This is a genomic window from Micromonospora sp. CNZ296, assembly GCF_007827635.1.
Map to the genome: position 1 here is coordinate 1 of NZ_VISW01000014.1, position 57,116 is coordinate 57,116.

Annotated in this window: 51 protein-coding genes (1 of these 51 running past the window's edge); 26 read left to right on the plus strand and 25 right to left on the minus strand. The window is 73.7% G+C overall.

The genetic code is table 11. The features are described 5' to 3' along the window. Positions 1–48 precede the first annotated feature (48 nt). Positions 49–738: a hypothetical protein gene (locus tag FB455_RS22320; protein WP_145754921.1), complete on the plus strand. Its 690-nt coding sequence runs from the start codon at positions 49–51 to the stop codon at positions 736–738. Here the strand turns inward: FB455_RS22320 and FB455_RS22325 are convergent. Then, positions 707–2,662: a BTAD domain-containing putative transcriptional regulator gene (locus FB455_RS22325; protein ID WP_145754922.1), complete on the minus strand. Its 1,956-nt coding sequence runs from the start codon at positions 2,660–2,662 to the stop codon at positions 707–709. The genes FB455_RS22320 and FB455_RS22325 overlap by 32 nt on opposite strands. Before the next feature lie 98 nt (positions 2,663–2,760). On the opposite strand from FB455_RS22325, the gene FB455_RS22330 reads away from it, so the two are divergent. Further along, positions 2,761–3,639: an alpha/beta hydrolase gene (locus FB455_RS22330; RefSeq protein WP_145754923.1), complete on the plus strand. Its 879-nt coding sequence runs from the start codon at positions 2,761–2,763 to the stop codon at positions 3,637–3,639. A 50-nt stretch (positions 3,640–3,689) separates the two neighbouring features. On the opposite strand, the gene FB455_RS22335 is transcribed toward FB455_RS22330, so the two are convergent. Both FB455_RS22335 and FB455_RS22340 read right to left on the minus strand, forming a co-directional pair. Next, on the minus strand, positions 3,690–4,661 hold the full coding sequence (locus FB455_RS22335) for an ABC transporter permease subunit (protein WP_145754924.1): 972 nt from the start codon (positions 4,659–4,661) through the stop codon (positions 3,690–3,692). Then, positions 4,658–5,488, minus strand: coding sequence for an ABC transporter ATP-binding protein (locus tag FB455_RS22340; RefSeq protein ID WP_145754925.1), 831 nt, complete (start codon positions 5,486–5,488; stop codon positions 4,658–4,660). Before FB455_RS22340 ends, FB455_RS22335 begins: the two co-directional genes overlap by 4 nt. A 476-nt stretch (positions 5,489–5,964) precedes the next feature. Here FB455_RS22340 and FB455_RS22345 point away from each other — a divergent pair, with 476 nt between their 5' ends. The 4 genes from FB455_RS22345 to FB455_RS22360 all read left to right on the plus strand — a co-directional run bounded on the left by FB455_RS22345 (position 5,965) and on the right by FB455_RS22360 (position 9,223). Continuing rightward, the gene (locus FB455_RS22345) at positions 5,965–6,735 is read left to right on the plus strand and encodes a sensor histidine kinase (RefSeq protein WP_486481564.1); all 771 of its coding nucleotides are present in this window, start codon (positions 5,965–5,967) and stop codon (positions 6,733–6,735) included. Continuing rightward, entirely contained in the window at positions 6,735–7,382 is a 648-nt protein-coding gene (locus FB455_RS22350) for a response regulator (RefSeq protein ID WP_013286228.1), read from the plus strand. Before FB455_RS22345 ends, FB455_RS22350 begins: the two co-directional genes overlap by 1 nt. Positions 7,383–7,448: 66 nt before the next feature. Continuing rightward, positions 7,449–8,417, plus strand: a complete 969-nt coding sequence (locus tag FB455_RS22355) for an ATP-binding cassette domain-containing protein (RefSeq protein WP_114920354.1) — start codon at positions 7,449–7,451, stop codon at positions 8,415–8,417. Then, positions 8,414–9,223, plus strand: a complete 810-nt coding sequence (locus tag FB455_RS22360; protein WP_145754926.1) for an ABC transporter permease — start codon at positions 8,414–8,416, stop codon at positions 9,221–9,223. Before FB455_RS22355 ends, FB455_RS22360 begins: the two co-directional genes overlap by 4 nt. Before the next feature lie 41 nt (positions 9,224–9,264). Here the strand turns inward: FB455_RS22360 and helR are convergent, their stop codons facing one another. Next, complete coding sequence (gene helR, locus FB455_RS22365) at positions 9,265–11,436, minus strand: RNA polymerase recycling motor ATPase HelR (RefSeq protein WP_084588825.1); 2,172 nt, start codon at positions 11,434–11,436, stop codon at positions 9,265–9,267. Between the two features lie 224 nt (positions 11,437–11,660). On the opposite strand from helR, the gene FB455_RS22370 reads away from it, so the two are divergent. From FB455_RS22370 to FB455_RS22380, 3 genes are all read left to right on the plus strand, one after another. Next, entirely contained in the window at positions 11,661–12,452 is a 792-nt protein-coding gene (locus tag FB455_RS22370; RefSeq protein WP_013286232.1) for a TetR/AcrR family transcriptional regulator, read from the plus strand. A gap of 68 nt (positions 12,453–12,520) precedes the next feature. Further along, complete coding sequence (locus FB455_RS22375; protein WP_013286233.1) at positions 12,521–13,054, plus strand: flavin reductase family protein; 534 nt, start codon at positions 12,521–12,523, stop codon at positions 13,052–13,054. Between the two features lie 21 nt (positions 13,055–13,075). Then, positions 13,076–13,249: an NIPSNAP family protein gene (locus FB455_RS22380; RefSeq protein WP_222434143.1), complete on the plus strand. Its 174-nt coding sequence runs from the start codon at positions 13,076–13,078 to the stop codon at positions 13,247–13,249. Between the two features lie 17 nt (positions 13,250–13,266). Here the strand turns inward: FB455_RS22380 and FB455_RS22385 are convergent, their stop codons facing one another. Further along, positions 13,267–14,271 (minus strand): helix-turn-helix transcriptional regulator, encoded by a 1,005-nt coding sequence (locus FB455_RS22385; RefSeq protein ID WP_030272377.1) that lies wholly within the window; start codon positions 14,269–14,271, stop codon positions 13,267–13,269. 85 nt (positions 14,272–14,356) lie between these two features. Here FB455_RS22385 and FB455_RS22390 point away from each other — a divergent pair, with 85 nt between their 5' ends. Together FB455_RS22390 and FB455_RS22395 are read left to right on the plus strand one after the other, a co-directional pair. Beyond that, positions 14,357–14,935, plus strand: coding sequence for a DinB family protein (locus FB455_RS22390; RefSeq protein WP_036311075.1), 579 nt, complete (start codon positions 14,357–14,359; stop codon positions 14,933–14,935). A 20-nt stretch (positions 14,936–14,955) separates the two neighbouring features. Next, positions 14,956–16,047 (plus strand): winged helix DNA-binding domain-containing protein, encoded by a 1,092-nt coding sequence (locus FB455_RS22395; protein ID WP_030272374.1) that lies wholly within the window; start codon positions 14,956–14,958, stop codon positions 16,045–16,047. A 36-nt stretch (positions 16,048–16,083) separates the two neighbouring features. Here FB455_RS22395 and FB455_RS22400 read toward each other — a convergent pair whose 3' ends face one another. After that, on the minus strand, positions 16,084–17,292 hold the full coding sequence (locus FB455_RS22400; RefSeq protein ID WP_030272372.1) for a MalY/PatB family protein: 1,209 nt from the start codon (positions 17,290–17,292) through the stop codon (positions 16,084–16,086). A gap of 34 nt (positions 17,293–17,326) precedes the next feature. On the opposite strand from FB455_RS22400, the gene FB455_RS22405 reads away from it, so the two are divergent. Then, positions 17,327–17,896 (plus strand): GNAT family N-acetyltransferase, encoded by a 570-nt coding sequence (locus FB455_RS22405; protein ID WP_145754927.1) that lies wholly within the window; start codon positions 17,327–17,329, stop codon positions 17,894–17,896. Here FB455_RS22405 and FB455_RS22410 read toward each other — a convergent pair. From FB455_RS22410 to FB455_RS22420, 3 genes are read right to left on the minus strand one after another with little or no spacing between them, the layout of a single operon-like run. Beyond that, positions 17,883–18,851 carry an outer membrane protein assembly factor BamB family protein gene (locus tag FB455_RS22410; protein WP_186466429.1) on the minus strand — a complete coding sequence of 323 codons (969 nt, stop codon included), beginning with the start codon at positions 18,849–18,851 and terminating at the stop codon, positions 17,883–17,885. The genes FB455_RS22405 and FB455_RS22410 overlap by 14 nt on opposite strands. Positions 18,852–18,871: 20 nt before the next feature. Beyond that, a complete protein-coding gene (locus FB455_RS22415) occupies positions 18,872–19,693 on the minus strand; it encodes an MOSC N-terminal beta barrel domain-containing protein (RefSeq protein WP_145754929.1) in 822 nt (273 codons plus the stop codon). Between the two features lie 10 nt (positions 19,694–19,703). Beyond that, positions 19,704–21,332, minus strand: a complete 1,629-nt coding sequence (locus tag FB455_RS22420) for an acyl-CoA dehydrogenase family protein (protein WP_145754930.1) — start codon at positions 21,330–21,332, stop codon at positions 19,704–19,706. 178 nt (positions 21,333–21,510) lie between these two features. Here FB455_RS22420 and FB455_RS22425 point away from each other — a divergent pair, with 178 nt between their 5' ends. From FB455_RS22425 to FB455_RS22455, 7 genes are read left to right on the plus strand one after another with little or no spacing between them, the layout of a single operon-like run. After that, positions 21,511–23,049, plus strand: a complete 1,539-nt coding sequence (locus FB455_RS22425; protein ID WP_123110104.1) for an ABC transporter substrate-binding protein — start codon at positions 21,511–21,513, stop codon at positions 23,047–23,049. Beyond that, positions 23,049–23,993, plus strand: coding sequence for an ABC transporter permease (locus FB455_RS22430; protein ID WP_013476859.1), 945 nt, complete (start codon positions 23,049–23,051; stop codon positions 23,991–23,993). Before FB455_RS22425 ends, FB455_RS22430 begins: the two co-directional genes overlap by 1 nt. Further along, positions 23,990–24,871, plus strand: coding sequence for an ABC transporter permease (locus tag FB455_RS22435; protein ID WP_145754931.1), 882 nt, complete (start codon positions 23,990–23,992; stop codon positions 24,869–24,871). The genes FB455_RS22430 and FB455_RS22435 overlap by 4 nt, the downstream gene beginning before the upstream one ends. A gap of 44 nt (positions 24,872–24,915) precedes the next feature. Then, the gene (locus FB455_RS22440; protein ID WP_041784646.1) at positions 24,916–25,893 is read left to right on the plus strand and encodes an ABC transporter ATP-binding protein; all 978 of its coding nucleotides are present in this window, start codon (positions 24,916–24,918) and stop codon (positions 25,891–25,893) included. Beyond that, positions 25,890–26,924: an ABC transporter ATP-binding protein gene (locus FB455_RS22445; protein WP_145754932.1), complete on the plus strand. Its 1,035-nt coding sequence runs from the start codon at positions 25,890–25,892 to the stop codon at positions 26,922–26,924. Before FB455_RS22440 ends, FB455_RS22445 begins: the two co-directional genes overlap by 4 nt. A gap of 11 nt (positions 26,925–26,935) precedes the next feature. Then, positions 26,936–28,723 (plus strand): gamma-glutamyltransferase family protein, encoded by a 1,788-nt coding sequence (locus tag FB455_RS22450; protein ID WP_145754933.1) that lies wholly within the window; start codon positions 26,936–26,938, stop codon positions 28,721–28,723. A 48-nt stretch (positions 28,724–28,771) separates the two neighbouring features. Then, positions 28,772–29,368 (plus strand): DUF6368 family protein, encoded by a 597-nt coding sequence (locus FB455_RS22455; protein WP_013286247.1) that lies wholly within the window; start codon positions 28,772–28,774, stop codon positions 29,366–29,368. 46 nt (positions 29,369–29,414) lie between these two features. Here FB455_RS22455 and sthA read toward each other — a convergent pair whose 3' ends face one another. Further along, complete coding sequence (gene sthA / locus FB455_RS22460) at positions 29,415–30,818, minus strand: Si-specific NAD(P)(+) transhydrogenase (protein ID WP_013286248.1); 1,404 nt, start codon at positions 30,816–30,818, stop codon at positions 29,415–29,417. A gap of 82 nt (positions 30,819–30,900) precedes the next feature. Between sthA and FB455_RS22465 the strand changes: the two genes are divergently transcribed. Next, the gene (locus FB455_RS22465; RefSeq protein ID WP_145754934.1) at positions 30,901–32,379 is read left to right on the plus strand and encodes a M1 family metallopeptidase; all 1,479 of its coding nucleotides are present in this window, start codon (positions 30,901–30,903) and stop codon (positions 32,377–32,379) included. A gap of 45 nt (positions 32,380–32,424) precedes the next feature. On the opposite strand, the gene FB455_RS22470 is transcribed toward FB455_RS22465, so the two are convergent. Continuing rightward, on the minus strand, positions 32,425–33,804 hold the full coding sequence (locus FB455_RS22470; RefSeq protein WP_145754935.1) for a carbohydrate-binding protein: 1,380 nt from the start codon (positions 33,802–33,804) through the stop codon (positions 32,425–32,427). Between the two features lie 142 nt (positions 33,805–33,946). Between FB455_RS22470 and FB455_RS22475 the strand changes: the two genes are divergently transcribed. Next, positions 33,947–35,191, plus strand: coding sequence for an ROK family transcriptional regulator (locus FB455_RS22475; protein ID WP_013476852.1), 1,245 nt, complete (start codon positions 33,947–33,949; stop codon positions 35,189–35,191). Positions 35,192–35,217: 26 nt separating this feature from the next. Here the strand turns inward: FB455_RS22475 and FB455_RS22480 are convergent, their stop codons facing one another. The 14 genes from FB455_RS22480 to FB455_RS22545 all read right to left on the minus strand — a co-directional run bounded on the left by FB455_RS22480 (position 35,218) and on the right by FB455_RS22545 (position 52,833). Beyond that, a complete protein-coding gene (locus FB455_RS22480) occupies positions 35,218–36,630 on the minus strand; it encodes a GH1 family beta-glucosidase (RefSeq protein ID WP_030272351.1) in 1,413 nt (470 codons plus the stop codon). A gap of 36 nt (positions 36,631–36,666) precedes the next feature. Then, complete coding sequence (locus FB455_RS22485; protein WP_145754936.1) at positions 36,667–37,674, minus strand: ABC transporter ATP-binding protein; 1,008 nt, start codon at positions 37,672–37,674, stop codon at positions 36,667–36,669. Further along, positions 37,671–38,753 (minus strand): ABC transporter permease, encoded by a 1,083-nt coding sequence (locus FB455_RS22490; protein ID WP_030272348.1) that lies wholly within the window; start codon positions 38,751–38,753, stop codon positions 37,671–37,673. The genes FB455_RS22485 and FB455_RS22490 overlap by 4 nt, the downstream gene beginning before the upstream one ends. Positions 38,754–38,756: 3 nt before the next feature. Then, entirely contained in the window at positions 38,757–39,734 is a 978-nt protein-coding gene (locus FB455_RS22495; protein ID WP_013286255.1) for an ABC transporter permease, read from the minus strand. Then, on the minus strand, positions 39,731–40,855 hold the full coding sequence (locus FB455_RS22500; RefSeq protein WP_030272347.1) for an ABC transporter ATP-binding protein: 1,125 nt from the start codon (positions 40,853–40,855) through the stop codon (positions 39,731–39,733). The genes FB455_RS22495 and FB455_RS22500 overlap by 4 nt, the downstream gene beginning before the upstream one ends. Before the next feature lie 87 nt (positions 40,856–40,942). Beyond that, positions 40,943–42,619 (minus strand): ABC transporter substrate-binding protein, encoded by a 1,677-nt coding sequence (locus FB455_RS22505; RefSeq protein ID WP_030272345.1) that lies wholly within the window; start codon positions 42,617–42,619, stop codon positions 40,943–40,945. Positions 42,620–42,734: 115 nt separating this feature from the next. Next, positions 42,735–43,793 (minus strand): LacI family DNA-binding transcriptional regulator, encoded by a 1,059-nt coding sequence (locus tag FB455_RS22510; protein ID WP_030272344.1) that lies wholly within the window; start codon positions 43,791–43,793, stop codon positions 42,735–42,737. A gap of 227 nt (positions 43,794–44,020) precedes the next feature. Continuing rightward, positions 44,021–44,743 (minus strand): FkbM family methyltransferase, encoded by a 723-nt coding sequence (locus FB455_RS22515; RefSeq protein ID WP_052166191.1) that lies wholly within the window; start codon positions 44,741–44,743, stop codon positions 44,021–44,023. A 539-nt stretch (positions 44,744–45,282) separates the two neighbouring features. Next, the gene (locus tag FB455_RS22520) at positions 45,283–45,663 is read right to left on the minus strand and encodes a YccF domain-containing protein (RefSeq protein ID WP_030272340.1); all 381 of its coding nucleotides are present in this window, start codon (positions 45,661–45,663) and stop codon (positions 45,283–45,285) included. 41 nt (positions 45,664–45,704) lie between these two features. Then, positions 45,705–48,521 (minus strand): DUF5682 family protein, encoded by a 2,817-nt coding sequence (locus tag FB455_RS22525; RefSeq protein ID WP_030272338.1) that lies wholly within the window; start codon positions 48,519–48,521, stop codon positions 45,705–45,707. Then, complete coding sequence (locus tag FB455_RS22530; RefSeq protein ID WP_013286262.1) at positions 48,518–49,630, minus strand: ATP-binding protein; 1,113 nt, start codon at positions 49,628–49,630, stop codon at positions 48,518–48,520. Before FB455_RS22530 ends, FB455_RS22525 begins: the two co-directional genes overlap by 4 nt. A gap of 13 nt (positions 49,631–49,643) precedes the next feature. Next, entirely contained in the window at positions 49,644–50,969 is a 1,326-nt protein-coding gene (locus FB455_RS22535; RefSeq protein ID WP_030272336.1) for a vWA domain-containing protein, read from the minus strand. Continuing rightward, positions 50,966–52,363, minus strand: coding sequence for a hypothetical protein (locus tag FB455_RS22540; RefSeq protein WP_036311052.1), 1,398 nt, complete (start codon positions 52,361–52,363; stop codon positions 50,966–50,968). The genes FB455_RS22535 and FB455_RS22540 overlap by 4 nt, the downstream gene beginning before the upstream one ends. Next, on the minus strand, positions 52,363–52,833 hold the full coding sequence (locus FB455_RS22545) for a hypothetical protein (RefSeq protein ID WP_198039669.1): 471 nt from the start codon (positions 52,831–52,833) through the stop codon (positions 52,363–52,365). The genes FB455_RS22540 and FB455_RS22545 overlap by 1 nt, the downstream gene beginning before the upstream one ends. Before the next feature lie 267 nt (positions 52,834–53,100). Here FB455_RS22545 and FB455_RS22550 point away from each other — a divergent pair, with 267 nt between their 5' ends. The 5 genes in view from FB455_RS22550 to FB455_RS22570 are tightly spaced (at most 59 nt apart) and all read left to right on the plus strand, a layout consistent with a single transcriptional unit that may run on beyond the window. Further along, positions 53,101–54,219: an FUSC family protein gene (locus FB455_RS22550; protein ID WP_236619295.1), complete on the plus strand. Its 1,119-nt coding sequence runs from the start codon at positions 53,101–53,103 to the stop codon at positions 54,217–54,219. A 9-nt stretch (positions 54,220–54,228) separates the two neighbouring features. Beyond that, entirely contained in the window at positions 54,229–55,338 is a 1,110-nt protein-coding gene (locus FB455_RS22555) for a M24 family metallopeptidase (protein ID WP_030272330.1), read from the plus strand. Next, entirely contained in the window at positions 55,335–56,477 is a 1,143-nt protein-coding gene (locus FB455_RS22560) for an acyl-CoA dehydrogenase family protein (RefSeq protein WP_145754937.1), read from the plus strand. The genes FB455_RS22555 and FB455_RS22560 overlap by 4 nt, the downstream gene beginning before the upstream one ends. Before the next feature lie 9 nt (positions 56,478–56,486). Then, the gene (locus FB455_RS22565) at positions 56,487–56,702 is read left to right on the plus strand and encodes a DUF433 domain-containing protein (protein WP_013286269.1); all 216 of its coding nucleotides are present in this window, start codon (positions 56,487–56,489) and stop codon (positions 56,700–56,702) included. A gap of 59 nt (positions 56,703–56,761) precedes the next feature. Then, on the plus strand, positions 56,762–57,116 hold the 5' portion of the coding sequence (locus tag FB455_RS22570) for an Lrp/AsnC family transcriptional regulator (RefSeq protein ID WP_013286270.1). The gene runs 149 nt beyond the window's last position; 355 of the gene's 504 nt are visible here — the first part of the coding sequence; its start codon is at positions 56,762–56,764; its stop codon lies beyond the right edge, outside the window.

The following is a 57,116-nucleotide window of genomic DNA, read 5'->3' on the forward strand; positions in this document are numbered from 1 at the left end:
CGGACAAGCCGACGAATCCCCTAGAAGACACCCAAGGTCAGTCAGAGGGTGAGTCAGACCGGCCGGGTGACCCGCTCCCACATCATCACTGTCAGAGGAGACGACGGCCGTGACCATCACCGCTACGCCTATACGCGACAGCAACGTGTCCGCGCCACCCGGCAGATTCGTCTGGTGGGCATCCGTTCCCACTGGAGTGGACAGAACCGGGTGATCGAGGGGGTGACGTCGCTGTTCCCCGAACATCGACTGCTCGACGGTGCTGTGGCGGAGGAAGACGGGCGCGTTTACCGGTGGTTGTATCTCCTCGGCCCGCTCGCCCGCGGACGTCGCGTCAACGTCGGGATCAGGCAAGTGTTCGAAGACGTGTACGCCCCCATGAAGCCCTACTACCGCGAGAGCTGCGAGGAGCGGCGGGTAGGGAAGCTGTCGGTGCGTGTGCAGTTCGATCGCGCGGATGCACCCGCCGAGGCGTGGCAGGTCGTGTGGCGGAGAACCCGGTCGGGGTCGAGTCGCCAGGAGATCGCTCGTACCCGCTGCGAGCCGAGCGGTGCCTGCCCGGCGGGGAAAGTCGTCTACGAGATGACCTTTCGGCGCCCGGACCGCGAGTGCGCCTATGGGATCTGGTGGCGGTGGCCCGGGGACCCGCCACGCCGGCGCCGGACCTCGACATCCCTCGACGCGACGACTCCGCTCGAACGCGATGTCACCCCGGATTCCGCAACAGGCCGTTGGTGATCCGGCCCAGGTGCCCGGCGACCGGCCCGGCGGTGAGCAGGCCGCTACCGGCCCCGGCCAGCTCAGCCGCTGCTGGGGCGAGCGCGCTTCGTGCCCGGAGCATCGCGTCCCGGTCGCCCAGCGCTACGGCGGCCCGCGCGGTCAGGCACCACAGCGCCTCCATGAGCAGGTCACGCGGTGGCGCCGGGATGCGCCGCAATGCCTTGGCGGCCTCCTCGCGCCGGCCGTCGGCGAGCAGGAGCAGCGGGCGGGCCCAGGGCGCGTACGGGCCCCAGTCCGTGTCCGCCGGGAAGACGGCCGGCAGGTCGTGCCACACCCGCAGGCAGAGCAGTGCGAGCGGCGCCAGCCCGCGTTCCACGCCGGGCATGCCGCAGCCGGCCAGTCCGGTCGCCCACGACCGGTACGCCGCCTCCGCGTCCGGGTACGCGGCTCCGGTGGCGGCTGTCCGCATGGCCCGGTAGCCGCCGGTGAACACGCCGACGAGCGGGCTCTCGTGCCGGGCGGCGAGCCGGTCCGCCGCCTCGGCGTGCGCGTCGGCAGTGGTGAAGTCGGCGAGCGCGCTCCGCGCCTGCACCCGGATCAGATGTCCGAGGATCTCCACTGTGGCCAGGCCGTGCCGCGCCGCGAGCGCGACCAGTTCGGCGCCGATCCCGTCCCGCTCGGCGGCCAGCCCCGCGCGGTGGAACGTCTGCATGTACACGCCGTTGAGGGCCTGGGCCAGCAGCGCCGGGTCGGCCACCCGCCGGGCGATCGCCTCCGCCTCCCGCGCGGCCTCGGCGGGGCGCGGCGACGCCGTACCGCGGGACTCGATGGCGACGGTGGCCAGCAGCCGGGCGCGGGTCGCCTCCGGCGCGTCCGGGCCCAGCCCGGCGAGGGCCCGCTCCGCCGCCGCGACGACCCGGGCCGCCTGCGCCGGGTCGTCCGAGCGGGTCCAGATCGCGGGTACGTCGTACCCGCCGATGACCCGCGCGGTGAACTCCGGGTCGCCCAGCTGCTCGGCCGCGGTGATGGCCGCCTCACGCTGGTCCCGGGCGGCCTCCAGTCCGCCCGGCCCGGTCACCGCGAGGCTGCGCAGCAGCCCGACCGTCGACTCCAGCCGGGCCCGCGCGCCGGGCACCACACTGCGCTCGTACGCCGCCGCGGTCTCCGCCCAGACCCGCGCCGGGCCGGTCGGTTCGGGTTCGGCCTGGCGCAGCAGGTCGGTCTCCAGCCGCCGCAGCCGCGGTCCCGGGTCCAGGCCGAGTTGGTCGCGCAGCAGTTCCCGGGCGCGGCGCAGCACGGCGAGCGCGTCGGCCTGCCGCCCGGCCCGGTAGAGCGCCGACGCCAGCAGCGCCCACCCGTCCTCCCGCCACGGGTGCGCGGCGACGTGGGCGTCGAGATCGGGTACGGCGTCGGCGGCCCGGTCCAGCGCCAGCAGCGCCTCGGCCCGCCGCTCGACGGCTGTCAGCCGGATCTGGTCCAGCCGGGACCGCTCGGCGTGCGCCCACGGCTGGTCGAAGTCGGCGTACGCGGGCCCGCGCCACCAGCCCAGCGCCTCGTCGAGCCGGTCGAGCGCGGCCCGGGGCAGCGCGTCAGCCGATGCGGTGACCGTGTCCTCGAACCGCCAGGCGTCGACGGCGTCCGGGTCGGCGCGCAGCGCGTACCCCGGTCCGTCGGTGACCAGCAGCCGGGCCGGCTCGCGTGGCGGACGGTGCGGTTCCAGGCGGCGGCGCAGCGCCGCGACGAACGTGCGGACCGCGCCCACCCCGCCGGGCGGCGGGTCGTCCCACAGGTCGTCGACGATCTGCCCGACCGGCACGGTCCGGCCCCGGGCGGCGACCAGCCGCGCCAGCACGGCCCGGTGCCGGGGCCCCTTCAGGTCGACCGGCGCACCCGCGTCGTCCCAGGCCGTGACCGGACCCAGCACACCGAAACCGACAGGCACCGACCCCTCCTCGACCCGGGTCACCGTATCGCGCTCATCGGTTGCTCATCCGGCGCCGCCACGCTGGACCGGTACGACGAGACGAAAGAGGGATCGAGATGAGCACCACCATCGCGGGATTCGACTACCAGCGCGTTCCGGTCGCCGGGGACGTGGCGCTGAACGTGGCGGTGGGCGGCACCGGCAGCCCGGTCGTGCTGCTGCACGGCTTCCCGCAGACGCACCTGATGTGGCGGCACGTCGCCGCCGACCTCGCAGCCGAGCACACGGTGATCTGCCCGGACCTGCGCGGCTACGGCGCCAGCGACAAGCCGGCCGCGCACACCGAGGACACGTACAGCAAGCGGACCATGGCCGCCGACGTGGTGGCGCTGGCCCGCGCGCTCGGACACGAACGGTTCGCGCTCGCCGGGCACGACCGGGGCGCCCTGGTCGCGGTCCGGGCCGGCCTGGACCACCCGGACGCGGTCACCCACCTGGCGTCGCTGGACGTGCTGCCCACCCTCGACATGTGGGACGTGCTGCACGGCGCCTCAGCGGCGGTGGCGTTCCACCTCTACCTGATGGCGCAGCCGCCCGGCCTGCCCGAGACGATGATCGCGGGCAGCGCCGACGCGTTCTTCGGGCACTTCCTCGACGCCTGGGCCGGTGACCCGGCGGCCATGCCCGCCGACGTGCGCGCCGAGTACCTGCGCGCCTCCCGGGAGGCGGTCGACTCGATCGTCGCCGACTACCGGGCGTCGGCCGGGATCGACGTGGCGCACGACCGGGCGGACCGGGACGCCGGGCGGCGGCTGACCATGCCGGTCACCGTCATCCAGCAGGACTGGGGCGCCGCGCTCGGCTACGACGCGGCGGCGGTGTGGCGGGCCTGGGCCCCGGACCTGGAGCACCGCACCACCACGGCCGGGCACTTCATGGCCGAGGAGGCACCGGGCGAGATCACCGAGGCGCTGCGCGCGCTGCTCAAGCGGTAGGTACGGCGGTCCGGGCGCGCGCGGCGCCCGGACCGTCCGCCCCCGTCCGCTCAGCCGGCCCGTCTCCGGACGTGCCACAGGCCGAGCGCCGCCACCAGACCCGCCGCGCCGAGGTGGAGCGCCAGCTCGATCCACTGGAACGCCCAGAACCGGCGGTTCGGCTGGTACGCCAGGTCCACGTGCAGGTCGAGCGCGCCGAGACAGACCGCCGTGTCGCCGAACGTGCCGGTGGCGCCGGTACGCGGCGGATCGCGGAAACAGGTGCCGAACGCCTCGTCGGAGAGCTGCCGCCCGTCGGCGGTCCGCAGCGGGCTGATGTCGGTGACCCAGGCGCCCGGCACGTCCAACCCGCCGACCACAGGGGAGCCGGTGATGCTGCCCAGGTTGCGGGCCCGGTTGACGGTGTCGGCGGTCATCGGCACGGTGATGCGCTCCGGCGGCAGGTAGTGCGGGCGCAGCAGGTTCGGCACCGCGAGCTGCACCACGACCACGGCCAGGAACACCACTGCCATCGCCGGCAGGGTGCGGCGCAGCAGCAGCCCGGCGACCACGCCGAGGACGAGGCCGAACACCGCGTACCCGACCGGTGCGACGCCGCGCGCGCCGAACAGCACGGTGCTGAACCGGTCGCCGGCGACCCGGTCGACGGGCGAGGCCGCCCAGGTCAGCAGCGCACCGAGCACACCGGCGACGAGCGCGGCGGCAGCCGAGAGCACCGCCAGCTTGACCGCCAGCCAGCGGCGGCGGGGCACGCTCTGGTTCCACACCAGCCGGTGCGTGCCCTGCTCCAGTTCCCGGGCGACGAGCGGCGCGCCCCAGAGGGCCCCGATCAGCGCGGGCACCAGCGCGAAGCCGCCGGCGAGGAACAGCATCGTCTGCGCGTACCGGTCGGGCAGCCGGGCCGGATCCGGTACGGCGCGGATGTCCGCGCCGAGGCGCAGCAGGTAGGCGCCGGCCAGCACCAGCAGGGCGGCGCCGACGAGCGCCGGGAGGCGGAACTGCCGCACCGTCATCCGGATCATCGGGTCACCGCCGGGCGGGTGGCGGCCCGGGACAGGTACGCCAGGACCAGTTCCTCCAGCGTGACCGGCGCGCCGTCGCGTACCGCCGGACCCCGGACCACGACGCGGCCGGGCTCGGCCCAGATCACCTCGGCCCCGGCGGGCGCGGCTGTCCGGTGGTGCGTGGCGAGCAGGTCCGGGACCGGACCGGCCACCTGCACCCGGGCGGCGCAGAGCACGACCAGGTGGTCGCAGACCTGCGCCACATCGCCGAGCAGGTGCGAGGAGAGCACCGCGCCCGCGCCGAGTTCCCGCACGAAACCGGCCAGCCCGTGCATGAACTCGCGGCGCGCAAGCGGGTCCAGCGCGGCGGCCGGCTCGTCGAGGATCAGCAGCTCGGGACGTTTCGCAGCGGCCAGCGCGAGGGCCAGTTGCGCGCGCTGGCCGCCGGAGAGCCGGCCCGCCTTCTGCGCCGGGTCCAGGCCGACCTCGTCGACGCGCCGCCGGGCCAGCGTCGAGTCCCAGGACGGGTTCAGCCAGGCGCCCATCCGCAGGTGCTCGGCGACGGTGAGGGAGGCGTAGACCGGCGTGTCCTGGGCGACGAAACCGACCCGGGCCAGGTGCGCGGCGTCGGCAGCCGGTGGCGAGCCGAGCACCGTCAACGTGCCCGAGGTCGGCGCGATCAGCCCGCAGGCCAGTTGCAGCAGCGTGGACTTTCCGGCGCCGTTGGGGCCGACCAGGCCGACCACGTGCCCGCGCGGAACGCTCAGGTCGCAGTCGGCAAGCGCGGTGCGGCGGCCGTACCGTTTGGTCAGCCGCTCGGCGTGCAGGGCGAGTGGTGGATGCATGCGGCTCATCCTGGGCACGTCCGGACCGGCGGGCATCGGTCCGGAGCAGGGTCCGGCGCGCGGCGGACCCTACTTTCGGCCGGTTCGGCCCGGCCCGCGATCTCCTAGCGTGCTGGGCATGGCTACCGAACGGCTCACCCGGGTGGCGGCGACGGCGGGCCTCGCCGTGGTGCTGCTCGCCGCGATCGGCGTCCAGGCGGTGGCGGTCGCCGCGAGCTGGGGTCTGCGGTACTGGCTCCCCGGCGGCGCGGCCGCCGTCGTGGTCGGCGTGCTGGCTCTGGTACGCCATCGGCAGCGCGTCGTCACGGCCACTGCCGGACTCGCCGTCGCCGGGTCGGCAGTCGCCGCGGCCCGGCTGTTCGACCTGCCCACCGAGCCGGGACCGGCGCTGGTCGCTGGCGTCGGCCGTCCTGGTCGGATCGGCGGTACGCGCGCTGCCGCCGCTGCCCGCCGGCCTGATCGCCGCAGGTGGTCTCGTGGTGGCGGCCGGGGCGTGGGCGGCGGCCCGGCCGGGGGCGGGCGGGTCCGGGGTGGTGGCGCTCAACGGGCTGTGCTGGCTCGGCGGGGTCGTCGCGGGGCTCACGCTGCGGCTGCTCGACGAGCGGGCCCGGGCCGCGGCCGAGCGGGTACGCCGCGACGAGCGGCTGGAGCTGGCCCGGGAGCTGCACGACGTGGTGGCGCACCACGTCACCGGCATGGTGGTGCAGGCGCAGGCCGCCCACCTGGTCGGGCGGCGGGATCCGGCGCGCGCCACCGAGTCGCTGGCCGGCATCGAGGCGGCCGGCGGCGAGGCGCTGCGGGCCATGCGCCGCCTGGTCGGGGTGCTGCGCGACACCGCCGACGCGCCGCCGGCCTCGGCCGGTACCGAGCAGATCGAGGAACTGGTCGAGCGGTTCCGCCGGCAGGGCCCGCCGGTGCGGCTGCGGCTGCCGGGGGAGACGGCCTGGCCGCCGGAGGTCACCAGCACCGTGCACCGGATCGTCCGGGAGGCGCTGACGAACGTGGCCCGCCACGCCCCGCACGCCGGCCAGGTCACCGTGGACGTGTCGCAGGAGCCGGACGCGGTGGTGGTCGAGGTGACCGACGACGCGTCCGGCGTTTCCGGCGTTTCCGCCGAGCAGCGGGGCGGATACGGCCTGATCGGCCTGCGCGAGCGGGTCGAGGCCCTCGGCGGCACGCTGCGCGCCGGTCCCCGCTCCGGCGCCGGGTGGTCGGTGCGGGCGGTAGTGCCGAACGGGAGGGCGTGATGACGATCCGGGTGCTGCTCGCCGACGACCAGGCGATGGTCCGCGGCGGGCTGCGGCTGATCCTGGAGGACCAGCCCGACATCACAGTGGTCGCCGAGGCGGCCGACGGCGTCGACGCGGTAGCCCAGGCCCGCCGGCTGCGCCCGGACGTCTGCCTGGTGGACATCCGGATGCCGCGGCTCGACGGACTCCAGGTGACGCGGGCGCTCGCCGGGCCCGAGGTGGCCGACCCGCTGCGGGTCGTCGTGGTCACCACGTTCGACCTGGACGAGTACGTCTACGGCGCGCTGCGCGGGGGAGCGGCCGGGTTCCTGCTCAAGGACGCCGGACCGGCGCTGCTGGTGGAGGCGGTCCGGGCGGCGTACCAGGGTGACGCGCTCGTGTCCCCGTCGGTGACGGTCCGGCTGCTGCGGCACCTGACCCCGCCCGCGCCGCCCCGCGACGAGCGCCGTCCGGCGCTGTCCGAGCGGGAGATCGAGGTGGTACGGGAGATCGCCCGGGGCCGGACGAACCTGGAGATCGGCGCGGAGCTGTTCATCTCGCTGAGCACCGTGAAGAGCCACGTGTCGGCGGTGCAGACGAAGCTCGGCCTGCGGAACCGTACCGAGATCGCGGTCTGGGCCTGGGAGCACCGCGTGGTCGACTGAAACGTTGGCGGACGCGCTACCGTACGTTGTACGTTAGCGGCCGTCGTCAACGGAGGGGGCACAGTCGTGGAACATGCGATCCTGGCGGAGGGCCTGCGCAAGCGATACGGGGACACCGCCGCGCTCGACGGATTCGACCTGCGGGTGCGACCGGGCACCGTGTGCGGGCTGCTCGGCCCGAACGGGGCGGGCAAGACCACAGCCGTCCGCATCCTGGCCACGCTGCTGCGCTTCGACGCCGGGCGGGCCGAGGTCGCCGGCTTCGACGTGGCGGGACAGGCCGACCGGGTGCGCCACCGCATCGGTCTGGTCGGGCAGCACCCCGCTGTGGACGAGGCACTGAGCGGGCGGGAGAACCTGGTGATCTTCGGCCGCCTGTTCCACCTGGACCGGGCCGGGGCGAGGCGGCGCGCCACCGAACTGCTCGACCGGTTCGGGCTCGCCGACGCCGGCGGGCGGCCGGTACGCACGTACTCCGGTGGCATGCGCCGCCGCCTCGACCTGGCCGCCGGGATGATCCTCGCGCCGTCGGTGCTGTTCCTCGACGAGCCGACCACGGCGCTGGACCCGCGCGGGCGCAACGAGGTGTGGGAGGCGGTACGCGACCTGGTACGCGGCGGCACCACGGTGCTGCTGACCACGCAGTACCTGGACGAGGCCGACCAGCTCGCCGACCGCGTCTGCGTGCTCGACGCCGGCCGGGTGATCGCCGAGGGCACACCTGACGCGCTCAAGTCCCGGCTCGGCGGCGACCGGATCGAACTGGTCGTCCGCGACGCCGCCGACCTCGCCACCGCCGCCGGGCGGCTGCGTACGGTCGCCCGCGCCGAACCGGCTGTCGATCCGGACCGCCGGGCGGTCAGCGCCCAGGTCGGCGACCGGGCGGGCGCGCTGACCGAGGTGCTGCGCGCGCTGGACGCCGACGGCGTGGACGTGGCCGACGTGGCGTTGCGGCGGCCCACGCTGGACGAGGTGTTCCTCCAGCTCACCGGCGCGCCGTCCGCCGCTCGGACCGGTGTGGAGGTGACCGCGTGACAGCGACCGTGACCCCGGCCCGGCGCGCGTCGCTGGCCGGTGACGGCCTGACGCTGACCGGGCGTGCGCTGGCGCACTGGCGGCGCGAGCCCGGCCCGCTGGTCGGCTCGCTGGGCTTCGACATCCTGATGGTGCTGATGTTCGCCTACCTGTTCGGCGGCGCGCTCCAGGTGCCCGGCGACGGCAGCTACCGGGAGTTCCTGATGCCCGGCATGTTCGCCATGACGATGGTCTTCGGCATCAGCATGACCACCATGGCGGTCTCGGCGGACCTGGAGCGCGGCGTCACCGACCGGCTGCGGTCCATGCCGGTGTCCCGGCTGGCCCCGCTGCTCGGCCGCGCCGTGGCCGACCTGATGTTCGCGGTGGTGACGCTCGCCGTCATGCTGCTCGTCGGCCTGGCCGTCGGGTGGCGGGCGCGCGGCGACCTCGGTGACACGCTCGCCGCGATCGGGCTGATCCTGCTGCTGCGGTTCGCGCTGGTCTGGGTGGGCGTCTTCCTCGGCCTGACCGTGAAGGGGCAGAGTGCGGTCACGGCCGTGCAGACGCTGGAGTTCCCGCTGGGCTTCCTGTCCAGCGCGTTCGTGGCGCCGTCCACGATGCCCGCGTGGCTGGGTGCGGTCGCCGAGTGGAACCCGCTGTCCGCGACCGTCGGGGCCACCCGGGAGCTGTTCGGCAACCCCGGGTGGGGCGGCGACTCGTGGGTGGCAGCGCATTACCCGCTGCTGGCGGTGCTCTGGCCGCTGGCGCTGGTCGCGGTGTTCCTGCCGCTGTCGCTGCGCCGCTACCGGGCGCTGAGCCGCTGAACCGGGCCCGGGGGCGGCCGTGCGCCGCCCCCGGGACGCGGTCACGGCCCGGTGAGGACGACCAGTTCGCCGGTCGCGCGGGTCATCGCGACGTACCGGTCCACCGTGCCGGAGATCCCGTCGCCGAACGACTCCGGGTCGACCAGCACCACCAGGTCGAACTCCAGTCCCTTGGCCAGCTCCGGGGTCAGCGACCGGACCCGCTCCGAGGCCGGGAACGCCGGATCGCCGATGACGCACGCGACGCCCTCGGGATGGTCGGCGAGCCAGCCGTCCACCACCGCGCCCAGCTCCGCGCGGGCGCCGTACCGCACCGGGGCGCCGTCGCGGATGGACGTGGGTACGTTGGCATCAGGGAGCACGGCCCGGATCACCGGTTCGGCCGCCGCCATCACCTGCGCCGGAGTGCGGTAGTTGACGGTGAGCGTGGCCACCTCGACCCGGTCGAAGCCGGCCCGCGTCAGCCGCTGCGGCCACGACTCGGTGAACCCGTGCCGCGCCTGCGCCCGGTCACCGACCACTGTGAAGCTGCGCGACGGGCAGCGCGCCAGCAGCATCTGCCACTGCGCGTCGGTCAGCTCCTGCGCCTCGTCCACCACGACGTGCGCGAACGGCCCGGCCAGCAGGTCCGGATCGGTCACGCTCAATGCGCTGGAGTCGACCAGGCTGGTTCGCATGTCCTCGCCGTACAGCATGGTCATCAGACCCTCGCCGTCGTCGTAGGCGTGCGACGCGATCAGCGCGTCGACCACCGTGTCCATCTCGGCGCGCTGCGCGGCCAGCACCGCCTCGTCGCGGCGCCGCCGCAGCGACGCCTCCGGGTCGCCGACGCGGCGCCGGGCCGCGTCCAGCCACGGCAGGTCGGCGACAGTCCAGGCCCGGGCGTCGGGCCGCCGCAGCGTACGGATCTCCTCGACGCTCAGCCAGGGCGCGCACCGGCGCAGGTAGGCCGGCACCGACCACAGGTCGGCCACCACGTCGAGCGGGTCCAGCAGCGGCCACGCCCGGCCGAACGCGGTGACCAGCTCCCGGTCGCGCGCCAGCGCCCGGCGCACCGCCTCCTCCGGCTCGTCGCCGCGGTACTTCTCCACCAGGATCGTGAGCAGTTCCTCCCACACGTCGTCGCGGGCCTCGTTGTGCGGGACGCCCGGTCCGGCCGCCTCGAACGCCGTCGTCCAGTCGTCGGCGGTCAGCCGCAGCTCGCCGTCCCCGACGCCGACTGTCATCCCGGTCGCGGGCGGCTCCTCGTAGAACCGGACCGCGGCGTCGACCGCCCGCACCGTGTCCGCGGACGCCTTCAGCCGGGCCACCTCCGGGTCGGTCTCCGGCGCCGCCGTCGCGCCCTCGGGCACCAGGTCGGCGAGCGTGCAGATCTGCACGTCCTCCTCACCCAGGCTGGGCAGCACGTCCGACACGTAGTTCAGGTACGGCTGGTGCGGCCCCACCACCAGCACCCCGCCCCGGCGCTCGCCCAGCCGCGGGTCGGCGTGCAGCAGGTACGCGGTCCGGTGCAGCGCCACCACCGTCTTGCCGGTGCCGGGGCCGCCGTCGACCACCAGCGCGCCCCGCGACCCGGCCCGGATGATCGCGGCCTGGTCGGCCTGGATGGTGCCGAGCACGTCGCGCATCCGCGCCGACCGGGTCGCGCCCAGGCTGGCGATGAACGCCGACTGGTCGTCGAGCGCGGCGTGCCCGGCCAGGCCGTCGGCGGTGAACACCTCGTCCCAGTAGTCGGTGATCCGCCCTCGGCTCCACCGGTACCGGCGGCGGCTGACCAGGCCCATCGGGTCGGCGTGGGTGGCGCCGAAGAACGGCTCGGCGGCGGGGGAGCGCCAGTCCAGCAGCAGCCGGCCGCCCGCGCCGTCGGTCAGGCCGAGCCGGCCCACGTACACCGGTTCGCCGCCGTCCGCGCCGACCATCCGGCCCAGGCACAGGTCCAGGCCGTAACGGCGCAGCGTACGCAGGCGCGCGCTCAGCCGCCGGACCTCCTGGTCCCGGTCGACCGCCTGCCGGCCCCGGCCGCCCGCGGCCCGGCGCGTCGCGTCGAGCCGGTCGGTCAACTCGGCGATCGAACGGTGCAGGTTGTCCGCGATGGCGGCGAAGTGCCGCTCGTCGGCGGCGATCAGGTCCGGGCCGGCCTTCGCCGACAGACGCTCGGGAAGATCGAAAACGCTCGTGGCAGGCAGATTCAACTCGTCTCCGATCACGGGCACGGCCGAGCCTCCGCTCTTCGCGGCTTTTCGAATGCCTCGGCAATGGGTTACGGCCGGCAATTGTGCGCCCTCACCCGGGTCTTGCGGCAAGACCGGGGGTGCGCTATATGTTGGTAGTGGCGGGAGAACCCGCCATTCTTTTTGCGCGAACAATTCTCGGGCTCCCCTTTTCCGGCGTCCCGCCGACCGCCGGTGACCGGCGTGGCCGGTAGGATGACGGCACCATGTCGAAGGAGCGCCGGCGCAAGGCCGATCCCGCCCGCAGCCTGGCCCTTCTCTGGCGCACCCAGGAGCCGGCCAGCCGCGGCGCCGGTCCCGCCCTGAGCGTCGACCGGATCGTGCGCACCGCGATCGAGATCGCCGACGCCGACGGCATCGACGCGCTCACCATGCGCCGGGTCAGCGAGGCGCTCGGCGTGGGCACCATGTCCGTCTACACGTACGTGCCGGGTAAGGCGGAACTGCTCGACGTCATGGTGGACGCCGTCCTCGGTGACCTGCCGCGCCCGTCCGACGTGCCGGGTGGCTGGCGGGGGCGGCTGGAACGCGTCGCGCGGGACAACCTCGCCCTCTACCGGGCCCACCCGTGGCTGCTGCGCGCCGAGACCACCCGGCCGGTGCTCGGCCCGAACGTGCTCGCCAAGTACGACTACGAACTGCACGCCGTCGCGGACATCGGGCTGGACGACGTGGAGATGGACGCGGTGCTCACGCTCGTGCTGGGGCACGCCAAGAACGCGGCCCGGGTCGCGCTGGACGTGGCCGAGCTGGAACGTGAGACCGGGATGACCGACGACCAGTGGTGGCAGACGCACGGGCCCTGGCTGGAGAAGTTCATGACCGCCGGCAGCTTCCCGCTCGCCGCGCGGGTCGGCACCGCGGCCGGCATGGCGCACGGCGCGGCGTACGGGCCGGACCACGCCTTCGAGTTCGGTCTTCAGCGTGTGCTCGACGGCATCTCGGTGGTGGTGGCCGACCGTGCCGCTGGTGGGCCGGAGCCCGGGAAGACCTTGTAATCCTACTGGATGGGTAGGAAACTCTCCCTGGGGTCGACGATCCCCGTCGTACACCTTGGAGGAACACCGTGACCGAGCCTGCCGACACCCCGGTCGACGCCGACGCCGACGCGCTGCGGACGCTGCTGCGGCACCAGGCCAGCACCGTCACAGTGGTCACCGCCGCCGGTCCGCCCGCGGCCGGGTTCACCGCCACCTCGTTCACCGCGGTGTCGCTGCGGCCGCCGATCGTCTCGTTCTGCCTGGACCGGGGCTCGTCGAGCTGGCCGGTGGTGTCCCGGGCCCGGCACGTCGGCGTGCACCTGCTCGGGCACGGCCAGCACGAGATGGCCCGGACGTTCGCCACCAGCGGGATCGACCGGTTCGCCGAGCCGACCCGCTGGCGGCCCGGCCCGGAAGGGGTGCCGGTCCTCGACGACACGCTGGCCTGGCTGCTCTGCCGGGTGGTGGACCGGGTTGTCGTCGGGGACCACGCCGTCGTGCTGGCCGAACCGGAGCTGCTGCGGCACGCCGACGTCGGCTCGCCGTTGCTCTACCACAGGGGGCGGTACGCCGGCCTGGCCGACACGACCGACCCCGGTGGCCGCCGCTCCGCCGCCTGACCGGCCGCCGCTATCGTGGCCGTGATCACCTGCGTCGTGCACTACACGATCGACAGCCTGACGGCGTACGAGCAGTACCGGGCCCGGCTCGGTGTGGACCCCGAGTTCGTCGCCGCCGACCGGATCCGCGAGGAGTCGGGCTGTGTCCTGCGGTACGAGCGCACGTTCATGCGCCCGCTCCTGCCCACCGACTGACGCCCCGGCCGGCCCGGCTACCGAGGCGGGTTCGGGCCCTCTGCCGCTGCGGCGTAACGGCGGGCCAGGCGCGCGAACGCCTCGCGCAGCTCCGGCGGCCCGACCACCTCGATGTCGGCGTCGTACCGGCCGAGCACGGCGGCCAGCCCGGCCCACGACCAGGCGCCCAACACGAGCCGACAGCGGTCCGGGCCCAGTTCCTCGACGATCCCGTCGCGCGTCCACCCGGACACCACGCGGGCGGGCAGGTCGAGGATCACCTCGCCCCGGCAGGGCCAGTCGCCCGGCCCGGTGGCGCCCTTGAACCGGCCGGCGACGTACGCGGCCACGTCCCCGCCGGGCAGCTCGCGGGGCGTGAACCGGGGGCCGGTGGGCGTACGCGGGCTGATCCGGTCGACCCGGAACGTGCGCCAGTCGACGCGGTCGAGATCCCAGGCGACGAGGTACCAGCGCCCACCCCAGGTGACCAGGTGATGCGGCTGCACCCGGCGCGGCGGCCGGCCCGCGACCGGCGGCGTCGTCGACACCGACTCGTAGTCGAAGCGCAGCTCCTCGCGGGCGTGCACGGCGGCGCTCAACGTCATCAGCAGCGCCGGTTCCACCCGGTGCCGGGAGGGCGTATCGGCGCGTTGCACGTCGACCACCCGCAGCGCGTCCACCCGGTGCCGCAGCCGCGCCGGCATCACCTGCCGTACAGTGGTCAGCGCCCGCGCCGCCGCCTCCTCGATGCCGGTCACCCCGCCGGCGGCGGTCTGCAACGCCACTGTGAGCGCGACCGCCTGCTCGTCGTCGAAGAGCAGCGGCGGGAGCGCCGAGCCGGCGCCCAGCCGGTAGCCGCCGTCCGGCCCCTTGGCGCTCTCGATCGGATAGCCCAGCTCGCGCAGCCGGTCGACGTCGCGGCGCACGGTTCGCGGGCTGACCCGCAGCCGTTCGGCGAGCAGCGACCCGGGCCAGTCGCGTCGCGCCTGCAACAGGGACAGCAGGGAGAGCAGCCGGGCGGAAGTCTTCGGCACGCCACGCATTCTGCCGCGAGAAGAGGACACTTCCTGACCGCTATGCCTGCGAGGGTGGACCCGTACCCGATCAGGACCGGAAGGAACGATGACGATGACCGGCACCACCACGACCCCCACCACCCTGGACGCCGAGCGGACCGACCTGCTGGCCGAGCTCGCCGAGGCCCGGAACATGCTGATCAACACGGTGCGCGGCCTCACCGACGAGCAGGCCGCGCAGAAGCCGACTGTCAGCGCGCTCTGCCTGGGCGGCCTGATCAAGCACGTCGCATCCACCGAGGAGGCGTGGCTGCGGTTCGTGGTCGAGGGCCCTTCGGCGATGTCATTCGCCATGCCCGAGGGCGTCACCTGGGAGGACTTCATGTCCGGGCAGGCCCGCGAGCTGCCGCAGTGGGCGATCGAGCGGGGACGGGACTTCCAGATGCTGCCCGAGGACACGCTGCCGGCCATCCTGGACCGGTACGCCCGCATCGCCGCCCGTACCGAGGAGATCGTGGCCGGCGTCGAGGACCTGTCGGCGACCTGGCCGGTGCCGGACGCGCCGTGGAACGAGCCCGGTTCGGTCCGCAGCATCCGGCGGGTGCTGATCCACGTCATCGCCGAGACCACCCAGCACGCCGGGCACGCCGACATCCTGCGCGAGAGCATCGACGGGCAGACCACCACCTGAGCGGGCCGGAGACCGCAGCGATGACAGTGCTCGACCAGTTGATGCTCAACCGGGCCACGCTCGCCCGGCAACTGCTGCTGGAGCGCGCCGACCTGCCGGTGGCGGACGCCGTGACGCACCTGTGCGGGTTGCAGGCCCAGGAGCCGCAGGAGCCGTATGTCGGGCTCTGGTCGCGGCTGCGGGCCTTCGACCCGGCGGTCCTGTCGGACCTGCTGGTGCGCCGCCGCCTGGTGCGTACCCACCTCATGCGCCGCACCGTGCACCTGCTCGCCGCGGACGACGTGCTGACCTGGCGGTCCCGGCACGACGCGATGCTGCGGCAGCGGGTGCTGGGCGTCTACCGCGGCGAGTTCGACGGGGTCGACCTCGACGAACTCGCCGCGGCGGCCCGGGAGGTCCTGGCCGACGGCGAGCCGCGCACCACCGCCGAGATCGTGGGGGCGCTCACCGCGCGCTGGCCGGAGACCGACCGGCGGGCGCTCGGCGAGATCGTGCTCGCTCTCGTGCCGGCCGTGCAGGCCCCGCCGCGCGGACTGTGGCGGACCACCGCCGGCGTCCGTACCGTCGCTCTGGCCCGGTGGCTGGGCCGCGACGCCGACCCGCCCGGTCCGGACGGCGACGACCTGGCCGGGCGGGCGCTGGTGCGGCGCTACCTGGCCGCGTTCGGTCCGGCCGCGTCGGCGGACCTGCGCGCCTGGTGCGGCCTCGCCGGGCTGCCCGCGGCGGTGGCGGCGGTCCGCGACGAGCTGGTGGCCTTCCGGGACGCGCGCGGCCGCACGCTGCTGGACCTGCCCGGCGCGCCCCGGCCCGACGCGGACACCCCCGCGCCGGTACGGTTCCTGCCCGCCTTCGACAACGCCGTGCTCGGCTACCACGACCGCAGCCGGATCATCGACGACGCCCACCGCAACCTCTCCGTCGCGGGTGCCCGGTTCGTGCTCGTCGACGGCCGGGTCGCCGCCACCTGGACGGTCGACGCGGGCGTCGTGGTGGTCACGCCGCTGCGCGCGTTGACCCGCGCCGAGCGCACGGCCGTCACCGCCGAGGGCGGCGCCGTGGCGTCGTTCCTGTCCGAGGGCGACAACCAGGGGGTACGCGTCGTCGCCCGTTGAGCCGCTGGTAAGGCGCGCGAGCGCGCTGGCCGCCGGTCAGGCGCGCGTCGCGCGGCCCATCCGGGTGACCGCCTCGGTAAGCACGGCGGGGGAGGTGGCGAAGTTGAGCCGCACGAACCCGGTGCCGCCGGAGCCGAAGACGTGCCCGGAGCTGAGCGCCACCCGGGCCCGGTCGAGGAACATCCGCGCCGGACCGGCCAGGTCGCTCGCCACGCCCGGTCCGTCGCCCGCCTCGGTGGGTACGCCGAGGCGCCGGCAGTCCAGCCAGGCCAGGTACGTGCCCTCGGGCGGCTGCCACGACACGGCCGGAAGGTGCTCGGCCAGCAGTGATCCGAGCAGCGCCCGGTTCGCGTCGAGGCCGTCGAGCAGCCGGTTGAGCCACGGCCCGCCGGCGCGGAACGCGGCGGTGTGCGCGAGCACCCCGAGGTGACTGGGACCGTGGCTGACCTCCTCCGGCATCCGCGCCAGGTCGTCCGCCGCGTCCGGCCCGGCGACCGCCAGCGCCGCCTTGAGCCCGGCCAGGTTCCACGCCTTCGACGCCGACAGCAGCGCGAACGCGTTCTCCGCGCCCGGCACCGTCAGGTACGGCGTGAACCGCGCGCCGGGCAGCGCCAACGGCGCGTGGATCTCGTCGGCCACCACCCGTACGTCGTGTCGCGCGGCCAGCTCGGCGACGGTGGCCAGCTCGTCGGGCCGGTGCACCACACCCGTCGGGTTGTGCGGGTTGCAGAGCAGGAACGCCGGCCGCTCGCCGATCGCGCGGGCTCGGCGGAACGCCTCCTCCAGCGCAGCCGGGTCGAGCCGCAGGTCCGCGCCGAGCGGCGCCTCGAGGACCTGCCGGCCGGCGTTGGCGACGAACGCGTAGAACGGCGGGTAGACCGGGGGAGTGACCACCACCGCGTCGCCCGGGCCGGTGACCAGGCGCAGTACCTCGACCGTACCCATCATCACGTCCGGCACCAGCGTGGTCCGGCCGACCGGGAAGTCGGCCCAGCCCCACCGCTGCGCGGCGAAACCGCCGACCGCCTCGGCGTACCCGGTGCCGAACGCGTAGCCGGTGTCGCCCAGCTCGACCGCCCGGCGCAGCGCCTCGGCCACCGGCGGCGCGAGCGGCACGTCCTGCTCGGCCACCCACAGCGGCAGCACGTCCGGCGGGTGCAGCCGCCACTTCACACTGGTGCGCTGCCGGAGCTGGTCGAGCGTGAGCTGGGTGAGCGGATTGCCCTCGTCGGCGGAAACGACCATGCGGCCCACACTAGGTTCCTCCTACCATCGCCCGATGACCCACCCGGCGTACCCGCTGCGCACGCCCCGGCTGCTGCTGCGCCCGGTCACGCTCGGCGACCTGGACGACGTGCACGCCTGGCAGCGCCGCCCGGACGTGGTCCGCTGGATGGCCGGCACCGCGCCGCGTACCCGGGCGGAGTCCCTGTCGTCGGTGACCGCGATGGCCGGCGAGGACGCGCTGCGCGCGGAGGGCGACTGCCTGACGCTCGCCGTGGTGCGCGACGCACGGGTGATCGGCGCGGTCGAGCTGGTGTGGCGCAGTGCGGCGGACCGCACCGCCGAGCTGGGGTACGTGTTCCACCCCGGCCACGGCGGTCGTGGGCTGGCCACCGAGGCGGCCGGGGCGCTGCTGGACTGGGGTTTCGGCGGGTTCGGGCTGCACCGGGTGGTGGCCCGCTGCCACGCGGACAACGAGCCGTCGGCCCGCCTGATGGCCCGGCTCGGCATGCGGCGGGAGGCGCGGCACGTGCGCAGCTACCGGTTCCGGGACGGCTGGGCCGACCAGCTCGTCTACGCGATCCTGGCGGACGAGTGGCGGTCCCGGCCGGTCAGGTCGGGCTGACCGCGCTCAGTCCACCCGCCCCGGCGAGCAGCACGGTGTCCGCGTCGAGGGCGTGCAGGGAGTCGATCCGGCGTAGCGCGGTGGCCCTCTCGTGGACGCCGTCATCGTCCACGCGCAGGAGGGCGCCGGACCGGCGCGCCGCCACGTGACAGTGGCCGGCCGCCACCACGCCGGGGACCGGCGGGTCACCCGCGCCCACGCGCCGGCGGATACCGCCGGTGGTCAGGTCGACGGCGGTCAGGCCGCCCCGGCTGTCGCGTACCCAGGCGAGGGCACCGGTGACGCACGGCGCGTCCGGGGCGAGGTCGGCCTCGTCGCGGAAGAACTCCTCGCCGTCGCCGGATCCGACGTGGACCCGCCGGATCATGCGTGGGCCGCACCGGAGCAGCACGTGGTCGTCGTCGACGGCGACGAGGGCGGGCCGGTCGTCGCTGTCCGCCAGCGGCTCGGGCAGGGCGAGCCGGCGCACCTCGGTGCCGCCGTCGGGGTCGAGGATCCGCAGCTCGGACGCGCCCGGAGTACCCACCACGACGACGCCGCCGGCCACCACGGGCCGTACCGTGGCCACCCGCGCGGCGGTGGCCCACCGGAGCGTCCCGGTCTCCCGGTGCAGCGCCCGCAGCGCGGTGTACCCGCGCCACCCGCCCACCAGCACGGTGTCCCCGGTCACCACGAGATGACCGGTGTACGGCGGGACCGCCGCGCGCCACACCAGCGCGCCGGTGCGCAGGTCGAGGCAGTCCACCTCGTCCCGGTCCTGTGGCAGGGCCCAGCAGCGCCCGCCCGCCACGACCACGGCCCGGGGCCAGGTGCCCAGCGGTACGTCCCAGCGCGCGTCGCCGGTCACGGCGTCCAGCCCGACCAGGCGGGTGGCGCGTTCGTGCGCGATCACGTACCCGGACGCCACCGCGACGGCCTGCGGGCCACGCAGGTGTGACGGCCTGCTCCACCGCACCGGCACCGGCGATACGCCTGTCACATCGCGTGGCATTCGTCGCCGGCCCGGATCTCGCCGGTGGTCAGCGGGACCAGGCGGACGCCGAACCACGTCTTGCCGTCGTAGCGCCGGTGCCGGGCCAGCGTGCGGATCGGCTCCTTCCCGGTCGCGAGCGTCTCCGGGTCGATGAGCGTCACCGAGCAGCGGTCGCAGCGTTCGGACACCCGGAAGTCGACAGCGCCGATGCGTACCCGGCTCCAGCCGTCCTCGGCGAACGGTTCGAACGGCCCGTCCAGCACCACAGTCGGGCGGAACCGGGCCATCGCCGGCGGCTCCGGCGCGGGCTCGCCGCGTTCCAGCGCGCCCTCGACGATCCAGTCCCGCAGCCGCCGCAGCGACGGCGCCGTGGCGGCCAGCAGCGGCCCGGCGTCGGACAGGTTCAGCGGATCGCCGGGCCCACCGCCGTGCTCGGCCGACATCGGCCGGCGGCGCGGATCGTCCAGCCAGGCCAGCCGTACGGGCCGGCCCAGCCGCGCGGACAGCCAGTCGTGTGCCTCGTCGGCGGCGAGCCGGACCGTGTCCAGCCGGGACACGTCGGTCGGGACCGGTGGCCCGTCCACCGGCTCGGCGACCGTCAGCGACGACCCGTCGCGGGCGGTGAGCGTGATCGACCCGGAGCCGGGCGCGGCGGTCAGGCCGAGCAGCGCCGGCAGGGCGGTCGAGCCCAGTTTGCGGCCGTCGGGGCGCAGCACCAGCCAGCGGCGGTCGTGACGCAACCCCCACGGCTGGACATCGGCCCGGTCGACGTCGACGCCGCCGAGGGACTTGACCGGATACAGGTGTACCGAGGCGAGTCGCATCACCACCCCCTCAGCCGATCTTGGGAGTGGCGCGGTCGATGATCGCGGCGAGGTCCAGTCCGCCCGGCAGCGTCCCGTACGCCTGCCCGTGGTCGCCGTCGAGCCGGGACGCGCAGAACGCGTCGGCGACCGCCGGGTGGCCGTGGCGCACCAGCAGCGAGCCCTGGAGCACCAGCGCCAGCCGCTCGACCACCCGCCGGGCGCGCAGCTCCAGGTCGGTGTGGTCGGCCAGTTCGTCGCGCACCCGGCGCACCGCGGCGTCCAGCCGGGCGTCCGCGCCGGCCGCGGCGGCCACCTCCGCCTCGTACGCGGCGAGCACCTGCGGTTCCCGGGTGAGCGCGCGCAGCACGTCGAGCGCGGCGACGTTGCCGGAGCCCTCCCAGATCGAGTTCAGCGGCGACTCGCGGAACAGCCGCGGCATGCCGGACTCCTCCACGTAGCCGTTGCCGCCCAGGCACTCCAGCGCCTCGGCGGCGTGCCCCGGCCAGCGCTTGCACACCCAGTACTTGCCGACGGCGAGGGCGAGGCGCTTGAACGCCGTCTCGCCGTCGTCGCCGCGCGCGGACCGGTCGGTCGCGCCGGCCAGCCGGACCATCAGGACGGTGGCCGCCTCGGACTCCACCGCCAGGTCGGCCAGCACGTTGCGCATCAGCGGCTGGTCGGCCAGGTAGTCGCCGAACGCCCGCCGGTGGGTGGCGTGGTGCACGGCTGTGGTCACGCCGTGGCGCATCCCGGCCGCCGCGCCGATCACGCAGTCGAGCCGGGTCAGGTTGACCATGTCGATGATGGTGCGCACGCCCCGGCCCTCGTCGCCGACGCGCCACGCCACCGCGTGCTCGTACTCGACCTCGGCGGAGGCGTTGGAGCGGTTGCCGAGCTTGTCCTTGAGCCGCATCAGCCGCATCGGGTTGCGGGTGCCGTCGGGCAGCACCCGGGGGACCAGGAAGCAGGTGAGGCCGCCGGGCGCCTGGGCGAGGGTGAGGAACAGGTCGCACATGGGCGCCGAGGTGAACCACTTGTGCCCGACGAGCCGGTAGCTGCCGTCCGGCTCGGGCCGGGCCGTGGTGGTGTTGGCGCGCACGTCCGAGCCGCCCTGCTTCTCGGTCATCGACATGCCGGCGAGCAGGCCGCGCTTGGTCTGCGGCGGGCGCAGTCCGAAGTCGTACTCGCGGGTGGTGAGCAGCGGCTCGTAGCGGGCGGCCAGGTCCGGGCTGTGCCGCAGCGCGGGCACCGCCGCGTAGGTCATCGAGATCGGGCAGCCGTGCCCGGCGTCGGGCCGCCACAGGTAGAAGCCAGCCGCGCGGGCCACGTGCGCGCCCGGCCGGTCGTCGGCCCACGGCGCGGCGTGCAGGCCGTGACCGACGGCGGTACGCATCAGCTCGTGCCAGGACGGGTGGAACTCCACCTCGTCGATGCGGTGGCCGTACCGGTCGTGGGTGCGCAGCACCGGCGGGTGCTCGTTGGCGAGCCGACCGTGCTCGGCTGCCTCCTCGCCACCGGCGAGCCGGCCCAGCTCGTGCAGCCCGGGCAGCGCCCAGCCGGCGCCCTCGCGGGCCACCCCGTCGCGCAGCGCCGGGTCGTCGGCGGTGTCGTGGCCGACCATCGGCGGGACCTGGTTGACGACCTCGTGTGTGGTCACGGCGGCAACTCCCAGCGCTGGTGGCGGATCGGGTCGGGGCCCGGATTGAACCACCGTTCACTCCGCACCGGCAAGCGGCGGCCGACCAGTCACTTTGGCGGTATTCGTTGACATCATCCCGCTCGGGGAGAAGACTCGCCGAAACTTTCTTTTGTCCGGGAAGTGGCTAGGGGGGCCTGTGTCCAGGAAAAAGCTCGGTGTGCTCGGTGCCGCACTCACACTGACCGTCGGCGTCCTGTCCGGATGCACCGGCGGCGAGGCGGTCGACGTCGGTGGCGGGGGGAACGCCGGCGGCGCCGGTGGTGTCCTCAACGCCGCGATCGGCGGCGAGCCGGACCAGCTCGACCCGCACAAGACCTCGGCGTACTACAGCTTCCAGGTGCTGGAGAACGTCTACGACACGCTCGTCGAGCCGGACGCCGACCTCAAGATGGTGCCGTCGCTGGCGACGAAGTGGACCACCAGCGACGACCAGCTCACCTGGACGTTCACGCTGCGCGAGGGCGTCACGTTCTCCGACGGGTCGCCGCTGACCTCCGAGGACGTCGTCTACTCGTACGAGCGGATCATCAAGGAGAAGCTGAACAACGCGTACAAGTTCGCCACCGTCAAGTCGGTCACCGGGCCCGACCCGGCCACAGTGGTGGTGACGCTCAGCGCGCCCACGCCGAACCTGCTCGCCAACCTGGGCGGCTTCAAGGGCGTGGCGATCGTGGAGAAGTCCAACGTCGAGTCCGGCGCGGTGAAGACCGCGCCAGTCGGCAGCGGCCCGTTCAAGGTGGCCGGCTACACCTCCGGCGACAGCGTCAAGCTGGTCCGCAACGACTCGTACTGGGGGGAGAAGCCGAAGCTGGACGGCGTCACGTTCACCTTCGTCAAGGACCCGACGGTGGCGCTGCAGAACCTGCGCAGCGGCCAGGTCCAGTGGACCGACAACCTGCCGCCCCAGCAGGTGAAGTCGTTGCAGGACGGCGACGACCCGGTGGTGAAGTCGGCGGCCTCCACCGACTACTGGTACGTGGCGCTCAACGAGGCCCGCAAGCCGTTCGACAACCCCGAGGTGCGGCGCGCCATCGGCTACGCGCTGGACCGCGAGGCGATCACCAAGGCGGCCAAGTTCGGCCTGGCCACCGTCAACCAGACCGCCATCCCGAAGGCCAGCGCGTTCTACTACGACTACGCGCCCTACAGCCACGACCCGGGCAAGGCGAAGCAGATGCTCGGCCAGGCCGGCGTGAGCAACCTGACCATGGACCTGATGGTCACCAGCGAGTACCCGGAGACGGTCACCGCCGCGCAGGTCATCGCCGCGCAGCTCAAGGACGTCGGCATCACCGTCAAGATCCGTACGCTGGACTTCGCCCAGTGGCTCGACGAGCAGGCGAAGGGCAACTTCGACGGGTTCATGCTCGGCTGGCTCGGCAACATCGACCCGGACGAGTTCTACTACGCCCAGCACCACAGCGGCGGCACGTTCAACTTCCACAAGTACAAGAACCCGGCGGTCGACAAGCTGCTCGACGACGCCCGCACCCAGACCGACCAGGGCGCCCGCAAGCAGGCGTACGAGCAGGCGGCGAAGCAGATCGTCGACGACGCCAGCTACCTCTACCTCTACAACCCGGACGTGGTGCAGGGCTGGTCGAAGAAGGTCTCCGGCTACGACGTGCGCACCGACCGGGCGATCCGGTTCCGGTCGGTCGCCCTGGCCAAGTGATGGCCCGCTTCGTCCTGCGGCGGGTCCTCCAGTCGGCGGTCGTGCTGGTCGGCGTCACGCTCGTGGTGTTCCTGCTGCTGCAACTGGTGCCGGGCGACCCGGTCCGGGTGGCGCTCGGCACCCGGTTCGACCCGCAGACGTACGAGGCGCTGCGCGAACGCGCCGGCCTCGACCAGCCGCTGCCGGTGCAGTACGCCAGCTACCTCGGGCACGCGCTCACCGGCGACCTGGGGGTCAGCTTCCGCACCGGCCAGCCGGTGAGCCAGATCGTGCTGGAACGGCTGCCCGCCACGCTGTCGCTGGCCGTCACCGCCGTGGTGTTCGCGCTACTGGTGGCGTTCCCGCTGGGCATCGTCGCGGCGGTACGCAGCGGCTCCGCCGTCGACCACGCCGCCCGCGTGTTCAGCCAGTTCGGCGTCTCCGTGCCGGACTTCTGGATGGGCATCATGGGCATCCTGCTGTTCGCCGGGGTGCTCGGCTGGCTGCCCCCGTCCGGTTACGTGGCGCTGACCGACGACCCCGGCAGGTGGGCCACCCACGTGGCGCTGCCGGCGGTCACCGTCGGCCTGGTCACCGCGTCGATCCTCACCCGGTTCATCCGCTCCTCCGTGCTGGAGGTGCTCTCCGCGGACTACGTACGCACCGCCGAGGCGAAAGGGCTGCGCAACCGGGTGGTGATCGTGCGGCACGTGTTGCGCAACGCGCTCATCCCGGTCGTCACGGTGGTCGCGGTGCAGCTCGCCAGCCTGCTCGGCGGCGTCATCGTGATCGAGGTGCTGTTCGCCTGGCCCGGCATCGGCCGGCTCACCTTCGACGCCGTGCAGGCCCGCGACTATCCCGTCCTGCAGGGCGCGGTGCTGCTCGTCGCAGCCCTGTTTCTGCTGGTCAACCTGCTGGTGGACATCCTCTACGCCCGCCTCGACCCGAGGATCACGGTCAAGTGATCGCCACGACCGAGAGCACCGGACGCCGCGCCCTGGACGCGCTGCGCCGCGACCCGCTCGCCGTCGGCGGCACGATCGTGCTCGTACTGCTCGTGGTGGTCGGTGTGGCCGGCCCGTGGCTCGCGCCGGCCGGCGTCAACGACGTCGACGTGGACCAGATGCTGCGCCCACCCAGCGGCGCGCACCCGTTCGGCACCGACGAACTGGGCCGCGACGTGCTCAGCCGGGTGCTCGTCGCGGCCCGCGTGTCACTGCAGGTCGGCGCGGTCAGCGTCGGCATCGCGCTGGTCGCCGGCGTGACGCTCGGACTGTTCGCCGGCTACTACCGGGGCTGGCTGGACAGCGTGCTCATGCGCTGCATGGACGTGCTGTTCGCGTTCCCGGTGCTGCTGCTGGCGGTCGCCATCGTGGCGGTGCTCGGCCCCGGCCTGCTCACCGCCATGGTCGCTATCGGCGTGGTCTACACGCCCATCTTCGCCCGGATCACCCGCGCCGGCGTCCTGTCCGTACGCGAGCAGGTGTTCGTCCGGGCCGCCGTCTCCATCGGCGCGTCCGACCTGCGCATCATGCGCCGGCACGTGCTGCCGAACATCGCCGCGCCGCTGATCGTGCAGACGTCGCTGTCGCTGGCGTTCGCGATCCTCTCCGAGGCCGCGCTGTCCTTCCTCGGACTCGGCATCCAGCCGCCCGCGCCGGCCTGGGGCCGGATGCTGTTCGACGGGCGCGGCTTCGTCACCGACGCGTGGTGGCTGGGCGTGTTCCCGGGCGCGGCGATCTTCCTCACCGTACTGGCGTTCAACCTGGTCGGCGACGCGCTGCGCGACGTGCTCGACCCGCGCCAGCTCACCCTGGGCGAGGCCCGCAGGAGCACCCCATGAGCGAGCGCACCGAGCCCATGCCGAGCCAGCGCCGGCACCCCACCATGACCGACTCGACGGTGCTGTCAGTGGACGACCTCACCGTCACCGTCGGCACCCGCCGCGGCCCGGTCCGTGCCGTCGCCGGGGTGTCCTGGCAGGTGCGGCAGGGGGAGACGTTCGCGCTGGTCGGCGAGTCCGGCAGCGGCAAGAGCATGACTCTGCTCGCCGCCACCGGCCTCGCCCCGCGCGCCGCCACAGTCACCGGCCGGGTCCGGCTGCTCGACACGGAGCTGACCGCGCTGCCCGACGACCGCCGCCGCAAGGTACGCGGCCGGCACGTCGGGTTCGTCTTCCAGGACCCGATGACCTCGCTCAACCCGGTGCTGCCGGTGGGCCGGCAGGTCACCGAGGCGGCCGAGGAGCACCTGGGGCTGACCCGCCGCGCCGCCCGCGACCGGGCGGTGGAGCTGCTGGAACTGGTGGGCATCCCGTCGGCCGCGCGGCGCGTCGACGCGTACCCGCACCAGTTCTCCGGCGGCATGCGCCAGCGCGTCGCCATCGCCATGGCGCTCGCCTGCGAGCCGGACCTGCTGATCGCCGACGAGCCGACCACCGCGCTCGACGTCACCACGCAGGCGCAGATCATCGAACTGGTCGCCGATCTCCAGGCCCGGCTGGGCACCGCCGTCGTCTGGGTCACCCACGACCTGGGCGTGGTCGCCGGCATCGCGGACACCGTCGCCGTCATGTACGGGGGACGCATCGTCGAGCAGGGCCCGGTCGACGCGGTGTTCGACACGCCCACGCACCCGTACACCCGGGCGCTGCTGGCGGCCCGGCCGGACCCGTCCCGACGGGGGGAGGACCTCGTGGCCATCCCCGGTTCGCCGCCGAGCCCGCTGGACCTGCCCCCGGGCTGCGCGTTCTGGCCGCGATGCCCGGTACGCGCCGATCCCCGCTGCGAGCACGAGCTGCCCCCGCTGACGCCGGTCGGCGACGGGCACACGGTCCGCACCTTCTACCGTGGAGAGGCCGGATGAGCGCCGACACCCCGGACGTGGTCGCCGAGCTGGACGACCTGAAGGTGCACTTCCCGACCCCGGCCGGAACCGTCCGCGCGGTGGACGGCGTCAGTCTCGCCGTACGCCGGGGTGAGACGCTCGGGCTGGTCGGCGAGTCGGGCAGCGGCAAGTCCACAGCCGGTCTGGCGCTGCTGCGGCTGGTCGACCCGACCGCCGGGCGGGTCCGGGTGGCGGGCGAGGACGTGACCCGCTGGTCGCGCCGCCGTCTGCGCGCGACGCGGCGCCACGTCGCGATGGTGTTCCAGGACCCGCAGGCGTCGCTGGATCCACGCCGGACGGTCGGCGACAGCATCGCCGAGCCGCTGATCGTGCACCGGCTCGCCACGTCCGCCGCCGCCCGGCGGGCCCGGGTCGCCGAGCTGCTGGACCTGGTCGGCCTGCGCGCCGACACCGCGGGCCGCTATCCGCACGAGCTGTCCGGCGGCCAGCGCCAGCGCGTCGGCGTGGCCCGGGCGCTGGCCGGGGAGCCGGACCTGATCGTCCTGGACGAGCCGATCGCCTCGCTCGACCTGAGCGTGCAGGCGCAGATCATGAACCTGCTCCGGCACCTGCAACGCGACCTCGGGCTGACCTACCTGTTCATCGCGCACGACCTGGCCGCCGTCGAGCACATGAGCGACCGGATCGCGGTGATGTACCTGGGCCGCATCGTCGAGACCGGCCCACCCGAGCGGATCTACCGGCGCCCGGCGCACCCCTACACGGCCGCGCTGCTGTCGGCCGTGCCGGTGGCCGATCCGCGCGTCGAGCGGGAGCGCCGCCGGATCGTGCTCACCGGCGACATCCCCAGCCCGGTGGACCCGCCGAGCGGCTGCCGCTTCCGTACCCGATGCCCCCAGGCCCGCCCCGCGTGCGCCGAGACCGATCCGGCGCTCGCCGAGGTCGGCCCGGGCCACCACGCGGCGTGCCTGTTCCCGCTCGACGGCGAGCGCGACGGCGGCGTGGGGGAGGGCGCGACGACGCGCGCCGACGCCGCCGGCGCGGCGTAGGCTCACCGCCGATGACGTTCACCACCCGGCCCACGCTGCGCGGCACGTTCGGCATGGTCTCCTCCACGCACTGGCTCGCCAGCCAGTCCGCGATGGGCGTGCTGGAACGCGGCGGCAACGCCTTCGACGCCGCTGTCGCCGCCGGGTTCGTGCTGCACGTCGTGGAGCCGCACCTCAACGGCCCGGCCGGCGAGGTGCCCGCGATCCTCGCCACCGCGACCGACCCCACGCCACGGGTGCTCTGCGGCCAGGGACCGGCCCCGGCCGCCGCCACCGTGGCGCACTTCCGCTCGCTCGGCCTGGACCTCGTGCCCGGCGCCGGCCCGCTCGCCGCCGTGGTGCCGGGTGCTGTCGACGCCTGGCTCCTGCTGCTGCGCGACCACGGCACCCGCACGCTCGCCGAGGTGCTGGAACCGGCGATCGGCTACGCCGCCGCCGGCCACCCGCTCGTCGGCGCCGCCGGGCAGACCGTCGCGCGGGTCCGGTCGCTGTTCACCGACCACTGGCCGACCTCCGCGCACCTCTGGCTCCGCGACGGCCGTCCACCCGCGCCGGGGGAGATGGTCACCAACCCGGCGTACGCGGACACGCTGCGCCGCCTCGTCGACGCCGGACGGGCCGCCGGCACGGACCGCCAGGCGCAGATCGAGGCGGCCCGGCGCGCCTGGCGGGAGGGTTTTGTCGCCGAGGCGATCGACGCGTTCAGCCGGCTGCCGTTCCGCGACTCCAGCGGCCGCGCCCACGCCGGGCTGGTCACCGGCGACGACCTGGCCCGCTGGACTGCCACCTGGGAGGAGCCGGTCACGCTCGACTGGCACGGGCACACGATCGCCAAGACCGGATTCTGGGGCCAGGGCCCGGTGCTGCTGCAGACCCTCTCGATCCTGGACGCGCTCGACGACCCGGCCGTCTACGATCCGTCCAGTCTGGACGGTGTCCACGCGCAGGCCGAGGCGCTGAAGCTCGCGTTCGCCGACCGGGAGGCGTGGTACGGCGACACCGACGTCCCGGGCTCCGCGCTGCTGTCGGCCGGCTACGCCCGTTCGCGGGCCGCGCTGGTCGGCGACCGCGCCGACACGTCGTTGCGGCCCGGCAGCCCGGCGGGCGCGCCGCCCCGGCTGCCGTCGCACCTGCGCGCCGACCTGGACCGCCGGGCCGTCCCGCAGGACCCGAGCACCGGCGAACCCACGGTACGGGCCGACGGCGTGACCCGCGGCGACACCTGCCACGTCGACGTGGTGGACCGGTGGGGCAACATCATCTCCGCCACGCCCAGCGGCGGCTGGCTGCAGAGTTCACCCGCCATCCCGGAACTGGGCTTCCCGCTCGGCAGCCGGTTGCAGATGTGCTGGCTGGAGGAGGGGCTCGGCTCGACGCTGCGGCCGGGCCGGCGCCCGCGTACCACGCTCAGCCCGACGCTCGTGCTCCGCGACGGCGAGCCGGTGATGGCCTGCGGCACGCCGGGCGGCGACCAGCAGGACCAGTGGCAGCTGCTGTTCCTGCTGCGGCACCTGGCCGGCGGGCAGGAGTTGCAGGAGGCGATCGACGCCCCCACGTGGCACACGACGAGCTTCCCGGCGTCGTTCTATCCGCGCGAGGTCGAGCCGGGCGTGCTGGTGCTGGAGGACCGGATCGACGGCGACGTGCTGGCGGGCCTGCGCGCCCGCGGCCACACCGTACGCCTGTCCGACCCGTGGAGCCTGGGCCGCATGTGCGCCGTGACCCGCGACCCGCGCACGGGGGTTCTCTCCGCGGCGGCCAACCCCCGAGGCGCCCAGGGCTACGCCACAGGCCGCTGACCCACCCTCCCCTGAGCGCGGCCGTGGGCGTACGGGCATGATGGGGCCGTGGCCGGGCCCTGTGTCGCAGTCCTGCTGCCCGATCCGTGGACCGCTTCGCATGTCGAACTGTTCCGGGTCTGGCTGGCGGAGGCGCTCACCAACCAGACCGGCGACTGGTGGCTGCTCCGAGAGCCGTCCCGCTTGGGCTGGCAGGCTGAGTCACCGGTTACCGGGCCGATGCTGGTCGAGCCGGATGACTGGGACGTGGAGGATCCGGACGAGGCAACATTTCTGGCGCGCGCCGCCGGGTTCCGGCCCGCGACAGAGGTCGTTCTGGCCTCGGCGACGAACGGCGTGGACGACCACCGGTTCCTGGCGCATCTCGCGGTAGCGATAGCGCACCGGTACGGCGGGCTGATCGATCTCACCGGTCCACTACCGGTCCCACCTCCGGCGAGAGTCCGCGTCCTCGATGCCGTCGAGGCCGGTACCGGGATCGAGGAGTGGTGGGCCGGATCCCGGGAGACCCTCAGGATGCTCGGCGGGGCATGGCACGAGATCCCCTACGTGGCCGCCGGTGGCACCCGGCACATCTACCACGTCGTCGAGCCCGATCTCCTGACAGTTTGGTTGACGCATCCACAATTTCGCATGGTGAAGTAGCGCGACGAGTCTGGCGACGTCGAGCCGGCCCAGGGAGAGGGCAGGGTCAGGTGTCGATCCGGGTGATGTTGCGGATCTTGTTGGCGGCGTCGAGGGCGGCCACCTTGTACGCCTCCGCCAGCGTCGGGTAGTTGAAGACGGCGTCCAGCAGGTAGTCGACGGTGCCGCCGCAACCCATCACGGCCTGCCCGATGTGGACGATCTCGGTGGCGCCCGTGCCGAACACGTGCACCCCGAGCAGCCGCCCGTCCTCGGGTGAGACCAGCAGTTTCAGCATGCCGTACGAGTCGCCGACGATCTGCCCCCGGGCCAGCTCCCGGTAGCGGGCGATGCCCACCTCGAACGGGACGGACGCATCCGTCAGCTCCTCCTCGGTCTTCCCGACGAAGCTGATCTCCGGAATGGTGTAGATGCCGATCGGTTGCAGGTCCGACATGCCGCGCGCCGGTTCGCCGCAGGCGTGCTGGGCGGCCAGCCGGCCCTGTTCCATCGAGGTGGACGCCAGCGCGGGGAAGCCGATCACGTCGCCGACGGCGTAGATGTTCTCGACGGTGGTGCGGTAGTCGGCGTCGACGGTGATCCGGCCCCGGTGGTCGGCGGTGAGCCCGGCCGCCTCCAGCGCGAGGTCGTCGGTCTGCCCCTGCCGCCCGGCCGAGTACATCACCGTGTCGGCAGCGATCTTCTTGCCGCTGCGCAGGACGCAGAGCGCGGCGCTGCGGTGCTTCTCCACGGCGGCCACCTCCTCGCCGAAGCGGAAGGTCACCGACAGGTCCCGCAGGTGGTACTTCAGGGATTCGACGATCTCCTCGTCGCAGAAGTCGAGCATCCGCGGGCGGCGCTCGACCACTGTCACCTTGGTGCCGAGCGCGGCGAACAGGGACGCGTACTCCATGCCGATCACCCCGGCGCCGACGACGACCATGCTGCGCGGTACGGCCTGGAGGTTGATGACGCCGTCGGAGTCGACGATCGTCCGGTCGTCGAAGTCGACGCTGTCCGGGCGGGCCGGGCGGGTGCCGGCGGCGATGACCGCCTTGTCGAAGCTGACCCGGGTCTCCCGGCCGGAGCCGGCGTCGACCCAGACGGAGTGGGCGTCGGCGAACCGGCCGGTGCCGGTGATCAGCGAGACCTTGTTGCGGGCCAGCTGGTTGCGGATGACGTCGGTCTGCCGGGTGATCACGTGCTGGGTGCGGGCGGCCAGGTCCGCGACGGTGATGTCCTCCTTGACCCGGTAGCTGCTGCCGTAGAGGTCGCGCTGACTCAGCCCGGTCAGGTAGAGGACCGCCTCGCGCAGCGTCTTGGAGGGCACGGTGCCGGTGTTGATGCACACCCCGCCGAGCATGTCGCGGCGGTCCACGATCGCGACGCGGCGGCCCAGCTTCGCCGCGGCGATCGCCGCCTTCTGTCCACTCGGCCCGGAGCCCAGCACCAGCAGGTCGTAGTCATACACGAGCGCCAGCCTCGCAGGGTCTCGCAACCCGCGCCAGCCGAGACGCCCCCACGAAGATCGATCACTGCCGTAGGGTGCGCTGATGCGCCGCCCCGTAATCCTGATCATGCTCCTCGTACCGTTGCTCGTCGCCGGGTGCACCACCGCTCCCGCCACCCCGGCCGCGACCCCCTCCGCCTCCACTCCGCCGAGCCCGACCGCGCCCGCCGTCGACTACGCCGCCTGGCAGGCGGGGCGGTCGACGCCGGTGGCCGACCCGGTCTATCCGGCCCGGGGCACCGACGCGCTGGACGTCCTGCACTACGACCTCGCGCTGGAGTGGGCGCCGTCGACCACCACCCTCACCGGCACCGCCACGCTGCGGATCCGGCCGGTGAAGGACGCGCCGAGCCTGGTTCTCGACTTCATGCCCTACCAGCTCGACAGCGTCACGCTGGACGGCGCTACGGTTCCCGGCGCGGTGGCGAAGGAGAAGCTGACCGTGTCCGCCCCGGTGGTGGCGGACGAGCCGGTGACCCTGGTGGTCACCTACCACGGCCGGCCGAAGACGACCCCGATGCCGTCGCACCGCAAGGACACCGAGGCCCTGGGTCTCACCGTCACCAAGGAGGGCGGCCTCTGGACCATGCAGGAGCCGTTCGGGGCGTTCACCTGGTACCCGGCGAACGACCAGCCGTCGGACGAGGCCCTCTACGACATCCGGGTGACAGTGCCGGCCGGCTGGTCCGCGATCGCCGGCGGCACGCCCGCCGGTCAGTCCGGCACCACGTTCAGCTACCGGAGCACCGACCCGGTCGCGACCTACCTGACCACGCTCGCGGTGGGGAAGTACCAGAAGCTGACCGCGGCGGGGCCGCGCGGCGTGCCGCTGACCTACTGGTACCGCAAGGGCGCGGACGACAAGCTGCTGCCGTACCTGAAGAAGTCCCCGCAGTACCTGGCCTGGCTGGAGAAGAAGTTCGGCCCGTACCCGTTCCCCTCCGGCGGCGTCGTGGTGGTGGACTCGGCGTCGGGCATGGAGACCCAGCAGATGATCACGATGGGCCGGAAGATCGAGAACACCACGGCCCGCCGGGACCGCTGGGGCAGCGACCTGCTGCACGAGTACGCCCACCAGTGGTTCGGCAACTCGGTCACGCCCACCACCTGGACGGACCTGTGGCTGAACGAGGGCTGGGCGAAGTACATCCAGGACCTGTACACCAAGGAGACGCTGAAGCTCAGCGAGGCCAGCCTGGACCGTTACCTGCGCGAGGGTGACGCCGTCCTGCGCAAGAAGCTGGGTCCGCCCGGCCGGCCCGATCCGAAGCGGTTCGCCGAGGGGAACGTCTACCTGTGCCCGGCGGCGATGCTGCGCGAGATCCACCGGACGGTCGGCGACGCGGCGTTCTTCGCGCTGGCCCGCGCCTGGGTCCAGGAGCAGCGCAACACGCCGCAGGACCGGGCCTCGTTCATCGCCTTCGTCAACAAGCAGACCGGCCGCGACTTCACCGCGCTGATCAACGCCTGGCTGGACTCCCCGACCACGCCGAAGAAGATCACCCCGAAGAAGATCGGCTGACCCGGCGCGGGGCCCCGCCCGTCCGGCGGGGCCCCGCGCCGCGTCTCAGCGGCCCTGGAGCGAGCGGACGTTGTCGGCGAACGTCCAGCCCTTCGAGCCGTCCCAGTTGACCGACCAGGTCATCAGGCCCTTGAGCCGGCCCTGGTAGGTGTTCCACGCCTGGGCCACCAGCGCCGGGCTCATGTAGCCGCCGCCGGCGCCGACCTGCGCGGGCAGCCCGGGGACCTGCCGGTCGAGCGGTACGCGGATGGTGGTGCCCTGCACGACCAGGCCGGCGTCGAGGCAGTTGGTCTGCGCGACGAAACCGGCCACGGCGCCGGCCGGGTACGAGTCACCGGCGCAGCCGTACATCGAGCCGTTGTAGTACTGCATGTTCAGCCACCACAGCCGCCCGTTGTCGGCGTACTTCTTGACGATCGGCAGGTACGCGCCCCAGATCGAGCCGTAGGTGACGCTGCCGCCGGTGACGTACGCGGTCTCCGGCGCCATGGTGAGCCCGAAGCCGGCCGGCATCTGGGCCAGCACCCCGTCGATGATCCGGATCAGGTTGGCCTGCGAGGGGGAGAGCTGGTTGATGTTCCCGCTGCCGGTCAGGCCGGTCTCGATGTCGATGTCGATGCCGTCGAAGTTGTGCCGCTTGAGGATCGGCACGACGGTGGCGACGAACCGGTCGGCCACCGCGCTGGAGCTGAGGTCGATGCCGGCGGTGGCGCCGCCGATGGACAGCAGCACTGTGAGCCCGGCGGCCTTGGCCTGGCACACCTGCGCCGGGGTGGGCACCTTGACGCCGGCGTCCATGCCGTCCTCCCAGAGCGCGGTGCCGTCGGCGCGGATGACCGGGAACGCTGCGGTCACCACGTTGTAGCCGTGCCCGGTGATCCGGGAGTCGGTGATCGGGATCCAGCCGAGGCCGGGGTGTACGCCGTTCGCGGCGCCGTCCCAGTTCTCCCAGTAGCCCTGGAGCACCTTGCCGGACGGCCGGGACCGCAGCGCGCAGGTGTCTCCGCCCGGCGTGGTCGGGCTGGACGACACAGTGGGCGTGGGCGTCGGCGTCCGCGTGGGGGAGGCGGTCGGGGAAGGGGAGGCGGTGGGGGAGGGCGACGGCGGCCGGGTGGTGGGGCTCGGCGACGGCGTGCCGCCGGTGCAGGCGCCGAGGTCGGTCCAGAGCGCCGGTACGGCGGCCGGGTTCCAGCCCGCGCCGGCGGGCGGGGTGTGCGTGACGAGCGCCTGGTAGAGCCGGCCGTTATAGGTCACCCGGCTGCCGGCGGTCCAGGTGACGCCCTCGGCCCAGGCCGGCGCGTCACAGGCGACGAGCGCGCCGACGGCGCGGGCCGGTGTGGCGGCGGTGGCGGGCAGGGCGGCAGCGGTGGCGGCGAGCAGCGCGACGCCACCGAGCAGAGCGGTCATCCCACGTCCGAGTCGCATGACATACCTCCTCATCGATGCGCCGGAGGTTATCAGTTAACTTTGTTAAGTGTAAATGCGGCGTACCCTGTCACCACCCCGTTCAGGGCGTGAAGCAGGAACGAAAGCCGCCCGCGGGCGGCCGGGAAGGACGGCGGCGGACGTGGACGCCAGACGCACCACGGTGCGCGACATGCGCCGGGCCAACCGGTCGGTCCTGCTGACCCGGATCTGGCTGGACGGCCCGCTCAGCCGGCACGAGCTGGGCCAGTCCACGGCGCTCAGCCTGGCCAGCGTCAGCAACCTGGTCGGTGAGATGATCAACGAGGGCCTGGTCGAGGAGGCCGGCTCGGTCGAGTCCGACGGCGGCCGCCCCCGCGTGCTGCTGCGCGTCGCGCCCGGCTACGGCTACCTGGTCGGCGCCGACGTCGGCGAGACCCGGGTCCAGGTGGAGTTGTTCGACCTGAGCATGACCGCGCTGGCGAAGGCGGAGTACCCGATCGCCGCGGCCGACCCCGACCCCGAGCAGGTCGCCGCGCACCTGCGTCACGGCCTCGCCGCTGTCACCGAGCAGGCGGGCGTCGACCCGGCCGCGGTCCTCGGCTTCGGCGTCGCCGTCGCCGGCACCGTCGAGCGCACCGCCGACGCCGTGGTGCACGCCCAGACGCTCGGCTGGGACGGCGTGCCGCTCGGCGCGATGCTGCGCGCCGGCACCGACGTACCTGTGCACGTGGACAACGGCGCGAAGACGCTCGGCCAGGCCGAGATGTGGTTCGGCGCCGGCCGCGGCGTCCGGCACGCGGTGGTCGCCCTGGTCGGCTCCGGCGTCGGTGCGAGCGTGGTCGCCGACGGCGTCGGCTACCGCGGCGCGCACAGCAGCGCCGGGGAGTGGGGCCACACCACAATCGTGTACGGGGGCCGCCGCTGCCGCTGCGGCAACCTCGGCTGCCTGGAGGCGTACGTCGGGGCGGAGGCGGTGCTGGACCGGTTCCGCCAGGCCAACCGGGGCCGCCCGGCACCCGGCGCGGACGAGGAGACCGCCTTCGGTGAGCTGCTGCGCTCCACCGGCAGCACCGCCGCGAAGGTGATCGACGAGACGGTCGGCTACCTGGGCGCCGGGGTGGCGAACCTGGTCAACCTGTTCAACCCGGAGCGGGTGGTGCTCGGCGGCTGGGCCGGGCTGGCCCTGGGCGAACGGCACCTGCCCGCGATCCGCGAGGCCACCGCGCGGCACGCGCTGCGGCAGCCGTACGCGCAGACCTCGATCGAGCTGTGCCGGCTCGGACCGGACGCGGTCGCGATGGGCGCGGCCACCCTGCCGATGACCCGGCTGCTGCGCGACGGCGGCGTGGCCCGCGACCCGGCCGCCCGCCCGGTTCCGGCGTGGGGGCAAGGCCGGCGTCACTGACCGGCCCGGCCCCCCACGCCGCGGCGTCAGCGCTGCCCGCGGACCCGCCGCACGGTGTCCCGGTACCACAGCGCGCTGCGCTTGGGGGTGCGGCGCTGCGTGTCGTAGTCGACCCGGACGATGCCGAACCGCTTGTCGTAGCCGTACGCCCACTCGAAGTTGTCCAGCAGCGACCAGGCGAAGTAGCCGCGCACGTCGGCGCCGGCCGTCCGCGCCCGGGCCACCGCCCGCAGGTGCTCGGTGAGGTAGCCGACCCGGTCGTCGTCGGCGACGAACCCGTCGGCGTCCGGCGTGTCGTCGAACGCGGCGCCGTTCTCGGTGATCACCATGGGCGTGCCCGGGTAGTCGCGGTGCAGGCGCACCAGCAGGTCGGTGAAGGACTCCGGCACGATCTCCCAGTCCATCGCGGTACGCGGCAGGTCGCGGCGGACCACCCGGCGTACCGGCTTGCCCTCGTCGTCGCGGTCCCGGCCCTGCTCGTCCACGCCGGAGTGCAGCTGCCCGAAGTAGTAGTTGACCCCGAGTACGTCGATCGGGGTGGCGATGACGTCCAGGTCGCCGTCCTCGACCGGGATACGTACCCCCTCGGCGGCCAGGTCCGCGATCACGTCCTGCGGGTACGCCCCGCGCAGCACCGGGTCGAGGTAGAGCCGGTTGGCCAGCCCGTCGGCGGCCCGCGCGGCGTCCCGGTCCGCCGCGCTGTCGGTGGCCGGGTCGGCGGTGGACAGGTTCAGCGTCAGGCCCAGCTCGATCGGGGAGCGGGCCGCCTCGCGCAGCCGCCGCGTCGCCAGCCCGTGCCCGAGCAGCAGGTGGTGGGCCGCGGCGATGCCGTCGCCCAGGTTCCGCCGCCCCGGGGCGTGGTCGCCGTAGGCGTACCCGAGCATCGCCGAGCACCACGGCTCGTTGAGCGTGGTCCAGGTGCGGACCCGGTCGCCGAGCGCGGCGAAGACCAGCTCCGCGTAGTCGGCGAACCGGTACGCGGTGTCCCGGTTCGGCCAGCCGCCCGCGTCCTCCAGCTCCTGCGGCAGGTCCCAGTGGTACAGCGTCACCCACGGCTCGACGCCCCGGCCGAGCAGCTCGTCCACCAGCCGGTCGTAGAAGGCCAGCCCGGCCACGTTCGCCGGGCCGCGCCCGCCGGGCTGCACCCGGGGCCAGGCCACCGAGAACCGGTACGTGTCCAGTCCCAGGTCGGCGATGAGCGCGACGTCCTGCGGCATCCGGTGGTAGTGGTCGCACGCCACGTCGCCGTTGTCGCCGTTCGCCACAGCGCCCGGCACCCGGCAGAACGTGTCCCAGATGGACGGGGTGCGGCCGTCGGAGGCCACCGCGCCCTCGATCTGGTACGACGACGTCGCCACCCCCCACCGGAAGGTCGGCGGCAGCGTGTCGATCGGGTCCGCGCCGGCGACTGACGACGGGCGGGTGAGGTCGGTGTCCATGGTTCTCCTCGCAGGTAGCGGGTGGTGTCGGGCGGGTCAGCGGGACAGGGGCGCGACGGCCGGGTGCAGCCGGCACGCGACGGCCCGCGCCGGGTCGTCGACGCGCGGGGCGCCGAGCACCGGCACCTGCTCGTCGCACCCGTCGAACGCCTTCGGGCAGCGGGGGTGGAACGCGCAGCCGGACGGCATGGCGCGCAGGTCCGGCGGGGAGCCGGGGATGCCGGTCAGCTCGCGGCGCGGCCCGTGCAGCGCCGGGAACGAGTGCAGCAACCCCTCGGTGTACGGGTGCAGCGGTTCCCGGTACAGCCGGGTGGCGGGCGCCTCCTCGACGATCCGCCCGCCGTACATGATCGCGATCCGGTCGGAGAACTCGACCAGCAGCGACAGGTCGTGGGTGATGAACAGCACCGCGAAGCCGAGGCGTTCGCGCAGCTCGGCGAGCTGGCCGAGGATCTGCCGCTGCATCACCACGTCCAGCGCGGTGGTCGGCTCGTCCATGATGACCACCTGCGGTTCCAGCGCCAGCGCCATCGCGATCATGACCCGTTGCCGCATGCCGCCGGAGAGCTGGTGCGGGTAGCTGTCCAGCCGGTCGGCGGAGATGCCGACCAGGCGCAGCAGCTCCTTGGCCCGGGCCGACCGGCTCGCCGACGTGCTCCTGCGCTCGTGTGCCCGGATCACGTCGAGCAGCTGCGTGGAGACCTTGTGCACCGGGTTGAGCGAGTTCATCGCGCCCTGGAACACGATCGACGTCTCCGCCCAGCGGAACTCGCGCAGCTTCGCCGGGCTGAGCGTGAGCACGTCGACCGGCGGGCCGTCGCCCGGGTGGTAGATGACCTGGCCGCCGCTGACCACGCCGGGCGGGGGCAGCAGCCGGGTCAGCCCGTACGCGAGCGTGGACTTGCCGCTGCCGCTCTCCCCGGCCAGGCCGAGCACCTCGCCGCGGTGCAGCGTCAGGTCGACGTCGCGGACCGCGCGGACCGCGTCCGCGTCGACGCCGTAGTCGACGCACAGGCCGCGGATCTCCAGCACCTGGTCGCTCATGCGCGCTTCCCTCTCTCGTCGGCGGGCGGCCTGACGGCGTCGGCGGGCGGCCGGCCGTCGGCGTCGCGCGCCTGCATCGGCACCGACGCGGTGACCGGCGCGAGCACCGGGGTGAACCCGACGCGCATCGCGACGACGCGACCGTCGGCGGTACGGATGCGGGTCCGGCCGCCGGTGCGCAGCCGCGGGCTCACGAACTCGTCGATGCCGAAGTTGATCAGCGCCAGCGCGGTGCCGAGCAGCGCGATGGCCAGCCCGGCCGGGACGAACCACCACCAGGCGCCCTGCGCCAGGGCCTGCTGTCCCTGCGCCCAGAACAGGATCGTGCCCCAGTTCCACGACGTCATCGACGAGATGCCGATGAACGCCAGGGTGATCTCCGACATCACCGCGAAGATGACGGTGCCGACGAAGCCGGAGGCGATGATCGCGGTCAGGTTCGGCAGGATCTCGAAGCCGATGATCCGCCAGGTCCGCTCGCCGGTGGCGCGGGCGGCCTCGACGTAGTCGCGGCGGCGCAACGACAGCGTCTGCGCGCGCAGCACCCGGGCGCCCCACGCCCACGAGGTGAGGCCGATGATGAGCGCCACGAGCATGTCGCCGGCCTGGTCGACCAGGGACGTGACGATGATGATCAGCGGCAGCGCCGGGATCACCAGGAACACGTTCGACACCGCCGACAGGCCCTCGTCGGCCGCGCCGCCCAGATAGCCGGAGGTCACGCCGATGAGGATGGACAGGATCGTGGCGAGCACGCCGGCGATCAGGCCCACCACCATGACGCTGCGCGCGCCGACCAGGATCTGGCTGAAGATGTCCTGCCCGAGGTGGGTGGTGCCGAACCAGTGCCGGGCCGAGGGCGCCTGGAGCACGTCGGCGCTGCGCGCGTCCGGGTCGTACGGCGCGATCCACGGCCCGATCACCGCCAGGAGCACGTACACCCCGAGGACTGCCAGGCCGGTCGCGGCCTTGGCGTTGGCGACGAAGCGGAACCGGCGGCGGCGTGCCCGGGCCGACGGCTGCGCCATCGCCCCCTGGCCGGGGATGACCTGCTCGATGCTGGACGGGGAGAGTGTCATCGCTCAGCTCTTTCGGGTCCGCGGGTCGAGGAGCAGGTACGCCACGTCGGCGAGCAGGTTCGCCACCAGCACCGAGATCGTGATGATCAGGAAGATGCCCTGCATCAGCGGATAGTCCTTCGCGCCGACGGCCTGGAAGAGCTGGAACCCCAGACCCGGGTACGAGAAGACGATCTCCACGAGCAGCGTGCCGCCGACGATGAAGCCGAGCGACAACGCGAACCCGGACACGTTCGGCAGCAGCGCGTTGCGGGCGGCGTAGCTGAGCGCCACCCGGCGCTCGGACAGCCCCTTGGCGTGCGCCACGGTGATGTAGTCCTCGCTGGCGACAGTCACCATCATGTTGCGCATGCTGAGGATCCAGCCGCTCATCGACGACACCAGGATGGTCGCCGCGGGCAGGATGCTGTGCTGGATCGCGCTCGGCACGAAGTACGCGTCGAAGGCCGGCACCAGCCCCGGCTCGTAGCCGCCGGAGGAGGGGAAGAAGCTGCCCGGCCCGGCGAACAGCGCGATCGCGACCAGACCGAGCCAGAAGTACGGGATCGAGGACAGGAACGTGGTGGCCGGCAGCAGCCCGTCGATCCACGAGCCGCGCCGCCAGCCGGCGCCGACGCCGAGCGCGGTGCCGAGCAGGAAGCTGACGATCGTGGTGACGCCGACCAGGCCGACGGTCCACGGCAGGCTGTCGCCGATCACCTGCGACACCGGGGCGGGGAAGAACGTGAACGACAGCCCCAGGTCGCCGTGCAGGAGCTGCCCCCAGTAGGCGACGTACTGCTCCCACAGCGAGCGGTCGGAGTCCAGCCCGAACAGCACCCGCAGCGACGCGATCGCGTCGGCGCTGATCCGGCCCTGGTTGCGGGAGATCAGCGACTGTACGGGGTCGCCGGGCACCATCCGCGGGATGAAGAAGTTGAGCGTGATCGCCGCCCAGGCGGTGAACAGGTAGAAGGCCACCCGTTGCAGCAGGAATCTCACCGGGCCGCCTCCGTTCCGGCCTGCTCCGCGTTCTCCGGCTTCTCCGCGTTCGCAGGCTTCTCCGTGGCGACGGTGTCCGCGTCGTACAGCCAGCACGCCGCCCAGTGGCCCGGCGCGTCGTCGACCGGGATCGGCGGCGGCAGGTCAGTGGCGCAGCGCGGCATGGCCGCCGGGCAGCGCGGGTGGAACCGGCATCCGGCCGGCGGGCGGATCAGGCTGGGCGGCTCGCCGTGACCCCGCTCGCCCGCCGCCGCGCCGTCGCCGCCCGCGCCGGTGATCCGCTCCGGGTCCGGCGCCGATTCGATGAGCAACCGGGTGTACGGGTGGGCCGGGCGCTGGGTGACCGTCTCGCTGTCGCCGCCCTCGACCATCCGCCCGGCGTACATGACGATCGTCTCGTCGGCGAAGTAGCGGGCCGAGGCGATGTCGTGGGTGATGTAGAGGATGGCCAGGTCGAGCCGGTCCTTGAGGTCCTGGAGCAGGTTGAGCACGCCGAGGCGGATCGACACGTCGAGCATGGACACCGGCTCGTCGGCGAGCAGCACCTCGGGGTCGGCGCCGAGCGCCCGCGCGATCGCCACCCGCTGGCGCTGCCCGCCGGACAGCTCGTGCGGGAACGCGTCGAGGTAGCGCTCCGGCGGGGTGAGCGCGACCCGGGTCAGCAGGCCGGCGAGCGCCTTCTCCAGCCCGTCCGGTCCGGTCCCGGCGTTGCCGTGGATGCGCAGCGACCGGGTCAGGTGGTAGCGGACCGTGTGCACGGGGTTCAGCGAGGCGAACGGGTCCTGGAGGATCAGCTGCACCCGGCGCACGTACGCCCGGAACCGGTGCCCGCCGCGTACCCGGGTCGAGCGGCCGTGCAGCCGGATGTCGCCGGCGGTACGCGGGTAGAGCTGGGCCAGCAGCCGGGCGACTGTGGACTTGCCGGAGCCGGACTCGCCGACGAGTGCCGTCACCCGGCCACGGCGCAGCGCGATCGATACGTCGTCGACGGCGTGCACCACCGCCGGGGTGCGGGAGAGGAGGTCACGCAGCCGCCGGCGGACGGGGAAGTGCTTGGTCAGGCCGACGGCCTCCAGCACCACCTCGTCGGCCGGCGCCGGTGCGCTCTCGGTCAACGTCATGCCGCATTCCTGTCTCAGGGTTGCCGAAGAGAGGGGCGGGCGCCGCCGGCCCGGCCGGGCGATCGTGGCCGGGCCGGCGGCGCCGGGTCAGCCGGCGACCGGCTTGAGGTGCAGCACCACGTCCACCGCGTTGGGCTGGGTGGGCTGGAGCGCGCCGTACGGGTTCGAGTCGTCCGGCCAGCCGGTCCAGTTCTTCGTGCTGTACGCGCCGCCGATGTTGTCCGCGCCGACCGGGATCATCGGCATCTGCTCGACGAAGATCTTCTGCAGGGTGGCCATCGCCGTGGTGCGGGTGGCGTCGTCGGTGGCGTTGGCGTACGACACCAGCGCGTCGGTGGCCTCCTTGCTCTGGAACCGGCCGAAGTTGCCCGCCGGGGAGGCGGTGCCGATCGGCTTGAGCACGCGGCCGTCCATGATGGTCCGGTAGATGTCGTACGGCGTGGCGCCGGACTCGGTCCACCGGAACGTGGCCTCGAAGTTGCCCTGCTCGACGTTGCGGAACCAGGCGTCCTGGTTGGCCTTGTCGATGGTCGCCGCGATGCCGATCTTCGCCAGGTTGCCCTTCACGATCTCCAGGCTGGTCTGGTAGTCGGACCAGCCGGCCGGGTCGGTGAGCCGGATCGTGACCGGCTTGCCGCTCTTGTCCTTGAGCGTGGTGCCGTCGAGCTTGTAGCCCGCGCCGGTGAGCAGCGCCTTGGCGCCCTCGACGTCGACCTTGTGCTCCTGGCCCTTGTACTCGGGCGCGATGAACGAGTCACCGGCTGGGCTGGGCAGGCCGGTCACGCTCTTGACCTCCGGGTGGAAGTAGCCGGCCTCGGCGGTGGTGAAGATGTCCGCCCGGTCGATCACCATGTTCATCGCCTTGCGCAGCGTCGGGTCGTCGAACGGCTTCTTCGTGGTGTTCACGTAGAGGCCGTGGATGCCCAGCACCGGCGGCGCCCACATCTTGTGGTTCTTCTGGTCCTTCGCCACGAACACGGTCTGGTAGTTCGGGATGAAGACGAAGCTCCACTCCGACTCGCCGTTCGCCAGCGCGGTGGTCTGCGCGCTGTTGTCCGTGTAGGACGTGTACCGCAGCTCCTTGACCTTCGGCGGGTCCTGCCAGTAGCCGCTGTCGCGCATGGAGAGCGTCGTGGTCGCCGGGGTGAACGACTTCAGCGTGTACGGGCCGCTGCCGACCGGCTGCTTCACCGGGTCGGTGGCCGGGTCGGCGATCTTCTCCCACAGGTGCTTCGGCACGATCGGCACCCGCCACAGCACCTTCTGCTGGTTGACGAACTGCGGGCTGGCCATCGAGATGGTGACCTCGTTGCCGCTGGCCACGGCGTCCGTGTACGGCACGCCCTGGTCGTTGAGGGCCGGGAACTTCTTCACCAGGTTGTAGGTGAACGCGACGTCCTCGGCGGTGACCTTCTGCCCGTCGGACCAGGTGGCGTTCTCCCGGATGGTCACCTTGACCGTCTTGTAGTCCGACGACCACTCGGCCTTGGTGGCGAGCCACGGCTTGAACGGCTCGGCCGGCTTGACCGGGTTCCACATCATCAGCGGCTCGTAGATCTGCCACCGGTAGCCGAGCGACGCGGCGGCCGAGGTGGTGAGGAACGGGTTGTTGTTCTCCGCCTGCGGGCCGTTGGGCATGCCGACGTTCAACACGGTCGCGGCCTGGCCGCTCTTCTTGTTCGCGTTCGGGCTGTCGCCGCAGGCGGCGGCGCCGGTGACCATCGCGCCGGCCAGCGCGAGGGCGAGGAGTTGCCGTCTTCTCATGGAGGTCTCCCTCGGTGGTCCCGCAGTCCTCGGGCGGGATGTGGTGGATGGAGGTGTGCGGTGGTGCCACCGGCGGGCGGGCCCGCCGGCGTGGTCGCCGGTACGGCGGGGTGGGTCAGGTGACGCGGACACCCGCCGGCTCCCGCGCGCCTGTCGAGTCCGGTGCGGTCGGGTCGCTCGTGGTCGTCGAGTCGCGGGCGGTGAAGCCGGTCGGGATGACGGTCGGGGTGTCCGGCAGCGGGGTGCCGGCGAGGTGGCCGATGAGCAGGCGGGCGGCGGCCGTACCCATCTCCCGCAGGGGTTGGCGCACCGAGCTCAGCGGCGGGTGGGTGTGCCCGGCCAGCGGGAGGTCGTCGAAGCCGACCACCGCCACGTCCTGCGGGACGCGCCGCCCGGCGTCGCGCAGCGCCTGCAACGCCCCGGCGGCCGACAGGTCGTTGTGGGCGAAGACGGCGTCGAACGGTACGCCGTCGGCGAGTAGCCGCCGTACCGCCGCGCGCCCGCACTCGAAGGTGAAGTCGCCCTCCACCACCCGGTCCGGCTCGATCGGTACGCCCGCGTCGGCGTAGGCGCCGGCGAACCCGGCGAGCCGTTCCCGGGTGCAGCCGAACCGGCGCAGGCCGGTGACGACGAGCGGCCGCCGCCGGCCGAGCGCCAGCAGGTGCGTGGCGGCGGCCCGCGCGCCTTCCTCGTTCGTGGTCCGCACCGACGGGAAGCCGGGCTGGTGGCCCCGGTCGTCGATGAGGATGACCGGCAGGCCGCGCCGGTGCAGCTCGGTGATGTAGTCGAGCGTCCCCTCCGGTTCGACCACGAGCAGGCCGTCGAACGACTTGGCCGAGACCTGGGAGGCGAACCGGCGCATCGACTCGTCGCCGTGGGTGCAGGTGAACAGCAGCATGCCGTAGCCGGCGGCCTCGACCACGTCGGCCGCGCCCTGGAGCACCTCGCCCATCCAGGGCCAGGTCAGCGCCGGGACCAGCATCCCGACCACCCGGGTACGCCCCCGGGCGAGGCCGACCGCGCGGGCGCTCGGCACGTACCCGAGGTCGCTGATCACGGCACGGACCCGGTCGGCGGTACGGACGTGCACCTCGCCCTTGCCGTTGAGCACCCGGGAGACCGTCGTCTTGCTCACCCCGGCGCGGGTGGCGACGTCGGCGATGGTGATCGGCACGTGACGCTCCCGGGTCGCAGGGATGAGCGGGGTGTTCGGAACCGGTTGCGGAAGCGGTTCCGTGGCAGTCAACCCAAGTGGCGCGGGTCACGTCAATCACAGACGGATAACGATGCACTGCTAAGTTCGAGGCCTGAAAAAAGTGTCCGGGCTGCGGCTCCGCCGATCACGGCGATGAGCAGGGTCGATGCCTCGTTCCTTCGTGCAGGGCGGTCCGAAGTGGACGCTCAGGGGCGGGCGTACACGTCGCCGGAGTTGGCCTCGTCCGGCAGCGTGCGCAGGTACGCGGCCACCTCGGCGGCCTGACGCCAGCCGGGCAGCGCGAACTCCATCTCGTCACCGATCGCCACGGTGAACCGGGTGAAGCCGAGCGCGGCGAGCCGGTCCAGGCAGCGCGCCGCCGCCACCCGGGCGATGGTGGTGAACTCGAACGACAACGCCGGAACCGGCCGGCTCAGCCCGGCCAGCACGGCGTCCTCGAAGCCCTCCACGTCGATCTTCACGAACGCCGGTACGCCGTACGCGGCCACGAGCGCGTCCAGCGTGGTGCCCGGCACCTCGATCTGGGCGTCCCAGATCTCGCCCGTCCAGCCGGGCGCGCCGTCGGCGGCACGGACGAACCCGGGGGAGGCGGTGGAGACGGTCGGGTTGGCCGAGTTCACGTGCAGTCGCACCGGCCCGGCGGTACGCCCGCACGCCGCCTCCACCACCGTCACGCCGTCGTCGTCCGTGTGCATCTCGCGCAGCACCCGGGCGCACAGCGGCTGCGGCTCGACCGCCACCACGCGCGCACCGAGACGGCGGAAGCTGCCGAGCCGGTCGCCCACGTGCGCGCCGACGTCGAAGACCAGGTCACCGGCGCGGACCAGCGGGGCGTAGAACGCGTCCAGGGCGGCGTCGCGCGCCGGGTCGCCGTGGTAGAAGTCCAGCGACCGGCGCAGACCGGACATCGCCGGGTCCGCCTTGAGCGTCTCGATCACCCCGTCCCGCACCCCTCCGACGCTAGCCAGCCGGGCGCGTCCCCGAGCGCCATTCGCGTCCCTTGAGCAATCACCCCATCCTCCTAGGACGCCGTAGAGATGGTGCGCTGCCCCGCGTCCGCTTCGCATCTCCGCGCGAGCAGTCAACGACGACCCAGCAGATCTTGGTACGAAACGGCCCCCATGAGGGCCGTTTCGTACCAAGATCGCCCGCAACCCCGGTGACCGGAACGCGGATCCCGCTCATCAGGACTCGCACTCGTTGCCCGAGGAGTGCTAACCACGGGTGGAACGTCATGGGTGTCAAACGAGGGCGGAGACACCCATGACGTTCCACCCGCTCGCGGGTCGCAGCGGACGCTAGGGGAGGGGCTGGGCGCGGCGAGGGCCGGCGGACAGGCAGGACGTCGATAGGGCAGCAGCTGTCCCGGCGTTCGCTCAGCTCCTACCGGCCACCAGGCTCGCCCGGCCCCGGCCCCGGCGCCCGCGCCGTCGGGGCCGGCATGTGGTTACGGGTTGTCGACGACCTCCTGGCCGAGCGGCCACAGCGCCGCCGGGACCAGCTTGAAGTTCGCCACCCCGAACGGGATGCCGATGATCGTCACGCAGAGCGCGATGCCGGCGAGGATGTGCGACAGCGCCAGCCACCAGCCGGCCAGCACCACCCAGAGCACGTTCGCCAGGCCGGAGGGCAGACCAGCACCCGGCTTGCGCACGATCGTGCGGCCGAACGGCCACAGCGAGTACGACGCCAGCCGCAGCGAGGCGACACCGAACGGGATGGTGACGACGAGGACGAAGCAGATCAGGGCGGCCACGCCGTAGCCCAGGGCCAGGACGAAGCCGCCGCCGAAGACGAGCCACAGCAGGTTCAGCAGAAAGCGGATCACCACTCCATGGTCGCCTGCCCTCGCAAACCCGCCGACGTCGATCAGTCCGCCAGCAGCGTCGCCACCGCATGAGCCGTCGCCGGATGTGCGGCGAGCAGCACCGACGCCCCGTCACCCGGCGGCGTGCCGCCCTCGGCGAGCGGCTGCCAGCCGCCGGAGCAGCCGAGCAGCGCCGCCACCGCGTCGACCGCCTCCGGGTGGGCGACCAGCAGACCGTGCACCGGACCGGTTCCCGGTGACGGCGCGGGCGCGGTGGACGGGGTGGGCGTGGCCGCCCACGGCGGTGTCCAGGCGTCCAGCGCGGGCAGCGTGGCGGGGAACGTGCGTTCCGCCTCGCGGACCAGCAGCGGCACCAGCTCCGGGCCGTGCTCGCGCAGTGTGGTGATCAGCGTCGGCAGCCAGGGCAGCAGCACCGGGTCGGGCAGCCCGGCGAAGGCGGACGACATGGTCTCCACCACGAACGGCGCGAGCCCCGGCACCGGTTCGAGCGCGTGCACGAAGCCGGACAGGTACTGCGGGAACGCGGGCACCACGAGCGGATTGGCGAGCAGCTCGGCGCACTGTTCGCGGAGTCGTGCCAGCGGCAGCAGGCCGAGCTGGTGGCGGGCGGCCCAGAGCAGCGCGAGCTTGGCCGGGGCCTCCGGGTGGGCCTGCGCGACGGCCAGTTCGAGCTGGGAGCGGTCGCACCCGAGCGACAACGCGAGGCTCTCCATGCTGAACAGGAAGCCGAGCATCGCGCCGACCTGCCGTACGCCGGTGGACTCGTCCACGAACGCGGTGGGCAGCAGCGTGCAGTAGTGGGCGTATCCGGTGGTGACGAACGTCCGGCACCACGCGGGCAGCGCCGGTGTGGTGGTGCGGTGGTGGGCGAGCAGCCGCCGGATGCGGCGCAGCACCTCCGGCGCGTCGTCCACCGTGCGTTCGGCGGCGAGCAGCTCCACCGCCCGCGCGCCGAGTTCGTCGACCAGGCGAGGGCTGTCCAGCAGCCGGATGGCGTCCTCGACGGCGGCGAGCGCGCGGGCGGCTGTCGCGTCGGGGCCGCGTACCGCCCGGCGCAGCCGCTGCTCCAGCACCTGTTCGACGGTGACGCCCTCGTAGCCCAGCTCGATCAGGGCGCGCTGGTTGCGGCCGAGCGCGAGGTCCCAGCTCTCCTGTTCGGAGCGGTGGCCGAGGCGGCGCTCGCCCATGATCGGGCGGACCGCGTCGGCGGGCAGCAGGTGCCGCAGCATCCACAGCAGGTCGGAGCAGGGTGCCAGCGCCGGGTCGGCGCGCAGGTCGAGCAGCGCCCGCTGCACGGTGCGCCGTTCCAGGTCGAGGCCGAGGGGGCGCAGCCGGTCCAGGACGTCGCGGGCCAGCGGCGGCAGGGAGTCGTACCCGACCTGGCCGACACGGTCGCCGCCGAGGAGGATCTCGCAGAGCCGGCGGACGTCGCGGCGGCCGGGCACCACGTCCTTCTCGATGCAGGTCACGGCGGCGTCGGCGAAGTCGTACGGCGTGGGCCGCGCGCGGTTGCGCATGGTGGCGAGCAGGATCGACGTCTCGAACACGGCGATCGCGTCGGCGGTGCTGGCGAGGTAGCCGTTGCGGCGGGCGAGCCGGACGATGTCGACGCACCAGCCGCGCAGTTCGGCCTCGTCCAGCTCGTCGAGGACGGGCGGGGCGGCGAGGAATCCGCTGAGCCGGTCCGTGGCCGGGCCGGTTGTGGCCGGCGCGGCGGCGCGGGCCCGGCGGCCCTTCTTCCCGGTACGCTGCCCGGCCAGCCGGTACGGCGTGAGCCGGGTGCGGGCGACAGCGGCCGTCCAGTTCGCGGCGGCGATGGACACGGTGCCCGGGGCCAGCCCGAACTGCGCCTCGATGGCCGAGTGGCTGGACGGGATGAGGCCGTAACGCCAGCGGGTGCCGGTGCGCGGGCTGATCGGGAAGTCCGGTGCGGTCGAGTCGAGGCCGAACTGTTCGACCCGGCTGGCGGCGTGGAAGGCGCCGCAGACGTAGAGGCAGTCGGCCGGGTCGGCGCCGCTTTCGGCGAGGTGCTGTCGCATCCGGGTCCACATGTGGCGTTCGCGGTCCTCGTCGCGGTCGTCGCGGGCGGACCGGGACGGGCGCAGCCGCCGGAACAGGCTGCCGATCAGCACCATGACCTGGCGGTACGTGTCGTGGTCGGCGTCGGCGAGCGGCCGTTCGACGTACTGGTCCCACCATTCCGACCAGTGCCGCACCTTGCCGTGGTGCAGCAGGTGGGCCTCCAGTTCGGCGAACCGGGGGCGCAGGTCGCCGATCTCCACGCCGACCGCGTCGCCGTGCAGTGCCGTGTCGTCGTCGGCGGACGCGGAGGCGGAGGCGGAGTCCGGCCCCGGCGCGGGCCCGGTGTCGTCGCGGGGGGTCCACTGGAAGACGTGGTCGGTGGACCGGTCCACGAGCACCAGCTCCACGCCGGGAGTGTCCAGCGCGTACGCGACGGCCTGGTATTCGGCGGACGCCTCGGTGATCGGGGCGACCACGCTCAGCGGGCTCCACTCGGCGGGGAAGCCGTCTAGTTCGGTGGCGAACGCCTGCACCGCCACCGGCAGTCGGCAGTTGCGCAGCTCGTCGAGCAGGGGGCGCAGGTCCTCGCAGAGCTCCAGGTAGATCACCTTGGGCGGGCGGGCACGCAGGCGGCGTGCCATGGCCAGCGCCGAGGCGGGGGAGTGGTGGCAGACCGGGAAGATCTCCAGCCGTTCGCGCAGCGCCCTGTCGACGTCGTCGACCATGCCGGTGAGGATGCCGGCGAGCGCGTCCGGGGAGCCGGCGAACGCGGCGGCGGCGTCGGTGAGCTGGTCGCGCAGCGGACCGAACAGGCCGGTCGGTGCGGGCGCGGTCATGACAGCGACGCGATCGCCTGGCGGCCGCCGTCGAGGAAGCCCTCCCAGTCGCCGCCGTCGGCCTTGGCGCGGGGCTCGACCACGCCGTGCAGGTACTTGTTGAGGATGGCCAGGTCCTCCGGGGCGCGGCGGGCCAGCGAGCCCATCAGTGAGCCGGCGAGCGTCTGCGCGCGCAGGGTGCGGTCGCCGAAGAACTGGCTGTGCAGGATCGCGTCCTCCAGCACGCCGATCTGCTCGGCGGTGGACAGCGCCGACTCCAGCTTCTCGTCGTCGCTGGTGGCGGCGGACGCGGCGGCGCGCAGGTCGGCGAAGCTCTGCAGCAGGATGTCGAGCAGGGTGGGCGGGACGTCCAGTTCGATGCGGTGCCGGCGCAGCAGCTCCTCGGTGCGGAAGCGGACGATCTCGGCCTCGCTGCGCTTGTTGGTGACCACCGGGATGCGGATGAAGTTGAACCGCCGCTTGAGTGCGGAGGACAGGTCGTTGACGCCCCGGTCGCGGCTGTTGGCGGTGGCGATGACGGAGAAGCCGGGCTTGGCGAAGACGATGTTGTCGTGGTCCAGTTCCGGGATCGAGACGTACTTCTCGGACAGGATCGAGATCAGCGCGTCCTGGACGTCGCTGGTGGAGCGGGTCAGCTCCTCGAACCGGCCGATCACGCCCTGCTCCATGGCGGTCATGATCGGCGAGGGGATCATCGACTCGCGCGACTGGCCCCGGGCGATGACCATGGAGACGTTCCACGAGTACTTGATGTGGTCCTCGGTGGTGCCGGCGGTGCCCTGCACGACGAGCGTGGAGTTGCGGCAGACAGCGGCGGCGAGCAGCTCGGCGAGCCAGCTCTTGCCGGTGCCCGGGTCGCCGATGAGCAGCAGGCCGCGGTCGGAGGCGAGCGTGACGATGCTGCGTTCGACGAAGCTGCGGTCGCCGAACCACTTCTGCGGGATCGCCCGGTCGAGGCCGTCGGCGCGTTCGGAGCCGAGCACGAACAGCCGGACCATGCGGGGGCTCAGCCGCCAGGAGAACGGCTTCGGCCCGGTGTCGACGGATTCGAGGTAGGCCAGCTCGTCGGCGTACTTGACCTCGGCGGGGGCGCGGAGCATGTCGGACATCAGGGATGCTCTCCTAGGTGAGGAAGTTCTTCAGCTCGGCGACGAGCTTGCGGATGTGGCCGGAGATGACGGGGGTGCCGAGGTCCTTGAGGCGCTGCCGGAACCAGGGGTTGACGCTCTGGTTGCCGGAGCTGTTGACCGAGCCGACCGGGATGAACTTCACGCCGGATCGGTGCACGGCCTCGATGCCGTCGAACAGCGGCTGGGACCTGTCGAACTCGTAGAAGTCGGAGATCCAGACCATGACCGTGTTCCGCGGCTCGACGATCTTGGGGCGGGCCAGGGCCATGGCGACCGGGCCGTCGTTGCCGCCGCCGAGCTTGGTGCGCAGCAGCACCTCGAACGGGTCGTGCACCCACGGGGTGAGGTCCAGCGCCCGGGTGTCGTACGCGATCAGGTGCACGTCGACCTTGGGCAGGCCGGCGAAGATCGAGGCGAGGATGGTGCAGTTGACCATCGAGTCGACCATCGAGCCGGACTGGTCGACCACCACGATCAGCCGCGACGGGGTGGTCCGCCGGGCGGTCTGCCGGTAGTAGAGCCGGTCGACGTAGAGGCGCTCGTCGTCCGGGCTCCAGTTGGTCAGGTTCTGCCAGATGGTGCGGTCCAGGTCGAGGTTGCGGAAGACCCGCTTGGGCGGCACGGACCGGTCGACGGCCCCGACGGTGGCCTGCGCGACCTGGGTACGCAGCACCTCGGCGACCTGGTCGACGTAGCGGCGGATCAGTGACTTGGCGTTCGCGAGCGCCACCCCGGACAGGTTGGACTTGTCCCGCAGGAGCTGCTCGATCAGGGACATGCTCGGGGTCAGCCGGGCGGCGAGCGCCGGGTCGGCGAGCACTTCGCGCAGCCGCATCCGGGCCACCAGGTCACCCTCCAGCCCGGCGAGCGTGGCACCCAGGCCGGTGCCCTCGCGGCGCAGCTCACCGGGCTGCGCGCCGCACGCCTGCTCGAACCAGCCTGCGTCGGCCTGCCAGCGGGCGAGCTGCCCGGCGCTGACCTCGCCGCCGCCGGTGGCGAACACGTTGAGCAGCAGCTTGGACGCCAGCGCGGCGCGGCGTACCTCGGTCTCGGCCGGCTGGAACGGCCCGGCGGCGGCTGTGGTGTCGTCGCCGGGGGTGAGCAGGCCGCGCAGCTCGCCGGCGAGGGCGGGGAAGCGCTGCACGACGGTGTCGACGGAGACGGCCGGGTCCAGCAGGGCGGCCGGCAGGCCGAGGTCGTCGACGACGGCGACGCTCGCCGACTCCAGGCCGGGCTGCTCGTCGGGGTGGAACAGGCGGGCGAGCAGCCGCCAGTAGAGCACCTGGCGGCGGTTGGCGTGGGTGCGGTCCTCGTTCATCGGCGCAGCAACCGTCCCGCGCGTTCGCGCAGCACCGCCACGGCGTCGCCCGCCTTGGCCTCGGCCTTGGCCGTCTTCGGGTCGGTGACGCCGCACGCCCAGTCGCCGTTGTGCGCCTCGACCGTCTGCCGCTTGACGGTGGCTCGGACGGCGAGGGGTTGCAGCAGCCAGCGGTCGTCGTCCCAGCGGAGCAGGCCGAGGCAGGCGGTGGAGGCGGCGACGAGCGCGGGGGTGAGCGGACCGGCGGCGGGCAGCCGGTCGGTGGCCAGGTGCAGGGACCGGCCGTCGAGGTCGAGCGCCGGGACGCCGTCGTCGTCGCGGACGGTGTAGCCCTCGACCAGTACCGGTTCGGCGATCGCGGCGGGGTGGCGCAGCAGCGGTGGGGTCGCCGCCGCCGTGGCGCCGGCCAGCAGCACCCGGGCCGTGGCGAACGGGTCGGCCGGCTCGCCGAGGGCGGCCCGCTCCTCGGCCCAGCGCAGGTCCGCGCCGTGGGCGGTCAGATCGGTGACGGTGATCGCCCGCCGCTGGGCCAGGGCGTTGAGCAGGACCGGGTACGCCTCCAGCAGCCGCCAGCCGGCCGGGCCGACGATGGTGGCGACCTTCGCCGCGACCACTGTGACCCGGACGAGCCGGGGCGCGCCGCCCCCGGCCGGTTCGAGCAGTGCGTGCACCTGCGCCTGGAACGCGGTGTCGTGCTCGTGCAGGTCGACGCCGAGGGGCAGCAGCCGGCCGGACACCGGCTCGCCGGGCGCGGTCTCGCCGTGCGCGCCGAGGGTGAGCAGGACGGCGCGGGTCCACAGGTCGGCCCACCGGCGGGCGGGCACCTGTGGCAGCGACGCCACCGGCAGGGCGGCGCGCAGTTCGGCGGCGAGGCCGTCGAGGAGCACCGCGATGCGGCGTGACGCCGGGTCGGCGAGTGCGGCCTCGACCGGCGCGGCGGCGGCGGAGAGCAGTTCGTGGTCGGTGCCGCGCCAGCCGGCGAGCGCCAGTTCGTGCAGCCAGGCCCGCGCGCCGGCCAGGGTGGGCGGGGAGACGGCGGTGCCGTCCGGTGCGGCGGTCCACGCCTCGCGGGGCCGGCCGAGCGCGGTGTCGAGGCGGTCGAGCAGGGCGTCGTGTGCCGCGCCGAGCAGCGCGGCACGGGCCCCGGCGAGGGCGGCCAGGTGGTCCTCGGCGAGCGCGCCGGTGCGCACCGCGCCGGCCGCCGCGTCCGCCCGTTCGGCCAGCGGCGTGCCGCCGACCGCGGCGGCCAGCGCGGCCCAGGCGGCGGCGCCGGGCTCGTCGGCGCGGGCCAGCCCGGCGGTGAGCGTGTCGTCGGCGCGGTCAATGACGGCGAGCGTCTCGGCCAGCCCGGGGATCGTCCCGTCGTGGAGCCGGGTCAGGTGCGCGGCGAGCATCAGCGCACCCCCGCCGTGGCCGGGAACCAGTGCAGCTCCGGCACCGCCGTGGTGGCGGCCGGGACCTCGAGGTAGGCCAGGTGGCGCAGGAAGCGGCTGAACACCACGGCGGCCGGGCCCGGCTCGTGCCGCGCGTCGGTGCGGGCCAGCAGGGCGGTGCCGCTGTCGACGCCGTCGCCCACATCCACCCGCAGGTAGCGGGCGACCTGTGTGACGCCGTACTGCAGCACCGCCTCGTCGGCCAGCGCGTGCAGGTGCTTGCAGAGCATGGTGCCGCGCAGCCCGCCGCAGGGCCGGTTGTTGTTGGTGCTGCAGTTGACCGCGTGCGTGCCGGCGGTCACCGAGGAGACGTAGACGCGTTCCACGTCGGAGCCGCTGGACACCACCCCCTGCAACCGCCCGTCGGCCAGTTCCACGAAGGGCACCTTGGCGAGCTTGCGGGCCCGCGCGGGCGGCGCCACCCGCAGCACGCTGCGCCGTCGCCACGAGGCGTCGTTCGCCTCCGTCATCTTCCCGACCTCCCCGCCGGCCGGCCGCCGCCGGGCACGCCGGGACGCCGTCGCCGGCCGTGATCCGTGCCGCTGTGACGACAAGGATCATGGACCACGGGTACGACAGGAGCGCCGTCGCGGGCGGCGCCGGGAATACCGTGCGGCCCGGCGGGTAGAGGAGGGCGTGATCGAGCCCGAGCCGTCGTGCCCGCGATGCCCGGGCGGGCGGCCGGTGCCGTGACCCCCGTGGCTCCGGCGGCGCGCCGGGAGGTCCGGGAGGCGTACGAGCGGCTGCGCCGGTACTTCATCGTGGCCCTCCAGGCCGGTCTGGCCGCCGGTCTGGCCTGGTACGTGGCCAGCACGCTGCTCAAGAATCCGCAGCCGCTGTTCGCGCCGGCGGCGGCGGTGGGCACCATCGCGGCGGCGATCGGCAACCGGATCCGGCGGACGGCCGAACTGCTCGGCGGCGTGATCCTCGGAGTGCTGGTCGGCGACCTGCTCATCAAGCTGATCGGGGCCGGTCCGGTGCAGACCGGCCTGGTGGTAGCGCTCGCCATCTCGCTGGCGGTGGTGATCCGGGGCAGCGGCGCCGTGATGGTGCAGGCCGGCAGCACCGCGGTCCTGCTGGGCACCGTGGAGCCCAACGCGCCCGACCTGGCGGTGCCGCGTACGGCGAACGCGCTGGTGGGCGGCGGGGTGGCGGTGGTGGTGGCGCTGCTGTTGTTGCCGCTGAATCCGGTCCGGGTGGTGCACCGCGCCGCGGGGCCCACGCTGGACCTGTTCGCCAACGAGCTGACGGCGGCGGCGAAGGCGCTCGCCGCCCGGGACGCCGGGGCGGCGGAGGCGTCGCTGGGCCGGCTGGAGGCGGCCGAGGTCGAGCGGAAGCAGACCACCGAGATCGTCGCGGCGGCCCGGGAGGTGACGTCGCTGTCGCCGTGGCGGTGGCGGCGCCGGGCCCAGTTGCGCCGCTACGAGAACGCCGCCGTCCACCTGGAGCTGGCGTACACGAACAGCCGCAACATGGTCCGCCGGGTGGTCGCGTTGCTGGAGGCCCGGGAGCCGGTTCCACCGGCCCTGCCGGCCGGGGTCGAGGCGTTCGGGCAGTCGCTGCGGCTGCTGCACCGTGACTTCCTGGCCGGGCGGCCGCCGGACATCGCCCGGGCGCGGGCACGGGAGGCCGCGCAGGATGCCGGCCGGGCGCGGGCGGCGGGGCTGGGCTTCTCCGGCACGATCGTGGCCTCGCAGCTGCTCATCGTGGTCGGCGAGTTGCTCCAGGCGTCCGGCATGACCAAGATCGAGGCGGACCGGACGGCCGGTGTCTGCGAGCATCGCCCGGACTCCCGCCCGGACCCAAACGACCGTTAAGCTTCGGGGGTGGGAATCGAGGAACTGTACCCCGCCGGGCGTCTCGTCGCGGCCCAGCGCGCCGCCGCCGCTGCGGGCCTGGACGCGCTGCTGCTCACCCCGGGTTCCGACCTGCGCTACCTGACCGGCTACGACGCCCGGGAGGGGGAGCGGCTGACCTGCCTGGTGCTGCCCGCCGAGGGTGAGCCGACGCTGATCGTGCCGGTGCTGGAGCGGCCGGACGCCGAGGCCGCGCCCGGCACCGGGTACCGGATCGTCGACCACGCCGACGGCACCGACCCGTGGCCGCTGGTTCGCGCGGCGCTGCCCGGCCCGGTCCGCGCCGTCGGGCTGGCCGACCGGATGTGGGCGCAGCAGGTCCTCGCGCTGCGCGACGCGCTGCCCGGCGCGGCCCAGCGACTCGCGTCCGACGTGCTGCGGGAGATGCGGATCCGCAAGTCGCCGGCCGAGGTGGCGGCGCTGGCCGAGGCGGGCGCCGCGATCGACGCGGTGCACCTGCGGATGGGGGAGTGGCTGCGCCCCGGCCGCACCGAGCGGGAGGTCGCCGCCGACCTCGCCGCCGCGATCCGGGCGGCCGGGCACGCCGCCGTCGACTTCGTCATCGTGGCCGCCGGCCCGAACGGCGCGAGCCCGCACCACGGCACCTCGGACCGCCCGATCGGCGTGGGCGAGCCGGTCGTGGTCGACATCGGCGGCACCATGCCGTCGGGCTACCGCTCCGACTGCACCCGCACGTACGTCGCCGGCGGCCCCGCCCCGGCCGAGTTCGTGGACTACTACACGGTGCTGCGGGAGGCGCAGCGTGCCGCCGTGGCCGCCGTCGCGCCGGGCGTGACCGCCGAGGCCCTCGACGCGGTCGCCCGCGACGTCATCACCGCCGCCGGTTTCGGCGGCGCCTTCCTGCACCGCACCGGTCACGGCATCGGCCTCGACGGCCACGAGGAGCCGTACGTGGTGACCGGCAACCCCCGGCCCCTTCAGGCCGGCATGGCTTTCTCGGTCGAACCCGGGATCTACCTCGCCGGGCGGCACGGAGCCCGGATCGAGGACATCGTCGTCTGCACGACGGACGGCGGGCAACGGCTCAACACCACCCCCACGGAGCTCATCGCGCTATGAACGTCGACCGGATCCTGCCCACCGACGAGGCCCACGACCTGCTGGACCTCGCCACCGAACTCGCCGACCGGGAGCTGGCCCCGGCCGCCGCCGGTTTCGAGGCCCGCGCCGAGTTCCCCCGGGAGGTGCTGCGCACCCTGGGCCGGGCCGGCCTGCTCGGCCTGCCGTACGCCGAGGAGCACGGCGGCGCCGCCCAGCCGTACGAGGTGTACCTCCAGGTGCTGGAGATCCTCGCCAGCAGGTGGCTGGCAGTGGCCGAGGCGGTCAGCGTGCACACGCTGTCCTGCTACCCGCTGGCCCAGTTCGGCACCGACGAGCAGCGCAAACTGCTGCCGGACATGATCGGCGGGGAGCTGCTCGGCGCGTACTGCCTCTCCGAGCCGCAGGGTGGTTCGGACGCGGCGGCGCTGACCACGCGGGCGGTGCGCGACGGCGACGCGTACGTGGTGACCGGCACCAAGGCGTGGATCACGCACGCCCGGGTGGCCGACTTCTACAACATCTTCTGCCGCACCGGCGGTCCGGGCCCGAAGGGCATCTCCTGCCTGCTCGCGGACCGGTCCACGGCGGGCATCCACCCGCAGGCCGCCGAGCGCACGATGGGTCTGCACGCCTCGCCGATCGCGCAGATCGCCTTCGACGACGCGCGGGTGCCGGCGGAGCGGCTGATCGGCGGCGAGGGCGCCGGGTTCACCATCGCGATGTCCGCGCTGGACTCCGGTCGCCTGGGCATCGCCGCATGCGCGGTGGGCCTGGCCCAGGGCGCGCTGGACTATGCGGTCGGCTACGCCCGGGAACGCCGCCAGTTCGGCCGCGCGATCATCGACTTCCAGGGGCTCGGGTTCAACCTGGCCGACGCCGCCACCCAGATCTCCGCCGCGCGGGCGCTCACGCTCGCCGCCGCGCGGCTGCGCGACGCCGGCCGCCCGTACTCGATCGAGGCGGCCAAGGCGAAGCTGTTCGCCACGGACGTGGCGATGCGGGTGACCATCGACGCGGTCCAGGTGCTCGGCGGCGCCGGTTACGTCGCCGACCACCCGGTCGAGCGGTACATGCGGGAGGCCAAGGTGCTCCAGATCGTCGAGGGCACCAACCAGATCCAGCGGCTGGTCATCTCCCGCGCGCTGGCGAAGGGCTAGCCTGTCGCGGTGACCTTCCCCCGGATCACCGTGGACCCCGACGTCATGGGGGGTGCGCCCTGCGTACGGCAGTCGCGCATCCCCGTGGCCACCCTGCTGGCCATGATGGCCGAGGGCATGTCCGTCACGGACATCCTCACCGACCTGCCGTTCCTGGACGAGGAGGACATGGCGGAGGTGCTGAACTACGCGGCGGACGCGGTGCGCGACCGGACGGCGCGCTGAGCGTCACCGCGGCGGGCCGGGTGCGGCGTGGGAGCGCTTTTCCGGCTAGGGTGCAGCGCGTGGAGGAGATCGACCGTGCCATCGTCGCCGCGCTGACCGGGGACGGTCGGCTGTCGTACACGGATCTGGCCGAGCGGGTGGGCCTGTCGGTGTCGGCCGTGCACCAGCGGGTCCGCCGGCTGGAGCAGCGTGGGGTGATCAAGGGGTACGCCGCCCGGGTGTCGTTCGAGGCGCTGGACCTGCCGCTGACCGCGTTCGTGGCGATCCGGCCGTTCGACCCGTCGCAGCCGGACGACGCGCCGGAGCGGCTGGCGCACCTGCCCGAGATCGACTCGTGTTACTCGGTGGCGGGGGAGGACTTCTATCTCCTGCTGGTGCGGGTGGCCGGTCCGGCCGACCTGGAACGGGTGCTAC

What these genes read in the sequence shown, in the direction of transcription:
- FB455_RS22330 (WP_145754923.1), top strand. Translation starts at nt 2,761, where the DNA reads ATGAGCACCACCATCGCGGGATTCGACTACCAGCGCGTTCCGGTCGCC.
- FB455_RS22335 (WP_145754924.1), bottom strand. Translation starts at nt 4,661, where the DNA reads ATGATCCGGATGACGGTGCGGCAGTTCCGCCTCCCGGCGCTCGTCGGC.
- FB455_RS22340 (WP_145754925.1), bottom strand. Translation starts at nt 5,488, where the DNA reads ATGCATCCACCACTCGCCCTGCACGCCGAGCGGCTGACCAAACGGTAC.
- FB455_RS22350 (WP_013286228.1), top strand. Translation starts at nt 6,735, where the DNA reads ATGACGATCCGGGTGCTGCTCGCCGACGACCAGGCGATGGTCCGCGGC.
- FB455_RS22370 (WP_013286232.1), top strand. Translation starts at nt 11,661, where the DNA reads ATGTCGAAGGAGCGCCGGCGCAAGGCCGATCCCGCCCGCAGCCTGGCC.
- FB455_RS22385 (WP_030272377.1), bottom strand. Translation starts at nt 14,271, where the DNA reads ATGCGTGGCGTGCCGAAGACTTCCGCCCGGCTGCTCTCCCTGCTGTCC.
- FB455_RS22390 (WP_036311075.1), top strand. Translation starts at nt 14,357, where the DNA reads ATGACCGGCACCACCACGACCCCCACCACCCTGGACGCCGAGCGGACC.
- FB455_RS22395 (WP_030272374.1), top strand. Translation starts at nt 14,956, where the DNA reads ATGACAGTGCTCGACCAGTTGATGCTCAACCGGGCCACGCTCGCCCGG.
- FB455_RS22400 (WP_030272372.1), bottom strand. Translation starts at nt 17,292, where the DNA reads ATGGTCGTTTCCGCCGACGAGGGCAATCCGCTCACCCAGCTCACGCTC.
- FB455_RS22405 (WP_145754927.1), top strand. Translation starts at nt 17,327, where the DNA reads ATGACCCACCCGGCGTACCCGCTGCGCACGCCCCGGCTGCTGCTGCGC.
- FB455_RS22415 (WP_145754929.1), bottom strand. Translation starts at nt 19,693, where the DNA reads ATGCGACTCGCCTCGGTACACCTGTATCCGGTCAAGTCCCTCGGCGGC.
- FB455_RS22430 (WP_013476859.1), top strand. Translation starts at nt 23,049, where the DNA reads ATGGCCCGCTTCGTCCTGCGGCGGGTCCTCCAGTCGGCGGTCGTGCTG.
- FB455_RS22440 (WP_041784646.1), top strand. Translation starts at nt 24,916, where the DNA reads ATGACCGACTCGACGGTGCTGTCAGTGGACGACCTCACCGTCACCGTC.
- FB455_RS22445 (WP_145754932.1), top strand. Translation starts at nt 25,890, where the DNA reads ATGAGCGCCGACACCCCGGACGTGGTCGCCGAGCTGGACGACCTGAAG.
- FB455_RS22450 (WP_145754933.1), top strand. Translation starts at nt 26,936, where the DNA reads ATGACGTTCACCACCCGGCCCACGCTGCGCGGCACGTTCGGCATGGTC.
- FB455_RS22465 (WP_145754934.1), top strand. Translation starts at nt 30,901, where the DNA reads ATGCGCCGCCCCGTAATCCTGATCATGCTCCTCGTACCGTTGCTCGTC.
- FB455_RS22470 (WP_145754935.1), bottom strand. Translation starts at nt 33,804, where the DNA reads ATGCGACTCGGACGTGGGATGACCGCTCTGCTCGGTGGCGTCGCGCTG.
- FB455_RS22480 (WP_030272351.1), bottom strand. Translation starts at nt 36,630, where the DNA reads ATGGACACCGACCTCACCCGCCCGTCGTCAGTCGCCGGCGCGGACCCG.
- FB455_RS22485 (WP_145754936.1), bottom strand. Translation starts at nt 37,674, where the DNA reads ATGAGCGACCAGGTGCTGGAGATCCGCGGCCTGTGCGTCGACTACGGC.
- FB455_RS22490 (WP_030272348.1), bottom strand. Translation starts at nt 38,753, where the DNA reads ATGACACTCTCCCCGTCCAGCATCGAGCAGGTCATCCCCGGCCAGGGG.
- FB455_RS22500 (WP_030272347.1), bottom strand. Translation starts at nt 40,855, where the DNA reads ATGACGTTGACCGAGAGCGCACCGGCGCCGGCCGACGAGGTGGTGCTG.
- FB455_RS22505 (WP_030272345.1), bottom strand. Translation starts at nt 42,619, where the DNA reads ATGAGAAGACGGCAACTCCTCGCCCTCGCGCTGGCCGGCGCGATGGTC.
- FB455_RS22515 (WP_052166191.1), bottom strand. Translation starts at nt 44,743, where the DNA reads ATGTCCGGTCTGCGCCGGTCGCTGGACTTCTACCACGGCGACCCGGCG.
- FB455_RS22525 (WP_030272338.1), bottom strand. Translation starts at nt 48,521, where the DNA reads ATGACCGCGCCCGCACCGACCGGCCTGTTCGGTCCGCTGCGCGACCAG.
- FB455_RS22530 (WP_013286262.1), bottom strand. Translation starts at nt 49,630, where the DNA reads ATGTCCGACATGCTCCGCGCCCCCGCCGAGGTCAAGTACGCCGACGAG.
- FB455_RS22535 (WP_030272336.1), bottom strand. Translation starts at nt 50,969, where the DNA reads ATGAACGAGGACCGCACCCACGCCAACCGCCGCCAGGTGCTCTACTGG.
- FB455_RS22540 (WP_036311052.1), bottom strand. Translation starts at nt 52,363, where the DNA reads ATGCTCGCCGCGCACCTGACCCGGCTCCACGACGGGACGATCCCCGGG.
- FB455_RS22560 (WP_145754937.1), top strand. Translation starts at nt 55,335, where the DNA reads ATGAACGTCGACCGGATCCTGCCCACCGACGAGGCCCACGACCTGCTG.